Source organism: Cronobacter dublinensis subsp. dublinensis LMG 23823, from assembly GCF_001277235.1.
GTDB lineage: Bacteria > Pseudomonadota > Gammaproteobacteria > Enterobacterales > Enterobacteriaceae > Cronobacter > Cronobacter dublinensis.
This window is the reverse complement of sequence record NZ_CP012266.1, coordinates 2,122,666-2,179,290: the sequence shown is the minus strand read 5'-3', so window position 1 is coordinate 2,179,290 and position 56,625 is coordinate 2,122,666. Positions and strand designations below refer to the sequence as shown.

The 56,625-nt window shown below is 58.7% G+C and carries 52 protein-coding genes and 2 pseudogenes (2 of these 54 cut by a window edge); 29 read left to right on the top strand and 25 right to left on the bottom strand.

What is annotated here, in order from left to right; all coding sequences use genetic code 11:
- A protein-coding gene (locus AFK67_RS09940; protein ID WP_038883651.1) for a glycosyltransferase family 2 protein crosses the window boundary here: on the bottom strand, positions 1-1,525 show its 5' portion. The gene continues 290 nt to the left of window position 1, outside the view; 1,525 of the gene's 1,815 nt are visible here — the first part of the coding sequence; the start codon lies at positions 1,523-1,525; the stop codon falls past the left edge of the window.
- Positions 1,526-1,851: 326 nt separating this feature from the next.
- Between AFK67_RS09940 and opgC the strand changes: the two genes are divergently transcribed.
- Genes opgC through AFK67_RS09915 form a run of 5 tightly spaced genes read left to right on the top strand, consistent with a single transcriptional unit; the run spans position 1,852 to position 5,995 of the window.
- On the top strand, positions 1,852-3,072 hold the full coding sequence (gene opgC / locus AFK67_RS09935) for an OpgC domain-containing protein (protein ID WP_032967491.1): 1,221 nt from the start codon (positions 1,852-1,854) through the stop codon (positions 3,070-3,072).
- Between the two features lie 14 nt (positions 3,073-3,086).
- The gene (locus AFK67_RS09930) at positions 3,087-4,001 is read left to right on the top strand and encodes a hypothetical protein (protein WP_007727851.1); all 915 of its coding nucleotides are present in this window, start codon (positions 3,087-3,089) and stop codon (positions 3,999-4,001) included.
- 9 nt (positions 4,002-4,010) lie between these two features.
- The gene (locus AFK67_RS09925) at positions 4,011-5,231 is read left to right on the top strand and encodes a PP2C family protein-serine/threonine phosphatase (RefSeq protein ID WP_007727850.1); all 1,221 of its coding nucleotides are present in this window, start codon (positions 4,011-4,013) and stop codon (positions 5,229-5,231) included.
- On the top strand, positions 5,221-5,559 hold the full coding sequence (locus AFK67_RS09920; RefSeq protein ID WP_007727849.1) for an STAS domain-containing protein: 339 nt from the start codon (positions 5,221-5,223) through the stop codon (positions 5,557-5,559). Before AFK67_RS09925 ends, AFK67_RS09920 begins: the two co-directional genes overlap by 11 nt.
- A 4-nt stretch (positions 5,560-5,563) precedes the next feature.
- The gene (locus AFK67_RS09915; RefSeq protein WP_007727847.1) at positions 5,564-5,995 is read left to right on the top strand and encodes an ATP-binding protein; all 432 of its coding nucleotides are present in this window, start codon (positions 5,564-5,566) and stop codon (positions 5,993-5,995) included.
- A gap of 9 nt (positions 5,996-6,004) precedes the next feature.
- Here AFK67_RS09915 and AFK67_RS09910 read toward each other — a convergent pair whose 3' ends face one another.
- Entirely contained in the window at positions 6,005-6,604 is a 600-nt protein-coding gene (locus AFK67_RS09910; protein ID WP_007727845.1) for a helix-turn-helix domain-containing protein, read from the bottom strand.
- A gap of 43 nt (positions 6,605-6,647) precedes the next feature.
- Between AFK67_RS09910 and AFK67_RS09905 the strand changes: the two genes are divergently transcribed.
- The 4 genes from AFK67_RS09905 to AFK67_RS09885 all read left to right on the top strand — a co-directional run bounded on the left by AFK67_RS09905 (position 6,648) and on the right by AFK67_RS09885 (position 10,392).
- Entirely contained in the window at positions 6,648-7,337 is a 690-nt protein-coding gene (locus AFK67_RS09905) for a B3/B4 domain-containing protein (protein WP_007727843.1), read from the top strand.
- A gap of 18 nt (positions 7,338-7,355) precedes the next feature.
- Positions 7,356-7,862, top strand: coding sequence for a GrpB family protein (locus AFK67_RS09900; RefSeq protein ID WP_007727840.1), 507 nt, complete (start codon positions 7,356-7,358; stop codon positions 7,860-7,862).
- Entirely contained in the window at positions 7,859-8,545 is a 687-nt protein-coding gene (locus tag AFK67_RS09895) for a hypothetical protein (RefSeq protein WP_032967489.1), read from the top strand. Before AFK67_RS09900 ends, AFK67_RS09895 begins: the two co-directional genes overlap by 4 nt.
- Positions 8,546-9,828: 1,283 nt before the next feature.
- A complete protein-coding gene (locus AFK67_RS09885) occupies positions 9,829-10,392 on the top strand; it encodes an NlpC/P60 family protein (protein ID WP_007672969.1) in 564 nt (187 codons plus the stop codon).
- A 69-nt stretch (positions 10,393-10,461) separates the two neighbouring features.
- Here AFK67_RS09885 and AFK67_RS09880 read toward each other — a convergent pair whose 3' ends face one another.
- The 6 genes from AFK67_RS09880 to AFK67_RS09855 all read right to left on the bottom strand — a co-directional run bounded on the left by AFK67_RS09880 (position 10,462) and on the right by AFK67_RS09855 (position 15,800).
- Positions 10,462-10,821, bottom strand: coding sequence for a hypothetical protein (locus AFK67_RS09880; RefSeq protein ID WP_007727835.1), 360 nt, complete (start codon positions 10,819-10,821; stop codon positions 10,462-10,464).
- A gap of 106 nt (positions 10,822-10,927) precedes the next feature.
- Positions 10,928-12,229 carry a PQQ-dependent sugar dehydrogenase gene (locus AFK67_RS09875; protein WP_038883656.1) on the bottom strand — a complete coding sequence of 434 codons (1,302 nt, stop codon included), beginning with the start codon at positions 12,227-12,229 and terminating at the stop codon, positions 10,928-10,930.
- Positions 12,230-12,241: 12 nt separating this feature from the next.
- Positions 12,242-12,667: a DUF2231 domain-containing protein gene (locus AFK67_RS09870; RefSeq protein ID WP_032967486.1), complete on the bottom strand. Its 426-nt coding sequence runs from the start codon at positions 12,665-12,667 to the stop codon at positions 12,242-12,244.
- 167 nt (positions 12,668-12,834) lie between these two features.
- Positions 12,835-14,049, bottom strand: coding sequence for an EAL and HDOD domain-containing protein (locus AFK67_RS09865; RefSeq protein ID WP_007727825.1), 1,215 nt, complete (start codon positions 14,047-14,049; stop codon positions 12,835-12,837).
- 225 nt (positions 14,050-14,274) lie between these two features.
- The gene (locus AFK67_RS09860) at positions 14,275-15,411 is read right to left on the bottom strand and encodes a YbfB/YjiJ family MFS transporter (protein ID WP_007727812.1); all 1,137 of its coding nucleotides are present in this window, start codon (positions 15,409-15,411) and stop codon (positions 14,275-14,277) included.
- A 53-nt stretch (positions 15,412-15,464) separates the two neighbouring features.
- Positions 15,465-15,800, bottom strand: coding sequence for a hypothetical protein (locus AFK67_RS09855; protein WP_007727810.1), 336 nt, complete (start codon positions 15,798-15,800; stop codon positions 15,465-15,467).
- Between the two features lie 147 nt (positions 15,801-15,947).
- Between AFK67_RS09855 and AFK67_RS09850 the strand changes: the two are divergent.
- The 3 genes and pseudogenes from AFK67_RS09850 to AFK67_RS09835 form a co-directional block, all read left to right on the top strand.
- Positions 15,948-16,631 (top strand): annotated as a pseudogene (locus AFK67_RS09850) (UV damage endonuclease UvsE); the annotation flags it as partial.
- A 52-nt stretch (positions 16,632-16,683) separates the two neighbouring features.
- Positions 16,684-17,804, top strand: a protein-coding gene (locus AFK67_RS09840) for an IS3 family transposase (protein WP_085958808.1) whose coding sequence is annotated in 2 segments (ribosomal slippage) — positions 16,684-16,942 and positions 16,942-17,804 — 1,122 coding nt in all. Because the reading frame shifts where the segments join, the coding sequence is not laid out codon by codon here.
- A 13-nt stretch (positions 17,805-17,817) separates the two neighbouring features.
- Positions 17,818-18,147: pseudogene (locus AFK67_RS09835) on the top strand (UV damage endonuclease UvsE); the annotation flags it as partial.
- Positions 18,148-18,301: 154 nt separating this feature from the next.
- Here the strand turns inward: AFK67_RS09835 and AFK67_RS09830 are convergent.
- The 7 genes from AFK67_RS09830 to AFK67_RS09805 form a co-directional block, all read right to left on the bottom strand.
- Positions 18,302-18,823 carry an SUKH-4 family immunity protein gene (locus AFK67_RS09830; RefSeq protein ID WP_007714342.1) on the bottom strand — a complete coding sequence of 174 codons (522 nt, stop codon included), beginning with the start codon at positions 18,821-18,823 and terminating at the stop codon, positions 18,302-18,304.
- A gap of 130 nt (positions 18,824-18,953) precedes the next feature.
- Positions 18,954-19,598, bottom strand: coding sequence for a hypothetical protein (locus AFK67_RS09825; protein ID WP_032966239.1), 645 nt, complete (start codon positions 19,596-19,598; stop codon positions 18,954-18,956).
- 14 nt (positions 19,599-19,612) lie between these two features.
- Positions 19,613-23,701 (bottom strand): RHS repeat-associated core domain-containing protein, encoded by a 4,089-nt coding sequence (locus AFK67_RS09820; protein WP_235047919.1) that lies wholly within the window; start codon positions 23,699-23,701, stop codon positions 19,613-19,615.
- A gap of 10 nt (positions 23,702-23,711) precedes the next feature.
- Positions 23,712-23,861, bottom strand: coding sequence for a hypothetical protein (locus AFK67_RS23180; RefSeq protein WP_007675185.1), 150 nt, complete (start codon positions 23,859-23,861; stop codon positions 23,712-23,714).
- The gene (locus tag AFK67_RS09815) at positions 23,858-25,417 is read right to left on the bottom strand and encodes a hypothetical protein (RefSeq protein ID WP_038883675.1); all 1,560 of its coding nucleotides are present in this window, start codon (positions 25,415-25,417) and stop codon (positions 23,858-23,860) included. Before AFK67_RS09815 ends, AFK67_RS23180 begins: the two co-directional genes overlap by 4 nt.
- 12 nt (positions 25,418-25,429) lie before the next feature.
- Entirely contained in the window at positions 25,430-27,646 is a 2,217-nt protein-coding gene (locus AFK67_RS09810) for a type VI secretion system Vgr family protein (protein ID WP_007710143.1), read from the bottom strand.
- 427 nt (positions 27,647-28,073) lie between these two features.
- Positions 28,074-29,009 carry an AraC family transcriptional regulator gene (locus AFK67_RS09805; protein ID WP_038883678.1) on the bottom strand — a complete coding sequence of 312 codons (936 nt, stop codon included), beginning with the start codon at positions 29,007-29,009 and terminating at the stop codon, positions 28,074-28,076.
- Between the two features lie 184 nt (positions 29,010-29,193).
- Between AFK67_RS09805 and AFK67_RS09800 the strand changes: the two genes are divergently transcribed.
- The 5 genes from AFK67_RS09800 to AFK67_RS09780 all read left to right on the top strand — a co-directional run bounded on the left by AFK67_RS09800 (position 29,194) and on the right by AFK67_RS09780 (position 32,860).
- The gene (locus AFK67_RS09800; protein WP_038883680.1) at positions 29,194-29,931 is read left to right on the top strand and encodes an SDR family oxidoreductase; all 738 of its coding nucleotides are present in this window, start codon (positions 29,194-29,196) and stop codon (positions 29,929-29,931) included.
- Positions 29,932-30,115: 184 nt separating this feature from the next.
- On the top strand, positions 30,116-31,117 hold the full coding sequence (locus AFK67_RS09795; protein WP_007710151.1) for an alpha/beta fold hydrolase: 1,002 nt from the start codon (positions 30,116-30,118) through the stop codon (positions 31,115-31,117).
- Between the two features lie 122 nt (positions 31,118-31,239).
- Positions 31,240-31,437 (top strand): hypothetical protein, encoded by a 198-nt coding sequence (locus AFK67_RS09790; RefSeq protein WP_007710153.1) that lies wholly within the window; start codon positions 31,240-31,242, stop codon positions 31,435-31,437.
- 1 nt (position 31,438) lies between these two features.
- Positions 31,439-32,203: a hypothetical protein gene (locus AFK67_RS09785; RefSeq protein ID WP_007710156.1), complete on the top strand. Its 765-nt coding sequence runs from the start codon at positions 31,439-31,441 to the stop codon at positions 32,201-32,203.
- Positions 32,204-32,266: 63 nt separating this feature from the next.
- The gene (locus AFK67_RS09780; protein ID WP_032966240.1) at positions 32,267-32,860 is read left to right on the top strand and encodes a flavin reductase family protein; all 594 of its coding nucleotides are present in this window, start codon (positions 32,267-32,269) and stop codon (positions 32,858-32,860) included.
- 169 nt (positions 32,861-33,029) lie between these two features.
- On the opposite strand, the gene AFK67_RS09775 is transcribed toward AFK67_RS09780, so the two are convergent.
- Positions 33,030-33,446, bottom strand: coding sequence for a TfoX/Sxy family protein (locus tag AFK67_RS09775; RefSeq protein WP_007710162.1), 417 nt, complete (start codon positions 33,444-33,446; stop codon positions 33,030-33,032).
- A 457-nt stretch (positions 33,447-33,903) separates the two neighbouring features.
- Between AFK67_RS09775 and AFK67_RS09765 the strand changes: the two genes are divergently transcribed.
- Positions 33,904-34,668 carry a meso-2,3-butanediol dehydrogenase gene (locus tag AFK67_RS09765; RefSeq protein ID WP_007710166.1) on the top strand — a complete coding sequence of 255 codons (765 nt, stop codon included), beginning with the start codon at positions 33,904-33,906 and terminating at the stop codon, positions 34,666-34,668.
- A gap of 39 nt (positions 34,669-34,707) precedes the next feature.
- Here the strand turns inward: AFK67_RS09765 and AFK67_RS09760 are convergent, their stop codons facing one another.
- Positions 34,708-35,793: an NAD(P)-dependent alcohol dehydrogenase gene (locus AFK67_RS09760; RefSeq protein ID WP_007710169.1), complete on the bottom strand. Its 1,086-nt coding sequence runs from the start codon at positions 35,791-35,793 to the stop codon at positions 34,708-34,710.
- Positions 35,794-36,019: 226 nt separating this feature from the next.
- Positions 36,020-36,841, bottom strand: coding sequence for an arylamine N-acetyltransferase family protein (locus AFK67_RS09755; RefSeq protein WP_007710172.1), 822 nt, complete (start codon positions 36,839-36,841; stop codon positions 36,020-36,022).
- A 502-nt stretch (positions 36,842-37,343) separates the two neighbouring features.
- Here AFK67_RS09755 and AFK67_RS09750 point away from each other — a divergent pair.
- The gene (locus AFK67_RS09750; protein WP_007710174.1) at positions 37,344-37,853 is read left to right on the top strand and encodes a ferritin-like domain-containing protein; all 510 of its coding nucleotides are present in this window, start codon (positions 37,344-37,346) and stop codon (positions 37,851-37,853) included.
- A 71-nt stretch (positions 37,854-37,924) separates the two neighbouring features.
- A complete protein-coding gene (locus AFK67_RS09745) occupies positions 37,925-38,830 on the top strand; it encodes a manganese catalase family protein (protein WP_007710178.1) in 906 nt (301 codons plus the stop codon).
- 46 nt (positions 38,831-38,876) lie between these two features.
- On the opposite strand, the gene pptA is transcribed toward AFK67_RS09745, so the two are convergent.
- Entirely contained in the window at positions 38,877-39,107 is a 231-nt protein-coding gene (pptA, locus tag AFK67_RS09740; RefSeq protein ID WP_007710181.1) for a tautomerase PptA, read from the bottom strand.
- A 273-nt stretch (positions 39,108-39,380) separates the two neighbouring features.
- Between pptA and nfsB the strand changes: the two genes are divergently transcribed.
- Positions 39,381-40,025, top strand: a complete 645-nt coding sequence (gene nfsB / locus AFK67_RS09735) for an oxygen-insensitive NAD(P)H nitroreductase (RefSeq protein ID WP_038883683.1) — start codon at positions 39,381-39,383, stop codon at positions 40,023-40,025.
- Positions 40,026-40,081: 56 nt separating this feature from the next.
- Here the strand turns inward: nfsB and ampC are convergent, their stop codons facing one another.
- Positions 40,082-41,209, bottom strand: a complete 1,128-nt coding sequence (ampC, locus tag AFK67_RS09730; RefSeq protein WP_007710187.1) for a class C beta-lactamase — start codon at positions 41,207-41,209, stop codon at positions 40,082-40,084.
- Between the two features lie 329 nt (positions 41,210-41,538).
- On the opposite strand from ampC, the gene ansP reads away from it, so the two are divergent.
- The gene (gene ansP, locus AFK67_RS09725) at positions 41,539-42,996 is read left to right on the top strand and encodes an L-asparagine permease (protein ID WP_007710189.1); all 1,458 of its coding nucleotides are present in this window, start codon (positions 41,539-41,541) and stop codon (positions 42,994-42,996) included.
- A 123-nt stretch (positions 42,997-43,119) separates the two neighbouring features.
- Complete coding sequence (locus AFK67_RS09720) at positions 43,120-44,166, top strand: DUF1176 domain-containing protein (RefSeq protein ID WP_007710191.1); 1,047 nt, start codon at positions 43,120-43,122, stop codon at positions 44,164-44,166.
- Between the two features lie 67 nt (positions 44,167-44,233).
- Here the strand turns inward: AFK67_RS09720 and yncE are convergent, their stop codons facing one another.
- On the bottom strand, positions 44,234-45,292 hold the full coding sequence (yncE, locus tag AFK67_RS09715; RefSeq protein WP_007710193.1) for a 7-bladed beta-propeller protein YncE: 1,059 nt from the start codon (positions 45,290-45,292) through the stop codon (positions 44,234-44,236).
- Positions 45,293-45,561: 269 nt separating this feature from the next.
- Here yncE and pqqU point away from each other — a divergent pair, with 269 nt between their 5' ends.
- Together pqqU and AFK67_RS09705 are read left to right on the top strand one after the other, a co-directional pair.
- Positions 45,562-47,679 carry a TonB-dependent receptor PqqU gene (gene pqqU, locus AFK67_RS09710; RefSeq protein WP_007710195.1) on the top strand — a complete coding sequence of 706 codons (2,118 nt, stop codon included), beginning with the start codon at positions 45,562-45,564 and terminating at the stop codon, positions 47,677-47,679.
- A 118-nt stretch (positions 47,680-47,797) separates the two neighbouring features.
- Positions 47,798-49,402: an alpha-amylase family protein gene (locus tag AFK67_RS09705; RefSeq protein WP_038883687.1), complete on the top strand. Its 1,605-nt coding sequence runs from the start codon at positions 47,798-47,800 to the stop codon at positions 49,400-49,402.
- A 3-nt stretch (positions 49,403-49,405) separates the two neighbouring features.
- On the opposite strand, the gene AFK67_RS09700 is transcribed toward AFK67_RS09705, so the two are convergent.
- Together AFK67_RS09700 and AFK67_RS09695 are read right to left on the bottom strand one after the other, a co-directional pair.
- Positions 49,406-50,392, bottom strand: a complete 987-nt coding sequence (locus tag AFK67_RS09700) for an SDR family oxidoreductase (RefSeq protein ID WP_038883691.1) — start codon at positions 50,390-50,392, stop codon at positions 49,406-49,408.
- A gap of 114 nt (positions 50,393-50,506) precedes the next feature.
- Entirely contained in the window at positions 50,507-52,444 is a 1,938-nt protein-coding gene (locus tag AFK67_RS09695; protein WP_007710204.1) for a methyl-accepting chemotaxis protein, read from the bottom strand.
- Positions 52,445-52,704: 260 nt separating this feature from the next.
- Between AFK67_RS09695 and AFK67_RS09690 the strand changes: the two genes are divergently transcribed.
- Positions 52,705-52,977, top strand: a complete 273-nt coding sequence (locus AFK67_RS09690; RefSeq protein ID WP_234013071.1) for a hypothetical protein — start codon at positions 52,705-52,707, stop codon at positions 52,975-52,977.
- 123 nt (positions 52,978-53,100) lie between these two features.
- On the opposite strand, the gene AFK67_RS09685 is transcribed toward AFK67_RS09690, so the two are convergent.
- Positions 53,101-53,280 (bottom strand): hypothetical protein, encoded by a 180-nt coding sequence (locus AFK67_RS09685; protein ID WP_007710208.1) that lies wholly within the window; start codon positions 53,278-53,280, stop codon positions 53,101-53,103.
- A 110-nt stretch (positions 53,281-53,390) separates the two neighbouring features.
- Positions 53,391-54,050 carry a GntR family transcriptional regulator gene (locus AFK67_RS09680; RefSeq protein WP_007710209.1) on the bottom strand — a complete coding sequence of 220 codons (660 nt, stop codon included), beginning with the start codon at positions 54,048-54,050 and terminating at the stop codon, positions 53,391-53,393.
- Between the two features lie 177 nt (positions 54,051-54,227).
- Here AFK67_RS09680 and AFK67_RS09675 point away from each other — a divergent pair, with 177 nt between their 5' ends.
- The 3 genes in view from AFK67_RS09675 to AFK67_RS09665 are tightly spaced (each overlapping or abutting the next) and all read left to right on the top strand, a layout consistent with a single transcriptional unit that may run on beyond the window.
- Positions 54,228-55,721, top strand: a complete 1,494-nt coding sequence (locus AFK67_RS09675; protein ID WP_007710211.1) for an ABC transporter substrate-binding protein — start codon at positions 54,228-54,230, stop codon at positions 55,719-55,721.
- A complete protein-coding gene (locus AFK67_RS09670) occupies positions 55,718-56,563 on the top strand; it encodes an ABC transporter permease (RefSeq protein ID WP_007710213.1) in 846 nt (281 codons plus the stop codon). Before AFK67_RS09675 ends, AFK67_RS09670 begins: the two co-directional genes overlap by 4 nt.
- Positions 56,563-56,625, top strand: partial view of an ABC transporter permease gene (locus AFK67_RS09665; RefSeq protein WP_007710216.1) — the beginning only. 852 nt of this gene lie beyond the right edge of the window; only the first 63 of its 915 coding nucleotides appear in the window; its start codon is at positions 56,563-56,565; its stop codon lies beyond the right edge, outside the window. Before AFK67_RS09670 ends, AFK67_RS09665 begins: the two co-directional genes overlap by 1 nt.

Sequence of the window (56,625 nt, the reverse complement as noted above, 5' to 3'; positions counted from 1 at the left end):
TCATCGAGAAAAAGGCCAGATACGAGGCGCGGCCATCCCACGCCGAAATCCCCCAGGTTCCGAACATAAACGCCAGCTCCGAGACGATAAAAAACGGCAGAAAATGCAGATAGAAGGGCGTTGACCAGGCGGAGACGGGCGGGATGCCGGTAAAGAGATAGATAAGCGGCGAGACCAGAAACACCGTGTTCCAGACGCAGGCGAGATAGGACCAGAACGTGGTGGCGTACATCAGCGTCTGGGGCAGCGACAGCTTAAAACGGCGGCGGCTGAAGATATTGTCGTGAAAGAGAATATCGAGCGAGCCCGCGGCGTATTTAAAGCGCTGAATAATCCAGGTCAGCATGTCCTGCGGCGAGAGCATTTTCGATTCGATGCGCGGATGCATCACCGAGCGCCAGCGGCGCGCGCTGTCGCCATGCAGCACGATAGAGGTGTAGATATCTTCCGAGACGTGGAATTTATACGGCGTCAGCTCGGTGTCATAGAGCACGTGCGGGCGCATGGCGTCCTGCAGCGCCTCACGCATCGACAGGTCGCGAATATCGCGGGTGTGGCGGTCAATCTCTTCTTCCACCGTCCAGACATAACTGCGCAGCGCCGCCTGCATAATGGCCTCGCGACGATGCACCGAGGCCGCGCCGCAGCAAAAAGCGGCGTTGGCCCAGTTGCGACGCCGCAGGATCACATCATAAAACATGCGCGGATCGTTAAAGAACGGATCGCGCCCGAGCGTCACCGGGCCGACGATTTTCTCCGATAGCCAGCCGAGCGCATAGCCCGGCTTACCCGCTTTGCGCGCCAGCCAGCGCGGCAGTCGCTCGCCTTCGGGCAGATCGAAAAACCATTGCGGCGTCTGCACCCAGGCGACGTCAGGGTCGCGAAAATACCCCAGCGTATGCTCAAGCAGCGTCGGGAAGACGCGCGTGTCGGCATCGCAAATGACGATAAAATCGCCGTCGGTCTGCTCAAGACCGTTACGCAGGTTGCCGGCCTTAAACCCGATGTTGGTCTCGCGGGTGATGTAATTCACGCCTTCTTCCTCGCACACCGCGCGCATCGCCGGGCGGCGGCCATCGTCGAGCACGTGGATGCGATAATCGAGCGGGCCGGGGTAGCGTATCTTCAGCGCGTCTTTGATGGACAGCCGCACCAGCTCGACATCTTCGGAGTAGGTGGCGATGAAAAGGTCGACGCGCACCGGGCGCGACTCCGCGCGGTCGTCCGGGTTCAGGCAGTCGTTGATATCCAGCGGAGCGGGCTGTTGCGGCGGGTCGTCCTCGCGCCAAAGGTTGATGGTAAACAGCACCGTGCCAATCCAGGCGCAGGTTTCCGCAATGACCAGCGGCAGCGCGTACCACAGCGCATCCATATTGAGCGATTCGGTCCAGCGCCAGCGAATATAGTTTGCGCCGAGCACCAACGCCGCGACGGACATTATCTGCCAGAGAATTTTCACGACGCGGGGCGTTTTTAACGGCTCCGGCGGTTTACGGTCTTCAAAGCGGGAGAAATAAAAGCCCATAGCGGTATCATCATCCAGACACAACCCAGACAGTGGCGGGAAATAATTATCAAAGGCAATTATTTCCCGTCAGCGAAATATCTCTGGCGCAACAGAACATTCGTTTTAAGTTTATGAAGTGATTGTAGATGCCCGCGCTGAACTTTCCAGCAGGATAATTTTTCACTGGCATTTGCGCCGTTTCGTTTTTGCGTTTACCCGGTTGGGAAAATATATTTTTCGCGAAACGCTGACAGCCGCTTATTGCCGTATACACTTTCCTGATAATACTCAGAATATATTGCGCCGCCCGGAGTGGGCGCCCCAGCCGATAAGAACCCGTGCCGATGACCGATTCTGCAAGCGTAGCTTCAACCCGCGATATGCCGCGCGCGCGCGTCTCCTGGCGCTATGTGGCGGCAGACCGGCGCGATCTGCGTATCGATCTGATGCGCGGCATTGCGCTCGTCATGATGATAGTGGCGCATACGGAAGTGATGTCGATATTTAATATATTGACGTGGGAGCGTTTTGGATTAACGACCGGTGCCGAAGGCTTTGTGATCCTGGCGGGTTTTATGCTCGGCATGCTCAATCGCCAGCGGCTGCAAAAAGCCGTATTGCTGACGGTGGGATGGACGCTCTGGCGGCGCGCCTGGAAAATCTATCTGGTTAATATCGTTATTATTCTGAGCGTACTGTTGTTATCGAAAATACCCTATATCAATACCTTTGAAATAACGCATTTCGTCGATCGTTTCTCCGGGAATAGCTGGTCACTGTTTCCTGCCACGCCGCAAATAAAAGAAACCTGGTTCAACATTATTTTGTTTTTGCAAATTGGGCCGCACCAGACGCAAATCCTGGGTCTGTACGTTTTTTTACTGCTGCTCAGCCCGCTGTATCTGGCGCTGCTGCAATATCGTAAAACGCCGTGGTTAATTGCCGGGTCGGCGCTCGTGTACGGGCTCTACCAGGTCACGCCGCTGCGTTTAACCAACAGCGAATTCGAGTTCGCGTTCCCGCTGATGGCCTGGCAGTTTATCTACGTGTTAGGGATGTGCTGCGGCTGGCATAAAGAGGAGCTGCTGTCGCTGGCCCGCACCGGGCCGGGGAAAGTGACCGTCACGGTGATGGTCATCTGCGCGCTGGTATTACTGTTTATCGCCCAGAATCACACCAACCCCTTTATGCCGCCTGCGCTGCTGATGCATGTGATGCCGCCTGCGGATTTCAACGCGCTTTACCACACCTGGGCTGCGAAAAACGGTCTCGGCCCGCTGCGGGTGCTTAACGACTTTAGCCTGATGGTGACGGTTTATCTGCTGCTGACCTGGTGCTGGACGCCCATCTACCGCCTGACCGGCTGGTTTCTTATCCCGCTCGGCCAGCACTCGCTTTATACCTTTATTTTGCATGTGTACGTGGTGCTGCTGGTAAGCCAGGTGGTGCATTTCGATTTATGGCATCAGGCCTGGCTGCAAAATACGCTGGTTCACAGCGTGGCGCTGGGCATTCTCTGGCTGATGGCGAAGTATGACGTCGCCGGACGCTGGATCCCCAATTAAGGAACGACAAGGGTATGACGAGGGTATTTCACTACTTCGGTCTGGCTGCGCTCGCACTGGCGCCGCTGCCGGGCATCGCCGCCGCGCCGCCTGCCAGTACGGCTGCGAAAGAGAGCGCCGATACCGAGGCGGAGCCGATTCAGGCGGGCGTGTTCACGAGCCGCTGGGGACGGCTTTTCTCCGGCAACAATAATAAATTCTCTGGCGCGCTGAGCTTTAACAGCGGGCTCAAAGAGCAGTGGGTGTCTATCCCGAACAGCGGCGATACCGCGTCGCAGACCAATAAAATCAACCAGACCGTCAACCTCAGCCTGCAATATTCCCCCTGGAGCTTTCTCTTTGCCAACGTCACGCTGCGCGCGCCGGTACGTGACCTGAGCCGGTATACCAGCGATTTCCGCTACAGCTTCGGCTATGACGACTGGCACGCCAACACCTTCAGCCTGGTCTACAGCAACTATGGCGATAACCATATCTGGCCATCCGGCAACAAACGCCACACCTATTTTGAGCAGGGCGGCGTGACGGCGGCCTATAAATTCACGCTTCCCAAACCGCTGGAAAAACATCTGCTGATCAACAAAGGCGATACGATTATCTGCCAGGCGGGCTACACCTGGGTGCCGCGTTACTACGATCTGGCGAGCAATGGCATTCGCAGCAATAAAAACGTCCTGCTTGGCGGCTGCGGGTATACCTACAAGCAACACTATTTCGTGCGCGCCACCGCGTTCTGGTACCCGGAGAGCAGCCAGCAGCAGCCGTGGAATGGCGACTACAGCTACAGCTTCGGCTACGCGGGCTACAAACCGGGCACGTTCTCGATTCAGTACGCCAACTACAGCGGCACGCGCTATCCAGGCCACGCCAGCGGCAACGGCAAGTTCCGCGAGGGCACCGTCAGCCTTATCTGGTATTTACCCTTCTGAGGAGACGTCATGCCTGACAGACAGCGAGTGTTGATTGTTGATGACTCCACGGTCTACCGGCGGCTGCTCGGCAGCATGCTGGGGAAATGGGGCTATGAGGTGCTGGAAGCCGTGAACGGCGAGGCGGCGCTGGACGTGCTGGCGACGCAGCGGGTCAATATGGTGTTAAGCGACTGGGAGATGCCCGTGATGGACGGGCTGACGCTCTGCCAGGAGATCCGCGCGCGCTTTCAGGATCACTATATCTACCTGATTTTACTCACCGCGCGCGAAAGCGTGGACGATCTGGCGCTCGGCTTCCAGGCGGGGGCCGATGATTTTCTCAGTAAACCCGTCAACCAGAGCGAACTGCGCGCGAGGCTGCACGCGGGCGAGCGTATCCTGGAGCTTGAAGCGACGCTCGCGGCCCGCAACGCGCGGCTGCGCGAGGCGCTGACGCAAATCGAAAGCGACTTACAGGCCGCGGCGCAGCTTCAGCGTTCGGTGTTGCCGGGGCGGCGAATGCAGTACGACAATTTCTTCGCCGACTGGCTGTTTGTGCCGTCGGCCTATGTCTCCGGCGATATCTTTAATCTGTTCCCGCTCGACAGGCATCTCGGGTTTTACTGTGTTGACGTGGCTGGCCACGGGGTCGGCGCGGCGATGATGTCGCTCGCGGTGGCGCGCCAGTTCCTGCACGGGCGGGCGGTGGAGCGTTTTCTGTTCGATGGCGACAGCGTGACCGCGCCGCATGACGTGATTCGCATCCTCAATGAGCGCTTTTGCCACGATGACACCGAGATAGTCAGCTATTTCACGATGGTCTATGGCGTTATCGATACCGAAACCGGGGAGGGCACCCTGTGCCAGGCAGGCCACCCAACGCCGTTTATCACGCACCCCGACGGCACGATCACGCGCATCGGCAGCGGCGGCGCGCCGGTCGGGCTACTGGCGGGATTAAGCTGGGATGAAACGCCATTCACGCTGCGCCCCGGCGACCGGCTCTGTCTCTACAGCGACGGCATTACCGAGTGCGAAAACCCACACCATGAGCAGTTCGGCCAGGATCGGCTGGAGAACTGGTTACAGCGTCACGTTTCCAGCCCGCTCGACGCGATTTTCCCGGCGCTGCATGAAAAGCTGGTCGGCTGGCGCGCCGAGAAGAAGGGCGATCAGGTGGCGATGGCCGATGATGTCTCACTGTTAATTATTGAACGAAGCCCTGAGGGAGAGCGCGATGAATCTTGAAACTGAACTTCTGGACGGCGTGAGCGTGATTACGCCGGTGGCGCGTCGGCTCGACGCCTCGGTGGCGGCCGCGTTTCGCCAGGGCGTGAGCGAGGAGATAGCCCGCACCACCGGCGGGCTGATTATCGATTTCTCGCGCGTGGATTTTATCGACAGTAGCTGTCTCGGCACGCTGATTGCGCTCTTTAAGCAGATGAACGGCAAAGGGGAGATGGCGCTCTGTTCGCTGAACGGCAACATTATGAACATGTTCAAACTCACCCGCATGGATCGGGTGTTTGTGCTCTGCGCCGATCGCGCCGCCGCGCTCGCCCGGTTAAAAGGATGAGCCAATGAGCGACGTCCTGACGCTCCCGGCGCGCCTTGAGGCGCTCGGCCCGCTCGCCGACGCGCTCGCGCAGTTTATGGCGTCATTACCGGCGGACGACAGCTGGCGCTTCGCGCTGGATTTAGCGGTGTGCGAGGCGGCGGCGAACGTTATCCGCCATGCGCTGGACGAGACGCCGACGCGGCGGTTCACGGTGGAGTTTCAGCGCGATGCCGCCTGCGCGCGGGTCATTCTGACTGACGATGGCAAGGCCATTCCTGACGGCAAGCTGGACGCCGTCCGTGTTACCGCGCAGGACGACGACGCGGCGCTGATGTGTGAAGGCGGGCGAGGGCTGATGCTGATTATGGCGTGCGTGGATGAAGTCCAGTACAGCGCAGGCGCGCAAAACCGCCTGACACTGTGCAAGCGATTTGAAGGTGACGTTGTCACGTAAAGAGACCGTTTAGTGCGGCTCGAAGACCGTCATGGTGAAGGTAAGCGCTTCGTTTTGCTCATTAACGTAGCGGTGCGGGGCATCGGTGCGGGCCACGACGGACGATCCGGCGGGCACCTGAACAGGCTCTTCATTCATCACGAGCGTCAGTACGCCATGCTCGACATGCAGCAGTTCCGTTGTGCCGTGCGGGTGCCCCGGCGAAGTAAACGCGTCGCCCGGCGGCATCTCCCAGCGCCATAACTCCACCATATTCGGACCGCTCGTGCCGGCAAGCAACCGCGCCGTACCGCCGTGTTCGCCACGCCATAACACCGGAATAGACCCGGCATCAATGAGCCGCGCCGCAGGCTGGCTCGCCACATCCAACAAATCCGCCACCGATAACCCCAGCGCGGCGGCAATTTTACATAAAATGGCGATACTCGGATTGGCCGCAGCTTTTTCCAGCTCAACCAGCATGCCTTTACTGACGCCCGCGCGCTGCGAAAGCGCATCCAGCGTTACTTTGTTCTCTTTGCGCCAGCTTTTTAAACGCTGCGCCAGGGCGAGGCTCAGGGAGTCAGCATCGGCACCTGCATCAGTCATTATATTGACTTTTTGGGTCACTGGTCATTACCATGAAATAAAATAGTCATTACAGGATTATCCTATGAAACCGTTAAAACCGTCAATCGCGCCGCAAATCGCGCTGCTCGCGCCAGGCTTTCGGGCCATCAGCATTCAGGTGATCGCCGCGCCGCTCGCGGATAGCGACGCAGGAAGAAGGGCGCTTGAAGCGGCTTGCCGCCATGTTCAGACCGCCGATTTCCCGTGGGCGCAGGCGCACCTTGAGGCCTGGGACAGCGTCTTTCAGGCGTTCGGCGCTAAACCCAAACGCACGCCGTGCTCGGCGCAGGCGCTGCGCAAACGCGTCGCGCGCGACGGGAATCTGCCGTCGATCGATCCGGTGGTCGACCTCTATAACGCCGTAAGCATTAAATACGCCGTGCCGGTCGGCGGCGAAAACCGTGATGCGTATCAGGGAGATCCGCGACTGGTCATTGCCGACGGAAGTGAAGACTTTGATACGCTAAAAGAAGGCCAGCCCGTCAACGACCCGCCGGAACCGGGCGAAGCGGTATGGCGCGATGACGCGGGCGTGACGTGTCGACGCTGGAACTGGCGGCAGGGCGTGCGCACCCGGCTGGATTCGCACGCGCAGGCGATGTGGTTTATTCTGGAATGCTTACCGCCGATGCCGCAAGAGGCCGCCAGCGCCGCGGCCCAGGAACTTATCGACGGGTTAACTATTATGATGCCGGGCGCGCAGATCGTGATGGAAACGCTGCAACCGGGCTGAGCCTGCACAGGAGCCCCCATGGCCGCACGCCAGATAACGCTTGAAAACTATGATCCGGCCTGGCCGGAACGTTTCCGCCAGGAGGCCGATACGCTTCGCGCCACGCTCGGGGCGATTATCGTGGCCGTTCATCATATTGGCAGTACGTCGGTGCCGGGGCTTGCGGCGAAACCGGTCATCGACATGCTGCTTGAAGTCACTGACGTCGCGCTGCTCGATGCGTTCGCCGATGCCATGCAGGCGCAGGGCTACACGCCGCGTGGCGAATACGGCATTCCCGGCAGGCGTTATTATGTCAAAGGCGACGCCGTGCGCACGCATCATCTCCATGCGTTTGCGGCCGGGAGCGCGCATGTGACGCGCCACCTGGCATTTCGCGACTATCTGCGCGCCCATGACGATATCGCGCAGGAATACGCGCAGATAAAACTTGCCGCCGCGCGCGACAGCGGGCATCAGTCAGATATCTACAGCGCGCTGAAAAACGACTTTATCGCAAGAGTTGAACGCCGGGCGCTGTCATGAATCGACTGATGCTTGAAGAGAAATATCGTTACGCAAACGAGAGCACGCTCGCGACGTGGACGGAACATCCAGGGGCAGGGGAAATCCGCGAGGAGCGCTACTACGATCCGGTGAAACTCGCACTGGCAACGGGCATTAAACCGCCGGTGTCCGGCGCGGTCTCACGGCTTTTGGATGACCTGCGACGTGTCGCGCAGGACGATCCGCTTGCCGATACGCTGCCGGTACACGGCTTCCATTTTACTTTCTTACCCCTGACGCTGCCGCTGTATGACATCAACGAGCCATTGCCCGCAAAGGTGGAGCAACTGACCACGCTGTGGGCCGGGTTTAATGCGAGAAAAATCGTTATTCACGATCTCCGGTTAGTGGCATTGCCCAGTCAGTTGTTGCTTGCGGGCATTCCTGAGGAGCCAGCTTTCGCCATGCGCGAGGCGTTCTGCGAACAGATTCTGGATTCATCCTGGAAAGATGAACTGCTGAGGCGTCACCGCGGCGGCGCATTACCGGCGCCATTCTGGCACAGCACGCTGTTACGTTACGGCGCGGCATTTTTACCTCAAACCCTACGCGCGTTTTTCCTTGAACGTCAGGACGTTAATTTTGGCGAGGTGGCGGGAGAATTAACGTTAGCGAGAGTCAACTACAACTGGACAACGTGTTATCCGCTAGCGCCTTACTGAAGCGGTGCGATAACCAGTCTTAACGGCTCGCGCGAAAAGTTGAAAGCCATCAGGAACCCGCGCGATGTGAACCTGAGTGCTGAAACCCGGAACCCGCGTACCGGGCCATGATCGCGTCGCAACGCTCAGTCACCAGGGCAATGACGACCGCGTTACGCCAGATCCCGCCGGAATCTACTTTGGTACGCATAATGTATATTATGTTAAATTGTATTTTAGATCCGAACTGCGTCGTTTTGAGCTTCTCCATCTTGCACGCCACGCCTCTGCCCTACAGTTGTTGATGTGCAGATTTCAGCATGCCGCAGTAATTTGCCGGTGCGCTACGCGAAATCTGCCTGGCTCAGCCTCACGACTTTTCTCAGAATTCACGTAGCGCACCGTTTTGTTAACGCAGTTCAGCGGTTTTTAGACGCTAATCGCGCTGTCGCCTGCACAAACTTATGTTGCAACGCGCGGCTTCTTCCATAAATGGCGCATGAGCGTAACTGGCATAAATGCTGACGGTATACGCGGGCTAAATCTTTGCAGTGACGCCCTCAGGTTTACCCGCGCATCGTGCCTGCCGTAAATAATGAGCAACGGACGTGCGTTGTTGTGCTAGTACCTGAATCTTTGGAACGATACGCTGCATAGTCCTGGATGCCAACGCCGCCTCGCCAGCGGACGTTCAAACGTCTCACGCTCAGGCTCCTGATAAAAACACCATGGGAAAAACGCGCGTTCACCATTGAGATGAATTGTCAGACAGGCGGGCCATCGCCTGCCCTCACGCAACACGGCGTTACCGTCAGGCTTGTCGGAATTCCCGCGACCATGTAAATCAAACGTCACTCGCCAAAAGCACTGTAACGGCAAAGGCGCGGCGTTTTGCCCGGCGAGCCAGTCAAGACATCGACGCACAGATAAGCGAACCCTCGCAGCGTAAGCGCGCCTGCTCGAAACGTGTTGTCATAATAGCGCGGTGTCCGGGTCAACCGTGACAGACCAATAACCCTATTGTTCATCATGGTTATAATTAACTGAACGCAAGGTGATAATTGACAGGTGTGATCACATAACGTTAATTTATTATTCGCACTAATTGCGCGCGTATTGTAAAGCCCCATCTTTATTTAAGTTGTTTCTGAACATGAATATCTTCGTCAAAAAGCGATTTTTACGGAATAATATTTCCCCACAATGTCAGTAATTGTAAAGCATGAAAAAGGGCTGGCGATGAAAGGCATTTTTAGTAAAAATTCCGGCTCCGAATATGTCAAACCTGCTGTCAGTGAGTCGATATGGATTTCCGCGCTAAACCTTTTTTTGCCCTTTTAGTCTGCCTTTACCTGACAGGATGTGCCAATAACGCGCCGAAACCAAAACCTATTGCACCGCTGCCACACGCCAGTTCATCCAGCCATCGACCCGATCTCATCCCGGTTATCGCCGCCCTTCATGACCAGATGAACACCTGGCACAACGCGCCGTATGCTTGGGGCGGAACCGAGATTGATGGCATTGACTGCTCCGGTTTTGTCTGGCGCACGTTGCGTGACAGATTTAATTTACCGATGGCGCGCGTGACCACGCATGAATTAATCCAGATGGGTAAAAACGTTGATAAAAATAAGCTCCGTCCCGGCGATTTAGTCTTCTTCCGTATTAAAGGCGCGCTGCATGTTGGCTTTTATGATTCAGACGGAAAATTTATTCACGCGTCAACCAGCAAAGGCGTCACCCGCTCCTCTTTAGATAATCCGTACTGGAAAACCGTCTATTTAGAGGCGCGCCGTCTGCCGGATAATATCAGCTCCGTTATTACAATGAATCATCGTCAGCCGCCCGATCTGGCAAGCCGTTAATCTCCCGGCGTGAAGGCATCACCGCCGCGCATCCGTGTATATCACGCAGTGCGGCGATGACGCCTGCGCTTACACCGCTGGCGGGTTATCGTCGCCACCTTTATCGCTCAGTTCATTGAGCAAGATCTCTTTGGCGGGTGCGTTTTCCAGTTTGCCTGCATACTCATCAGAGACGTCTGGCAGACTGGTGAACTGGCCATCAAGAAACAGAAAAGTCAGGTGTCCGGCGATATCGTCAAGCACCGCCGCGGCGCTCGAAAGCCCTTCGCCCTGCTCCTCATTGCCATCAAGCCGCCAGGCGAAAGCGCCGCGCTCTTCCGTGGCTTCGCCGAGGTCGACAATCTGGCCGTCAATGTTTTGCGACAGGACGCGCCCCTCGCACAGAAACAGAAAGTACGGCATCCCGTCGCGGTTGGTTGATTCCGGCATCGTTAACTCCTTGTTATTCAGCTTCGCTGATTGAAAGAATAAAAAGTATAGCAGGCGGCCTGGCGCCCTTTTTGAAAGGAACAGGCCGCACGCGGCGGCCTGTGAGTTACTGCGCGGCGCTGACGCGCCAGATGGCATCACCGGCATCATCGGCAATTAGCAGCGCGCCCGCGTTATCCTGCGCCACGCCGACCGGCAGCCCGCGCACCTGCTTCTGATCGTCCGTCAGAAAACCGGTGACGACCGGCTGCGGCATCCCGACCGGCTTGCCGTTTTCAAATTTCACCCACACGACCTGATAACCGTTCAGCGGCGAGCGGTTCCAGCTGCCGTGCTCGCTGATAAACGCGCCGCCGCGATACTGCGGCATGGCCTCGCCGGTGTAGAAATGCAGACCCAGCGGTGCGACGTGCGAGCCGAGCGCGTAATCAGGCTTGATGGCTTTAGCCACCAGATCGGGCCGGGCTGGCCGGGCGCGCTCGTCCACATGCTGACCGAAATAGCTGTATGGCCAGCCGTAAAAGCCCTTCTCCTGCACCGAGGTCATGTAATCCGGCACCAGATCGGAGCCGATTTCATCGCGTTCGTTAACGATAGCCCACAGCTTGCCGCTCTGCGGCTCCCACTGCAGCCCGGTCGGGTTGCGCAAACCACTTGCGTAGATCCGGCTCGCGCCGGTCGCGGCATCTACCTCCAGCACCGCCGCGCGGCGATATTCCGCCCCGATGCCGTTCTCGGTGACGTTACTGTTAGACCCGACGCCGACGTAGAGTTTGCTGCCATCCGGACTTGCCAGCAGCGCTTTGGTCCAGTGATGGTTAATCGGCCCGCCCGGCAGTTCGGTGACCTCTTCGCCCGGCGTGCGAATTTCAGTTTGCCCTTCCTGATACGGGAATTTCACCAGGCTGTCGGCATTCGCCACCCACAGGGTATTGCCGGTAAGCTGGATGCCGAACGGCGCATTAAGGTTTTCGATGAAATTATGTTTCTCCCACTTGCCGTTAACGTTGCGCAGCAGCGTAATACGGTTGCCGCCCGGCCCGCCTTTGCCGGAGGATTTCTGCACAATGCCCATAATCAGCTGTTTGGGCCGCGCGGTTGGTTTCGGCGTGCCGTTGGATTCGGCGACCAGGATGTCATTATTCGGCAGCACATAGACCTGACGCGGATGCATCAGTCCGTCGGCGATTTTTTCAATCTTCAGGCCCTGCGCCACCTTCGGCATTTCGCCCTCTTTCCATGCGACGCCTTCCGGCACCTGCATCGGCGGCAGCAGGAAGTTTTTCGCCTCCGGCAGTTCTGGGTTCGGCCCCACCTGTTTTTGCGGATCGAGCGTGGCGCTGTTATCACAGCCGCTGAGCAAAACGCCCAGCGAGACGGCCAGCGCGAGACGATGAATGTTGTTCATGCGGGCTTCTCCTTAAGCAGTGCGTTGGCGTAACGCGAGTTGAACGTTAGCCAGTAGCAGCAGCGCCACGACCAGCGTAGAGAGAATGACGCCCGCAGGCACCACGGCGTAAGCATCACGGCTGTGAATAAAGGCGTTGATGATGGCCAGCACTATCGCCACCAGATTCAGCCAGAAGTGCAGCCGCTGCGCCGGACCATGCAGATGCCGTCGCCCCGGCCAGATCTGCCCGAGGCTTATCAGCCGGGGAATTATCGCGACCACCAGCCCGATGGCGATAAGCCAGCTGGCGGCATCGGTCCACATCGTCACCGCGCTTTTCATATAGAGAATGTCGAAAACCCAGGCGGCCACGAAAAAGCCGGTGGGAATGGGGTTGAGCAGTTCATACAGCGCCACGGCGGCTGCCGGGGATCGAGCGGTCGTGTGAGGGTGCATCTCCGTCTCCTGAAGTCATCCAAACCAACGACGTCAGCGCATGCGCCGCACGTCGGCGTGCCTGTAAAAGCGTAGTCAAGATGCGCGGGAATGACGGGATAATTGGAACTACGTTTTAAGATGCGGGCGCTGCGGCGGCGCCGGACGGGCCGCCTGAGAGAAAGACATCAGATAACCGTGTCGCCCCACTTCACGGCGTCGTGCGTCATATCGATGATTTCGCGCTCGGAGAGGTTGAGCTCCTTCGCCACCTCCACGACCTGCGGCCAGTCGGCGCGCTCGAACGCCTCGCACAACCGCACCAGCGTGCCCGGAATGCCTTCGCGATTGAGAAGCGCTTTCTTGACCTCTTTCGAGACGTAGATCTGCTCCAGCAGCGTGTCCATCGGAATATCCAGGATAGCGTCGAGGCGGGAGAACAGCCCGGCAATGAACGCGTCGTCCTCACTGGCGCCGCCAATACGGTGCGCCGCCAGTTCGCAAAAGCGCCCGTACACCAGGCTCACGTTATAGAGCTCGCTCACGGACGGATCGCTGATATGCGTTACCGCGAGGATCGTTACAAACCGCTTCAGCTCATAGAGACCGAGAAACGCGAAAATACTGCGAAACGGCAGCGATTCCGCATTGGCGTGGTAGTTATGCTGATATTTGATGTTATTGACGTAGCGCATCAGCTTATAGGTGATCGCGACATCGCGGCTGATCAGCTTTTCTATCTTGTTAACATCCGGGCGTGCGGCATTGACCTCGCGGATCAGCTCCAGAATAAAGACTTTTTGTTCAGGAAGCTTTTTGGTCTTGATGAGTTCCGGCTTACTGTAGAAATAGCCCTGAAAAAGCTGAAAACCGAGCTGCTGATACTGGATAAACTCTTCGCGACGCTCCACCTTTTCGGCCAGCAGCTTGCAGCGCAGGCCAGGATGGTCTTTCAGAAACTGTTTAATCTGCTCCACGGTGGTGGACTGAATATCAAACTTGATCACGCTGATATAGGGCAGAAAGCGGCTCCATTCGCTATCCAGCGTAAAATCATCCAGCGCGAAGCAGTAGCCATCCTCATACATATTGCGCACGGTCGCGAACAACGCGTTATCCGGTACGCTGTTTTCCAGTATCTCAATGACGACATTCTGACGCGGCAGCGACTGCGCAAGCCCACTGACGATCATCTCATACGGAAAATTGATAAACGACGTGTGTTTGCCCGTGAGCCGCTGCAACGGCGTCACCAGAAAATGATCGGCGAGCAGCTGGCTGGTGGCGAACTCGGCGGTCACCTGCGGGAAGGCGTTAGTCAGCCCGTCCCGGTAGAGTAGCTCGTAGGCCACCGTGTTCAGCGACGCATCAAAGATAGGCTGTCGCGCTATGAAGGAATACATTTCAACCTCCGGTTTCGTTTTCGACGTCCATTACAGCGTTTCGCTGCTTGTTCGACCGGCAATACGACATCCATGAATAAACCCCTCCGGCACTCCACCGGCAGACCAGAAAGCGCAGCGACAGTCCCGAGGTTTTCCCCCTGCCCCTTACGCCCGACAAGACGTAGCTTTATAAGCAGTTTATCGGCGTATCGGTAGCTTTCTTGAGCATATATCTGCGGGAGGTTATTTCACCCGCGTGGCCGGTAAGACGAGCGCCACCACTGCCAGCGCGCCGAAAATCCCCAGCGCCATCTTCGGCCCGACGCCATCCAGCAGCGCGCCGAACAGCGCAGATCCCGCCATTTGACCGATCGCCAGCAGCAGAAACACCGCGCCGAGCCCGGCGGCCGGAAACTGACCCGCCGCCTCGACACCGCTCACCAACAGCACGCCGGAGAGCGTGATATACGCAAAGCCATACAGTGCCGCGACACCCCAGCTTAGCCACGGCAGAACGTCCGAGAACGCCAGCAGGCTGAAGGCCAGCAGCGTCAGAATTTGCATCAGCCGGTGGGCGGAATTAATGCCGACGCGCCCAATCAGTGCGCCGGTAAGCACCCCGAAGCACCCCGCCGCGCCGGTCACCAGCCACAGCAGTGTGATATCGCGCGCGGGTTTATCGGCAAGCGAGGCGAACATCAGCGGTCCGAAAGACCAGTACGCCGCGCTCACCACGCCGCTTAACAGCGCGACGATGAGCGGCGGGCGCAGCGCGGGCTGTCGGACCGCCGCCATCGGGTGGCGCAGTGAGACGCGCTCGTCGGAGGCACCCGCGGGCATGGCGCGCATCGCCATCAATGTCGGGACGACTGCGATCGCCGCAAAGAGCAGCCAGATCTCGCGCCACTGCCCCGGCATCAGCAGAACGGCCAGCGCAGAGACGATAATCCCCCCGCCGGTACCGGCATTGATAACCGTATTCACGCCCGGGCGCTGCGCGGGCGCGACGTCACGGTTCACCGCTTCAGCCATCGGCGGCGACACCAGGCCTGAACTGACGCCGCCGCAGATAACGCCGGCCAGCAGCCAGAGCGGGCCGGACGCCTTCGCGAGGATCGCTAAGCCGATAATGGCGAAGACGCCAGCCAGCAGTGACGGTAAACGGGGCCCGGTACGCGCGGTACAGAGCGAGGCGATAACGCTCGCCACGCCATAAGCCGCGAACGACGCCGCCGACAGCGCGCCGACGAGCGTTGAAGACATCGGGATATCGCGAATGACGGCGGGCAGCTGCAATCCCCAGGAGAAACGCGCCAGACCATACGCGGCGGCAATCAGCGAAAACCCGCTCAGGGCGAGAAATTTATGTCCTGACAGCAAAGCGACCTCAGTTCAGGTGATCCCGTCACTGAGTGTAGCCCTCAATCGGTAACCTAACGCATCGCGCGGGCGAGTTCGTCGCCGCAGGTTTGCGGGGCGGCGCTCAGTGCCTGGCGTTTTGCCTCGCTCAATCCCTGCCAGGTTTTGACAACCTCGCGGCCAAGCGACGCGTCGTAGTGCCTTTTTTGCAGGGCGTAATCGTTGTTGCCGCCCTCGATAACGTTTTCCATCTGCGCAGCCCAGGTGGCCGGATCGCCTGTGTGGATAACGCAAAATACCGCCGCGTAATAAGGTTTGTCTTCAGCGCTGTAGTGTGGCGTCAGCCACCAGTAGGCCAGCGCCGCGACGGCAAGAACAGGCAGCGCAACGCGGCCGGAGAGAAGTTTCATAAGTTGTTTCTGATAAGTCCGTAATTAGCGCGGCGGCGCCGCGGCAAACGAACAGTATAACGCCCTTCCTTAAACCATGGCTCTACGGTGTAACGCGGCGGCCGGTTTTCAACTGCTACACTAAAGCCAGAGATAACCGGAGGGTGCATGAAATTAGGTTTCGCGTGTAAGTTTTTAGATTCAGGGCTAAAGCAGGAGTTTCCGTTTAAATCGACGACCCGCACCCGTTTTTTAAGCCTCAGCCATGAGCAACGGCTGACGCTGTTATATCAGCTCTCTGAGACCAATCTCAGGAACCTCTATTCAACGTTTGAGCAGCTCGCGCCGTTACCGCCTGCGTTGCGCATGATGCGTATCGGCAGCGATCTCTTACCGCTCGTTACCGTGCCCGAGGCAGGCCCGGTCTATCAGGAGTTTTTAGCCGATCTCGTGCCGCAGTTTACCCGCTGCGGGGAATATGCGCGGGAACAGGATATCCGCCTCTCCTTTCATCCCGGCCAGTATTCCGTCCTGGCGTCAGATAATCCTGATGTGGTCGACCGCGCCATCGAGGATGTGGAATATCACACTACCTGTGCGGTGATGATGGGCTACGGGCAGCGCTTTCAGGATTTCAAAATCAATATTCACATGAACGGTAAGCGCGGTTTCGAAGGATTTCGCGACGCCTTTAACCGCTTAAGCCCGCAGGCGCAGAAGATGTTAACCGTGGAGAACGACGAAATCTCCTGCTCGCTGGATGATGTTCTCCAGGCGCAGACGCTGTGCCCTGTCGTGCTGGATATTCATCACCACTGGGTCAAAGAAAATGCTGACCTGCTCCCCGTTGATTAATACACCGCGATGTTAGTAATGTCTTCATAAGCCACATGAGGACATCCCCATGAAGAAGCGTTTTTCCGACGAACAGATCATCAGTATCCTCCGCGAGGCTGAAGCCGGGGTTTCTGCCCGTGAGCTCTGCCGTAAGCACGCCATTTCCGACGCCACCTTTTACACCTGGCGCAAGAAGTATGGCGGTATGGAGGTGCCCGAGGTTAAGCGCCTGAAGTCGCTTGAGGAAGAGAACGCCAGACTCAAGAAGCTGCTTGCCGAAGCCATGCTGGATAAGGAGGCGCTTCAGGTGGCTCTGGGGCGAAAGTACTGACGACAGGCCAGAAGCGGGAAGCCGTTGAGTTTATGTGTGATGCAACCGGTCTGTCGCAACGTCGAGCCTGCAGGCTTACAGGTTTGTCTCTGTCGACCTGCCGCTACGAGGCTCAGCGTCCGGCGGTTGATGCGCATTTATCAGAGCGCATTATTGAGCTGGCACTGGAGCGCAGGCGTTTTGGCTACCGCCGCATCTGGCAATTACTGCGCCGTGAAGGCCTTCAGGTTAATCACAAGCGCGTGTACCGTCTTTATCATCTCAGCGGGCTGGGCGTAAAACGCAGACGACGTCGTAAAGGACTGGCAACGGAACGTCTGCCGCTGCTCCGCCCGGAAGCGCCCAACCTGACCTGGTCGATGGATTTCGTCATGGACGCACTGGCCACCGGTCGCAGGATAAAGTGCCTGACCTGTGTGGACGACTTCACGAAGGAGTGCCTGACAATTACCACAGCATTCGGGATTTCAGGCGTTCAGGTCACGCGTATACTGGACAGCATTGCACTGTTTCGAGGCTATCCGGCGACAATAAGAACTGACCAGGGGCCGGAGTTTACCTGCCGCGTACTGGATCAATGGGCCTTTGAGCATGGTGTTGAGTTGCGCTTAATCCAGCCGGGCAAGCCAACGCAGAACGGATTTATTGAGAGCTTTAACGGACGATTTCGCGATGAATGTCTGAATGAGCACTGGTTCAGCGATATCGTTCACGCCAGGAAAATCATTAATGACTGGCGGCAGGATTATAACGAGTGTCGTCCACATTCGGCACTGAATTATCAGACGCCATCAGAGTTTGCAGCACGGTGGCGAAATGAAAAATATGAAGATAAACAAACCGACATTACTAACTGACGGTTGTATCTAATACTGGGGGCAGGTCAATGCGTTTATTACGCCGGACGATCCGCGCATTGAACAGATAAAAGCCTCCTGGCGCGGCGTACGCCCGGTTTTGCATTATTCCATCTCTCAGGAAGGGCTTATCCCTGAACAGGGTTACCCGGAGCAGTCGCAGTTGGGCATTCCCAAAACCAAACTGCGCGCGCATTCCGATTATTATTTCAACAGCACGCTAAACGACTGGGCGCTGTCGTTTACCGATTTCGACATCATGTGCGAAGTGAAAATGAAAAACATCGCCCGCGACCGCCTCTACGATTATGCGCTCCTGAAAGGCGTGATAAAGGTCGCGTGATTTTGCGTGCGTCATATCGGTGGGTGCGCCATTTTGGGCACAGCGATGTAGGGCGGGTAAGTTTGCGCACCCGCCGGGTTAACATAATGGTGGGTGCGCAAGCTGACCCACCCTACAATTGCACGCTTACTATTAATAGTAATGTCTCTTTGCATTAATTCTGCTGGTAGAATTTCACTCTGGCATCATTCAACGGAAAAAATCCTTCTCCGAGTTCAAATAAACGCATACACCAGAAACCATCTTCATCTAATGCTTTTGGATCAAGCTTTGAGTATACCTCTTGCAGTGTTGCAACACCCGCATCAACATCTACTTTAAAGTTGATTACATTATGCAGTAAAGCAATAAACAAGTCATGAAAAACAACAAACAGATCTATATTGCTGTTGCAATAATATACTTTAAACTCGTCATCCTCTTCTGATAAATAACTAACACCGCCATCATGCTCGTTAAAAAGATAAAGGCCAGACAAATCGCTTCCGAAACTGATGAATCTATTGCCTTCGATATTTACATCATAAAGGGATTCATTAAAAAAATAAGCATTGTAATTATACGGCGCAGCAAGAAGTCTTTTTAGCATAATATCACGCTGTGAATTATTGAGTTCAATGTCATGCAACTGCTTCATCGTAATTTTGCTTTTTAAATCTTTACTTAGGCTGGCCATAGGTTTTCTCTTTGATATTTCATTGAGCGTGAATCCTGTATACGTAGGGCGGGTAAGCTTGCGCACCCGCCGGTTTAACCCAATGGTGGGTGCGCAAGCTTACCCACCCTACAATTGTACAAATTTTTTCTTACAAGAATTGAATGAAAAACAAACCTGCATCCGCAGTTGAGGATGCCTTTTTAACCCTGTAATCAATAAACAGATACCCCATTCCATCATCAAACATCCCAGCGTAACGGTCACCCAAAGTTAAGAGATCAGACTCATTAAGTTGTAGACCAAAAAAGTACTGTGGCGGTATATTGATTGGATCCTGTAACCAGTGCGGTCGTCCAAATTGTTTTGAGAGTGACGAACCACTGATTTCGTCTTCTATTTCTTCATCAAGTTCATCATCGTCCATTTCAACGAGATCAACATATCCTTTTGGCAAGAGATTCATATCTAATGGCGAGTTTTCGGCGTTACTTTTTTTATGAACGATAACTCGGGTATTATAACCCTGAGTCTGATCAGCAAGATTGCAACTGATGTTTCGACAATAGGTTCGCGAGTAATCTTTTTCCGTTTGAGGTATAAAAACGGTAATGCATTGATCTTCAGACAACTGTTTACCCGGAAAGAAATCGGCAAAGAGAGTCAGTAATGGAAGCATTGGCAAGCCAGATTTCGCATCAGTCGGCCAATCCTCTATGCTGTCAAGCCACGCTCCGCCTCCAATTTGAGCAGATGATCTATATTCATTTGTAAGTAGTATTTTTTTTAATGACATATTTAATCCTTATATTAATAGCAGCCGTTAGCCTTTGCATATGACTTGGCAAAGCGACGGGCAATACGTAACTGTTCTTGGGTAATAATACCTGTATCAACCAAAGCCTGCTGTATTGCTTTTGACATGATTCCGATTTCGATTTTACCCGCTCTGGTCATCTCATTCACGCCCATTCCCATCGAACGTCGTATTCTGTTTTCTGCCGCATGAACTAAATCATGATGTCTTGGTGTTAAGGCAATGGAAGGATTTCCTTTAACTCGTCTTCCTTTCCCTATGCCGATGTTCTGCAAAAATTTATTGCGAATAATTTCATGAGCCTCAAGTCCATCACCAACATGTGCTTTAGAACCGTATCCAGCAACCTCACCTTCATTTAATAAGCCTAACGGATCAATCCACAATAAAGGATCATGACTATATTGGTAAGAATTGTACCCCCCCCATAGACCTATCGGGTCCTGGCTGATATAGGCGGCTATCGCCGGATCATAGTAACGGTAGCGGTTGTAATGTAAACCCGTTTCCGGGTCGAAATACTGCCCCTGGAAGCGCAGCGGGTTATCGATGCGGCTGGCAAAAACCTGGCCTTTTTCGCCCCACGCGCCGGTGCGCTCCGCCCAGACAATTTCCCCGGAGACCGACGTCAGGCGGACCGGCGCGCCGTTCGGATCGCAGTGGTAGTGCCAGCTCTCCCGCAGAGATCCCTCCTGCGTCAGGAGCGCCAGCGGGCGGAAAGTGCCGGGGTAATAGACGTATTCACGCATCCGATGAAAGAGCGCCGCCTGGGCCTGCTCGCGTTTGATGCGCCCGCCGGTGTCAAAGAGGCTTAAGGGCTCAAGCGATGCCGCCGTGCGCGTGACCGTTTCGCCCGCCAGCGCATCACCCTGCCAGTAGAACCAGCGCGTCTCGTCCGGCGTCTGCTTGAAGACGCGGCGTCCGAGCGCGTCATAGCCGTAGCGCACCTGATGCTCGCCCTTGCGCACCGCAATCAGCTGGCGGTTCTCATCCCAGAGGAAATCCTCTTTCACCTCGCCGGTGTGCAGGTTGCGGCGCTGGCGTAGCTCGCCCGCCCGGTCGAAGACGTAACGCACACCCTCGTGAACGCCTTCGCGAAACCACCCGCCCGGCGAATCATCTACTGCCTGAACGCGCGTGTGCAGATGATTGCCCGCGGCGTCGTGTACAAACTGGCGCAGCGCGCCGTCGGGCTCGCTGTGCGCCACGAGACGCCCCACCGGATCGTAACGGTAGCGGTCATCGCCCCACTGGCTGTCCTGCCGCCGCGTCATATTCCCGGTGCGGTCGTAGGCGAAACCGCTTGCGAACAGCGGCATGTCGCCCTGCGTCACTTCTTGTGTTGTCAGCCTGCCCTGCGTGTCATATGCCATCGCGCGCCGCAGGGTCGGCGAAAGCTGCTCGCTCGCGAGCCTGCCCGTCTCGTCATAACGCAGCTCCACAGGCGCGTCGTCGTTAAGCTGCACACGAATGAGCCGGTCGTCGTCATCCCACGTATAGGCCACCCGGTGCCCGGCGTCGCTCTCGCGCAGTACCGGCAGACCGCGCGCGTTATAGTCATAGCGCAGCTGAAAACCGTCCTGATCTTCACACAGCACGCGGCCTGCGCGGTCGTAGCGCCAGGCGAGCCGCCGCCACGGGTTTTCGCACAGCGTCAGGCGGCCGCCGTCGTCGTAGTGGTAACGGGCGGTGAGCGTGTCGCCGCTGCGCCGTTCCCGCAGGCGGCCAGCGGCGTCGTAGCCGTAGCGCACCTCGCGCTCCAGCGGGTCGAGACGGCGTATCAGCCGGTCGCCTTTATCCCATTCGTAGCGTGTCGCCTGGCCCCAGTAATCGGTTTCCGTCACCACGCGGCCCAGCGCGTCGCGGGCCAGCGCCCAGCGTTCGCCGTTCTGGTTGATAACGGCCAGCAGGCGGTCTTCCGGATCGTATTCATAACCCGTTTGCGTGCCGTCCGGTGTGTGGCAGGCCGTTACCATGCCGGTGGCGTTATAGATAAAACGCGTCTCGCGGCCGACTTCATCGGTATAGCGCACCGGTTCGTCTTCGCGGTTGTACTCGACGCGGATCTCCTGCCCCTCCGGCGTTTGCATCGCGACCAGCCTGTCTTTCATATCCCAGAAGTAACGGGTCACGCCGCCGCTCGCGTCGCGTTTCTCCAGCAGATTACCGCGCAGCGAGTGGCGCAGCCGCGTTTCGCCCGCGCCCGCCTGCGCAATAAGCGTTAGAAAGCCGTAGCGATCGTAGTCGTAGCGCGTTACGGGTTGGCCCGGCACGTCGGCCTCGCGCAGCTGGCCGAGCGTATCGTAAACGTAGTGCGCAGACACGCCCGTCGGGTCGCACCCCGCGATGAGATTGCCCGCCGCGTCATAGTCTGATGTCCACTGCGCGCCGCTCTCGTCCGTGACGCACAGCGGCTGGCCGAAATCGTTGAACGTGGCGCGCACCACGCCGCCACCCGGCAGATGCTCCGCCGTCATCCGGCCCTGCGCGTCATATTCCCAGCGGTGCTGGCTGCCGTCGGGCTCCGTCACTTCCAGCGTGCGGCCTACGTCGTCATAGCGAAACACCGTATTGCCGCCGAGCGGATCGATCTCGGACACCGGCAGACCGTTGTCATCAAAGGTGATTCGCGAGAGGTTGCCGAGCGAATCGGTAACCGCGACTTCGTTAAGCAGCGTGTGGTACTCGAACCGGTAATCCCAGACGTTGCCGTCGCCCCAGGCGTGCACCACGCGCCAGGCGTCATCGAAGGTGTAATGAAACCCCTGCCCGTTACGATCGACGTGGCTGACCATGCGCCGCTGCTGGTAGCGAAAACGCCGTGGGTGCGAGAGCGCGTCGATTTCTGCAACCAGCTGGCCCGTCTCGTCATATTCATAACGGGTGAGCGGCGTCACGTCGCCGTCCGACGCATTACGCAGCCGAAGCGCCTGCAAGCGGCCCTGCTTGCAGGTCACGAGGATCTCGCGCCCCGTCGGGCCTTCGGCGCTGAATTCCCGCAGGCGCGTCAGCACGCCCGCGTCACGTTCAAACTGCCAGCGGTTGTGGTTGCGATCGGCGACGGCATCGACGCACAGCCGCCCGTCGCGTCCGGTAAACTGCCAGCACAGCGCGCTCTCCTGCTCTACCTGCCAGCAGGGCTCGCCGTCGCGCAGTTCATACCAGAGGCGGCTGCCGTCCGGCAGACCAAACACCGCATGCTCGCGCCCAGGCTCTTCAGGCAGCCCGACGAACAGCGTTACGCCTTCCGGCTCGGTGAGCAGCGCCACGCCGTCGTCGCGCATGACCTCAAGCGTGGTATCGGCAGGCGTCAGCCAGCCAAAGCCGCACAGTCCTTCTTCGTGAATATCCGCTGAGGAGTAAAAACGTCCCCAGTCGAGCGGCAGCCGCCCCGGCAGCAGGAAGTCGCGATGCTCAAGATGGACGCTGCCGTCGCGAATATCGACCGGCTCGGCGCGCAGCACCCGGCATTTAAGAAATCCGGGCTCCATATTGCGGAACAGTTTCTGGCGAAATTTCGTAAACCGGCGCATAAAGAGCCGCCACTGGGGCGTCTTTTTGAGCTTTTTCATGCCCTTGCCGAGGCCGCTTAAGCCCGCGCGCATCAGCAGAGCCATCAGGTTGACGGTCGGCGGCCCGCCGACGATGACGTTATTCGGCAGCGCCAGGTTGAACGTGAGCGGCAGCGTCAGCGACGGCAGCTTCGGTTTGGCGGCGCGTTTGGGCCGGAACGGCGGCACCATGCCGACAACGTTGCAGCTCAGCACCGGCATCCCGATACGCGAGAACGGCTCGCCGTCCACCGCCACGGTTTTGCTGCCCATAAAGAGTTCATCTTCCAGCTGCGGGCCGCCCGGCAGGCGCAGCGGCGGCACCCACGCCCCGCCGGTGGGAATATGAATCGCGATGCCGCCGGTGCCCGCGCTGGCGCGTCGGATGCCGTTCACATGAACCGTGGTGCCGATAAACGGCAAATAGTCGAAGACGTCGAACACCAGGCCGATATGTGGCGTCGGCAGCGGCCACGGGTAAAGGTGGATATCCAGGCCGAGCTGCGGGTCGAAATGGGCGCCGGAGTGCATCGCGTTACCTTCAGAATAAGGCGCGGAGCAGCGCGCGCAGGAAGGTGCGGATCTCTGTGGCAAGCTCACTGTCAGAGATGCTTAAAAACAGCATGGCGAGCACGACCGCCACGACAATCACGATAGCTTTGGTTTTGAAATGGTTATCACGACGTTTCATAGGTTGTTGCTTCCTGCAGTTTCAGATAACGGGGCCGAGGGCGCGTGCGCGCGCCAGGCGGGAAGAGAGCGCCATTCGCCCGGCGGGGCGTCGAACGGGTGTGCGACATCCGGCAGGCCGTTCCAGTGCGGGTGGAGCAGATCGCGGGCGAGGCGCACCGTCTGGCGAAAGCTCTCATCGCCCTGCGCGATTAACGCTTCTCGCTGCTGGCGTAGCGCCAGAAACGCGGCCTCAAGGCGCAGCTGCAACCGGCGGTCAACCTGCTTAACGGCGGCGGCGGTGGCCGGGTTCAGCGTGCTGACGGCGGTTTCCGCCTCCAGAAGAAGGCGCTGGCTCTCCTGCTGAAAACGCGCGGCGGCGGCTTCCAGGGCCTCGCTGCGGGGCTTATCCTGCATACGCAGCAGGTCGGCGAAGACCAGCGGCAGTGTGGTCTGGCCGCGTTCTTCCTGCGCGATAGCGTGAGCCGCCCGGACCGCCGCCGCGTAATCTTCCATCGCCACGGTGCGGTGCCCCGCCTGCCAGAGCGCGAACCCGGCCATGCGACAGCCTTCCAGCTCGAAGAGCGGATGCGGGATCTCGCGCGCAAGCGTGGCGGCGCGGCGGTAGTGTTTCGCCGCCTCGGTGTAATTTTTATCGGCAAACCAGGCGCCGGCCTCGCCAAACGCGCCCTGCACCGCGAGCTGGCCGCGCACCGGCACATCGGCGACGCGCGCCGCCGCCGACTGCGCCTGTTGATAGTGCGCCACGGCCTGCGGCGTGTTTTTCGCCTTCAGCCACGCCCCGGCGACCAGATGATGCAGCAGCGCCTCCTGATCCGCCCAGCCGCGCCGCCGGGCAATCGGCATGGCGAGTGCCACCCGGCTGGCGACCTGCGTGGCGCTGCCCTTTTCGAGCAGCAGCATGGCGTCGGCGAGATAGCGGCGAAACAGCAGGCGATCGCTGTCCGGGTCGGTCTGCTGGCGCGCCGTCTGCTGCATCACCTGCATCGCGTCGGGGGTATCGGTGAGTAACAACACCTGGGGCCCGTGCGCGTCGATAAGCGGTTGCCAGAGCGGTTGCTCGGTCGTGTCCGTCAGCAGCAGGCGCACGCGCTCCGCCGGGACGGCTACCCACTGCGCGAGCCAGCGCTGGTATGCCGTGATGTCGCTGACCGCCGCCGGTTTCAGGATGACGATGAGCGTCGTGAAATCCTCTGCGTGAACGCGCGCGAAATCCGCCAGCATGGCGCAGAGAGCGGCTGCGCTGAAACACGGCAGAAAGGCCTCGCCCGTCCAGGGGCGCGCGTCGGGGGTCACCTCGACGCTTTCCAGAAAATCGTTCGCCAGCGCCTCGCTGTAACCGTAGCCGGTCTCAAACGGCGTATCGAGCGTAATGAAAAGATCCGCGAGGCTTCGGCCTTCCGGGTGCTGTTGCAGCGCGAAAAAGCCGTTCAGCAGGCTTTCACCGCTCGCCGGCACGCGCCAGACAATAACCCTGGCCGCGCTGTTTTCTGTACGTTCGAGCCAGCTGATTTCCAGTTCGCTGATGGCGTTTTCGGTCGGGTTTTTCGCACTCATCCGGGCATCCTGTCAGGCGTTAAGCTCGATTTTCTTGCCGTTGACCATGACGCCTGCGGCATTGATGGTGATACTGGCGCCGCCAGCAGTTATCTCGATACTGCCGTTGCTGATAAGGATCCCGCTCTCACCGACGTTTATCTGAAACGTGGTGGTGGCGCTGTCGGCGACGCTGCCTTCTGTAAAACGGGTGTCGCCGCCGGTAATGGTCAGCGTTCGCCCCGCGCCAATAGAAACCACCTGCTTCTGGCTCACCACGCGGTTTTCATTGCGGCTCACCGTGACGTCGCGATTGCCGGTGACGTTTAGCGTCTGGTTGCCGGTGACCGCGACGGTACGGTTTTGCTGTACCTGCACCTTTTCGTTGCCGTTGACGGTACGGGTGCGATCCTGATTGACCGTCAGCGTCTGATGGCCTTCCACGGTGCCGGTGTGGTTGCTTTTCACGGTCGCCGTGTGGTTGCCGGTGATGGTTTCGTCGCGATTCTGCTCGACGCTCAGGGTCTCGTTGCCCTTGACGGTTTCGGTGCGGTGCTGGTTCACCGTGGTGGTTTCGCTGCCCTGAATGGTTTTGGTGCGATTCTGGCCTACCGTGACCGTTTCGTTGCCGTCCACGGTGCGGGTACGGTTCTGCTTAATGTGGCTGGTTTCGTCTTTGCCGACGGTTTTGGTGCGGTTTTGGCCCACCGAGTGGCTTTCATCCTGCTCCACTTCGGTATCCATATTGCGCTCGGCGTGAAGCCAGAACTGCTCCTCGCCGGGTTTATCCTCAAAGCGCAGGGCGTTGGCATTATCCGGCGAGCCATCTTTCGAGCGGCTCATAAAGCCCATCTGCGTGGCGGCGGCGGGCAGTTCCCAGGGCGGCATTCGCGCCTCGTTATAGACGCGCCCGATGATAATCGGCCGGTCGGGCTCGCCGTTGATAAAATCGACCACCACTTCATCGCCCACGCGCGGGATCTGAATACCGCCGAAACCCTGACCTGCCCAGGCGCTGGAGACGCGCACCCAGCAGGAGCTGTTCTCATCGCCCTGGCTCATGCGATCCCAGTGGAATTTCACCTTCACGCGGCCATAGCGATCCGTCCATATAGACTCGCCCTTCGGCCCCACGACGCGCGCCGTTTGCGGGCCATAGGTGCGCGGCCACGGCGTCACGGACGCGGGGCGAAAAGGCGTCTGCGTCGGGATCACAGTGAAATCGATCCGCTGGCGGCCTTCGCCGGTGCCGCCGGAGGTATAGGGGTTCTCTTCGAAGTCATACTGCGCGCCGACGACCAGCCAGTCGGCGTTATCCGCCACGTGCGGCGCTTTGATAAGCCGGAAGGTGTGCCCCGGCGCGATGCCGCTGGCGGTGCCTGAGCCGCGCGTCTGCTGCTGTTGCGCCTGCCACGCCTGCTGGCGAATACGGGCGTAAGCTTCGCCGTCGCCGTGCTCCACAAAACGCCCCGGCCAGTCGTAGACATCGATTTTACCGGGGTTTGGCGATACCGGGTTTTGCAGGGTTTGCAGCATCCAGGCGTGCGGTTTGCGAAAGTCGTAATCGTCGGTGCTGTAAAGACCGGGCGTGACCACATGGCTCGCGGTGAGCTGGCTGACGCCCTCTTCTTCAACCACCCCGCCGCCGCTGGTGGCGTGCCAGGGGATCACATCGTAGCCCGGAAACGGCGACGCGCTGGTGTAGTCATCCATCAGCACCAGGGTGTGTCCGTCTTTATCATGGCGGAAGAGATAGCTGATGCCTTCGAGCTCCAGCAGACGGCTGATGAATTCAAAGCTGCTTTCACCGTACTGCACACAGTAATCCCACTGGCGGTAGCTGCGGGTGAGTTTGTCTTCGAGTTTAACGTCGTGTTCGGAAAAGAGCGTTTTGACGATATCCGGCACGCGCTGCTGCTGGAAAATACGGAAATTGCGATCGCGCATCATCGGCCAGAAATCGGGCTCCAGCGTCAGCTGATATACGGCGTAGCGCTTGCTGTCGAGCTCTTCGCTGCGCACCGTCACCGCGGTGATTTTACCGGTCAGGTAGCGCGGTTGGGGCGTCTGGGTGGGGATGGTCACGCTCATCGGCTGGCCCAGCAGCCGCTGCCTGTCGAGCGTGAAATCATCGCTCAGCAGATCGAGTTCAAAACGAAAGGGCGCGCCGAGGCGTTCTTCGCCTTTCAGCGCCCAGAACAGCAGCGAATCAGGAGCGGCTTGCGAGAAGACGCGAATTCGGTTAACCATGCTCACTCCCTGTAATCATAGCAATCAGACTTTCCTCATGACAAAACCCGGTTAAACGCATGGTTCTATTTCCGTAATGGCGCGGCTGCACGCGTTATATTTCGCAGGCGCGAAATGCCAGCGACGCAGGCGTGAAATAATCGGTATCGGGCGAAGGTGTTGTGATTATATTATCGACACAATGAGGAGAGTTAAGTGGGAATATTCCCATTTGGCGCGGCCCGCGCGCAAAGCGAGAGCCGTGTCACAGGGCGCTGGCGCGCCAGCCGCAGTAAAAATAATTAAACCTGTAACGCGGGTAATTAATTCATTTCAGCGTTATCTCACTTGCCAGGAAAAATATATTTCCCGCCGTATTAAACCTTACGTGAAATATCCCGGCCGATAAAATCGCCGGGAAATATAACCCTAATTTATTGGCGCAGCGTTAATGATTCGCCGTCATCGCCTCAAACTGCGTGGGCGGCAGCAGCGCGAAAGATTGTTTCATCTCGCGGGTTTCGGCGCCTGGCGTTCGGCCAAACAGGCGGCGAAACTCGCGGTTGAACTGTGACGGGCTTTCATAACCGACGCGCACGGCCGCCGTGGCCGCGCTGAGGTTATCGCGGATCATCATGAGTCGCGCCTGATGCAGGCGTACCGCTTTGATGTACTGCACCGGTGAATTGCGGGTGACGGCTTTAAAATGCGCGTGAAAAGCGGGCGCGCTCATGCCCGCCTCGGCGGCGAGCGTCGCGACATCCAGCCGTCCGGCGTAGTCGGTATGAATACGCTGCAGAACGCGGGCGATGCGGCTGAACTTACCCACGCTCGCCAGCGCCGCGCGGATGGCGCCGCCCTGCTCGCCCATCAGCACCCGGTAGTACAGCTCTTTAACGATCGCCGGGCCGAGGATCTGCGCCTCCTGCGGGTGGCTCAGCGCGCGCAACAGGCGCAGCGTGGTGTCGGCCAGCGGTTCGTCGAGCGGCGTGGAGAGGATCCCCTCTGGCGGCGTGGCGCGCGCGCCCTGCCCGCCGTCAAGCGTCAGCACCAGATCGGCGATAACCGTCATATCTAGCCCGACCGTCACGGCCAGCAGCGGCTCCTGCGGGGTGGCGTCGGTTTCGGTGGAGAACGGCAGCGGCACCGACAGCACCAGATAGTGGCTGGCGTTGTAGGTATAGACGTTATCGGCGAGATACCCGCGCTTGCAGCCCTGGCAGACAATCACGATGCATGGCTCATAGAGCACCGGCGTGCGCGGCAGCGCGCGATCCGAGCGCATAAAACGCACGGTATCCAGCAGCGATCGGGTATAGCCCTGCTGGGGGGCCAGTTTTTCCAGCAGCGCAAGGGTCTCGCGCTTTATCTGCGGCATGGTCATCACGGGGCTCCTCATAACTTCCTGCAAGGATTGTGGCACGTTGTGCGTAAAGCTTCACCAGGGGGAATAGGATCAGGCAATACACCGAGAGGAATGGCGCTGTCGGGGTGCGGTATGCGGGCGTAGGCTTTATGCATACGGCGCTGGCAAGCCCGCCGCGCCTTCACACGACGGAGTAAGCACCATGACGATGACCGAAGAACGCAAAGTTATCCTGCTCACCGGGGCCAGCAGCGGTATCGGCGAGGCCACCGCGCGCCTGCTGGCGACCCAGGGCTACCGTTTACTGATTGGCGCCCGCCGCACCGACCGCCTGGCGGCGCTGTGCGACGAACTGCGCTTTAACGGCGCGCAGATTGACTACGCTGCGCTGGACGTGACCCGACTCGACAGCATGGAGGCGTTTGTGCGCACCGCGCTGGAGAAATATGGCCAGGTGGACGCGTTCATTAATAACGCGGGCGTAATGCCCCTGTCGCCGCTCGCCTCGCTGAAGGTGGATGAGTGGAACCAGATGCTGGATGTGAATGTGCGCGGCGTATTGCACGGCATCGCCGCCGTGCTGCCGGTGATGCAGGCGCGCAACCGCGGACAGATCATTAATATCGCCTCGATAGGCGCGTACCGCGTGTCGCCCACGGCGGCGGTCTACTGCGCCACCAAATATGCCGTGCGCGCCATTACCGACGGGCTGCGCCAGGAAAATGAGACGATCCGCGTGACGTTAATCAGCCCCGGCGTGGTGGAATCGGAGCTCGCGACCCACATCACCGATGAAACCGCCCGCGTGGCGATGGACGATTTCCGCCGCATCGCGCTGCCCGCAGACGCGATAGCGCGTGCGATCGCCTACGCCATCGAGCAGCCGGATAACGTCGACGTCAGCGAAATCGTCGTGCGCCCTACCGCGAGCCCGCATTAATGTTGCTGTTTTTTTCCTTTCAGGCCGGGGTTCGCCCCGGCGTTCCGGCGTTCCGGTGCCACCCCTTATCGCCTCTTTATCCCCTTTGCGCTTTTTTACAGGCTATTTACCCGCCCCGACACCCGAAGCGCGCTCGTTAGCTATAGTCAGCAACATCTGACAAACCGTTAAGGAGAAACCGCCTGTGTCTTTACGCCTATCCAGCGCTGCTCTGCTCTGCGCCCTCGCCGCTCCCGCTTTTGCCGCCACGCCCACTTACGGACCCGAACTTGAAGGCTTCGATTACGGCTGGCCGGTGGCGCGTTTTCACTTTGAATCCCAGCGTCAACCAATGCAGATGGCATACATTGATGTGAAACCCGAGAAGCCCAACGGGCGTACCGTGGTGCTGATGCATGGCAAAAACTTCTGCGCCGGCACCTGGGACACGACGCTTCGCACGCTGCGCGACGCCGGATATCGTGTTATCGCGCCGGATCAGATTGGTTTTTGCAAATCCACCAAACCGGAGCGCTATCAGTACAGCTTCCAACAGCTCGCGCAAAATACCCATGCGTTGCTGGAAAAACTCGGCGTGAAAAAGGCGACCATTATTGGCCATTCTACCGGTGGGATGCTGGCGACGCGCTACGCGCTGATGTATCCGGATGAAACAGAACAGTTGGTAATGATCAACCCTATCGGTCTTGAGGACTGGAAGGCGAAAGGCGTGCCGGCGCAGTCAGTGGATGCATGGTATGAACGGGAGCTGAAAACCAGCGCTGAGGGCGTGCGCAAGTATGAACAGAACACCTACTACGCGGGCCAGTGGAAGCCGGAGTATGACCGCTGGGTGAATATGCTGGCTGGCATGTATCAGGGCGAAGGTAAAGCGCGCGTCGCGTGGAACTCAGCGCTGCTCTACGACATGATCTACACCCAGCCCGTGGTCTATGAATTCGGCCAGCTTAAGATGCCAACGCTGCTGCTTATCGGCAACAAAGACACTACTGCGCCGGGCAAAGATGCCGCGCCGCCAGAGGTGCAACAAACGCTCGGCGACTACCCGACGCTTGGCAAAGAAGCCGCGCGCGCTATCCCGCATGCGACGCTCGTCACCTTTGATGACCTCGGCCACGCCCCGCAAATCCAGGCGCCGGAGCGACTTCATCAGGCGCTGCTGGACGGCCTGCGCGCCGTACAATAGCCGTAAAATAAAGGGCGCACTTCCTCATCGTCCGCCACGCTGGCGGGCGCTTTCCTTAAGATAAACCCGTATTTCTCCCTGCGCCCACCAGGCTTTCTATACTGTTGGCCGGGAGGTTTTACATGCTAAGAATATTTCGTTCGCTTTTTACCAGTCCCGAAAAGCTGGTTCATGCCGTTCATCCGGCGCATATCCAGGATGCTATTGACGAAGGGGAACGCATCATCATTGACGAGGACGGCAACGCGTCGGTCAATATCGAATGCCTCGCCGTGCAGGAAGATTTCGCCCGCCACGTTGATATGCTGAAGAGGGCTTAAGATGGGCACGGCGATATTTATGGTTCTGATGGTCTGCGGCTACTGGTACACCAGCCGCGATCTCTCCACACGTTTTAAATTTATGCGCACCTCCGGGTGGGATGTCTATTTCTTGGTGGCGCTGTATGGCTGTATTTTCGTCCTCCAGGGCGTGCTCGCCACCGGGCTGCTGTGGCTGGCGTTGCTGGGCGTATCGAGCCTGCTGAATGCCTTTCCGGCGTGGTCCGGCAGCGATGATTATCACTACCAGATGGCATTTATGAACTGGAGCTTTCTCGGCATCCAGGCCCCTGTAGTGCTCATGCTCGGCTTCGCCATTATGTTCTGCCTCTATCGCGCCAACTGGTCGCCCACCGCGAGGCTCGATAACAGCGGGCGGCGCACACTCTACCGGTCGCTGTCGCGCGCCAACGGCATCGAAGGACTGCTGTATGAGTGTATGGAAGAGGGCGAACTTATCTGGATAACCATGAAATCCCAGCGCGTGTATATCGGGATGATCCACAGCGCGACCTTCGACAGCACCCGCAGCGATATCAGCAATCTGGTGCTGATCCCAATGCTGAGCGGCTATCGCGATCAGGAGACGCTGGATTTGCGCGTTGAGCACAACTACAGCGCCTGGTATGACAGCCACGACATTACGCTCACCACAGGCGAGAAATCGGCGCTGGCGTACCGCAAGGTGATTTTGCTCAATCAGATTGAGAGCCTGTCGCTGTTTGACCCGGCCCAGTCGCTGGCGCTCGGCATGCGCGACACATAGCGTAAAACGGCCCCGCCGGGGCTGTGCTACCCTGCTCGCCTTCGTTGACTAAGGGTGAGGCGTATGAACGACAATCGTTCCTTTATGGCGCCGGTACCGCTGGAAAAAGCGTACCGGTTAATTAACCACGGGCCGACGGTGCTGGTGTCCGCCCGTCATGACGGCGTGGAGAACGTGATGGCTGCCGCGTGGGCCTGCGGGCTCGATTTCGCGCCGCCGAAAGTGACGGTGGTTATCGATAAAATCGCCCGCACCCGCGAGCTGCTGGAGCGCAGCGGTACGTTTGTGCTCCAGGTGCCGACCGTCGCACAGCGCGAAATGACGTATCAGCTGGGTACGCTGAGCCTGCATAACGAACCGGAGAAACTCAGGCTCGCCGGAGCGGAGCTGTTAGAGATGCCGGGCGTGGACGCGCCGCTGGTCGCAGGCTGTTCCGCCTGGCTCGCCTGCAAGCTCATTCCCGAATCGCATAACCAGCAGCAGTACGATCTGTTTATCGGCGAGGTGACGGCCGCCTGGGCCGACACACGCGTGTTCAGCGATGGCCGCTGGCACTTTGAGGACGCGCCAGCACAGCTGCGCAGTCTGCATCATGTGGCAGGCGGGCATTTCTACGCCATCGGCGACGCATTCGCGCGGCCCGACAGCGAGATTTGACTTCACCGCCCTTTTCTTTTGGTTCACCGTACCAAGCCAGCTTGTCTGGCTTTTTTATTGTCTTTTCATTGGGCTTTTTCACGCCGCGCGCTTTTTTCACTGCAAAGCGAGACACACAGCGCTGATGCCAAAGCAGCAGATTTGTTGGATCTTATAAAGTATGTTGTAACTAAAGTTCGTTTTTATCGTTCGTTTTGGCGGTCGCTCGGTCGTTTCGGGCGGTTTTACGCGGTTTCTTAACAGGCGTTCGCGCGGCAGCGGCCAGCCCCTCACGCGCCCAGCGGAGAAATTCGTCGTTATCTTCCACCAGCTCCTCCGGCAGGCGGTAATAACCGAGCGCCACCGTCTGCTGTCCCCCGCTGCGGCGCGTGGTGACATACGTAAAAGGCGCAAAGCCCGCAGCGATAAACCGCGCGCGGTTTTGTTCATCGGCTTTGATATAAACCTGCGCATCGCCGTCCACCAGCGCAAACATTCTGCCGCCCTGAAACAGCGCCACACAGCCAAACATGCGGCGCGTCTGCGCCCCGCCGAGGGGTGCCAGCTGATCCACTACAAAAGTGATGTACTCCGGTGAAACGTTCATAGTCCTCCTCCGCCCGCTGGCGGGCATGAAAATTAACGGCGACCGGCACCTGTAGCGGATCGCCAGATTGATCCTTTTAATCAAAAAGGATCGCAATACGTGACAGGGTTGGCCGCTCTGCATTGGATAAGATCACTTGCGATCGACTATCAGGATATTTTTTGTTCACTTTGCACATGTTATCCACAGGCAAGCGGAGCCGTACAACAATATCTTTATGCTAAATGAGTAACCGTTTGATAAGCAAAGTGAAAGTGATGTCCCGCTACGTCGTCTTTATTTGCAGCGCGAAAATTTGGCTTTGGTCACATTTTTTAATGACTTTTTATCTTCGCGAAAACAGGCAGTTACGCGCCTTTGCGCGTTCCCGACTTGCGAAGTACGTGATGAATGCCAGAGTTAACAAGGACTTGATGATTTCGCACAGCATTGTGCCAGACACTGAAAAGGAGGATGTATGAACCGTTTTCAAGAAAAAGTGGTGGTCGTAACGGGTGCAGGCTCAGGGATTGGCGCGGCAGCGGCGCGTCGTTTCGCCCGTGAAGGCGCAAGCGTGGTGCTGGTCGGGCGCACCAAAGAGAAGCTCGATAAAGTGGCGGCGACGCTTGCCCAGGGCAAACATCTGGTGACGCCCTGCGATGTCTCCGATCCGGCGCAGGTCCAGGCGCTGGCGCAGCGCGTCACCGATGAATTTGGCCGGGTCGATGTGCTGGTCAATAACGCAGGGGTGATTGTTCAGGGCAAAATCCACGAGATCAAACTCGAAGAGTGGGAAACGTTGATGGGCACCGATCTCAATGGCGTCTTCTACTGCCTGCACGCCTTTATGCCGGGCCTGCTGAAAACCAAAGGCAACGTCGTGAATATTTCGTCCGTGTCGGGGCTCGGCGGCGACTGGGGAATGAGCGTTTATAACGCGGCGAAAGGCGCGGTCACGAACTTTACCCGTTCGCTGGCAATGGACTACGGCGCCGACGGCGTGCGCGTGAACACCATCTGTCCGGGTTTTACCTTTACTGAACTGACGGAAGACACCAAACAGGACGAGACGCTACTGCAAAAATTCTATGAGCGTATCCCGATGCAGCGTGCCGGCGAGCCGGAAGATATCGCCGATGCAATTGCGTTTCTCGCAAGCGACGACGCCCGTTATATCACCGGCGTGAATCTGCCAGTCGATGGCGGTCTGACCGCGTCGAACGGCCAGCCGAAACAGGCGTAAAAAAAGCGGGCCCCTGAGGCCCGCTTTTCACGGTGTGCATCATGCTGCCGTGACCGCCGCCAGGCGCGCGCCCTGTTGCAGTGACGCCATATCGATAACAAAACGGTACTTCACGTCGCTCCTGAGCATTCTCTCCCACGCTTCATTGATTTCCTGAATGTTGATCACTTCCACATCCGCAGAAATCTGGTGCTTCGCGCAGAAATCGAGCATCTCCTGCGTTTCCTTAATGCCGCCAATGCACGAGCCCGCGATAGCGCGCCGACCGATGATCATCGGCACGGTACTAACCGGCGGCGCCATGTCGCCCAGCAGGCCGACAAACACCAGCGTGCCGTCAATCTTCAGCGTCGCGAGATATGGGTTGATATCGTGCGCGTAAGGCACGGTGTCGATAATCAGGTCGAAATGCCCGGCGACCTGCGCCATCTGGCTTTCCTCTTCCGAGAGCACGACATGATGCGCGCCGAGCCTGCGGGCGTCCTCCTCTTTACCGGGCGAACGGGTAAAGAGCGTCACGTCGGCGCCCAGCGCATGGGCAAGCTTGAGCGCCATATGCCCGAGACCGCCTAAGCCAATCACCGCGACGCGGCTGCCCTTGCCCACCTTCCAGTGGCGCAGCGGCGACCAGGTCGTGATCCCGGCGCAGAGCAACGGCGCCGCGCCTTTGATATCAAGACCCTCAGGAATACGCAGCACGAAGTCCTGAGAGGCGAGGATAATCTGCGAATAGCCGCCGAACGTCGGTTCGCCATCGTGCCGGTCGGTGCCGTTATAGGTCTGGATATTGCCTTCGAGGCAGTATTGCTCAAGTCCGGCGCGACACGGTTCGCAGTGGCGGCAGGAGTCGACCATACAGCCGATGCCCGCGAGATCGCCCGGTTTGAATTTTTTCACGTCGCTGCCGACCGCCGTGACGCGGCCAATGATTTCGTGCCCCGGCACGAGGGGATAGCGGCTGAAGCCCCAGTCGTTGCGCGCCTGATGGAGATCGGAATGGCAGACGCCGCAGTAGAGGATCTCCAGCACGACATCATCGGGGCGCGGGGTGCGGCGGGTAAATTCAAAGGGAGCCAGCGGCGCCTCGGCGGTTTGCGCGGCATAGCCCAGCACTTTCATGGTCATCGTTATCTCCGGTTACGCGTATCAGCGGTGTTTATTTCTTATACAGTGCATCAGTGACTTTTGCCAGGCGTCAGGGTTCCGCCCGCGCGCGGGAAGAAGCGTTATAAAAATCTAACCTATTGATAACGAAAGTGCCGCTCCCCTCCCCCACCGCGGCGGATTATTCTGCTTTGCGCAAATCCGCCGGGTGTGAGCGCCAGGGGAACGCTCGCCCTCCCGCGCAGGCTTAAGGATTGTCGCGACGCAGCTGCGCCATCATCGCGCAGAAATCGTCACGCGTGACGCCGTGCGTCGGATGATTGAAACGCATCCCGAAATCCGTTTGCAGGCAGTCATAGACCGCGCTGTCATCCGCAAGCGTGCGGCGCTCGCCGTTAACGGTCAGCTGGTTATTCAAAAGCTTGCGCGGCGTCTCGCCTGGTGGATGCAGCGCCGCCAGCAGATGGTGACGGAAATGCGAGTCTGGCCAGTGGGCGATGAAATGGTTCGCCATCAGGTAGTCGCCCGGATACTGGCGCGCCTGGTCAAAGCGATAGAGCGCGTGCCAGTCATCGCCTTCTTCTTTCATCAGCAGAAACTCGCTCTGCTGGCTTTCGATGCGAAAACGTCCTTCCGGGCCGGTTATCTCCGCGCCGTGCTGAAGCGGGATCGGCGCGCTCAGCGTCGCGCCGCCGAAGCCGACATCGGCAATCCATGGGGCGCCGTCAAGCGTGACCTGCACCAGCCGGTGCGTGCGCGGCGGCATGTCGTTCGGCCCGGCAATGAGTACCCGTGCCGCCAGCGCCTCCACCGCAAACCCACATTCGGCGAGCGCGCGGGTAAAGAGCGCGTTTTGCTCAAAGCAGTAGCCGCCGCGGCCCGCCTCCACCAGCTTGGTGAAGATAGCGTCATCATCAAGCAGGATCTCGCGCCCTAACAGGACGTCGAGATTCTCAAACGGGATAGTGGCGGTGTGGCACTGGTGGAGCGCGTTTAGGGTCGCGAGCGTCGGTAGCGGCTCGCCGGTAAAGCCGATGCGGGCGAAGTAATCCTGTCGTCTGAATGCCATGAGCGGTTCCTTATCTGTGTCCTTACCTTTACTTGTCTGACTTAAGGTCTTTCTGCCTGTCTGAGGATAGACGCATTCCGGCCATGCGACGTGGCATCCTGTAGCAGCTGTCGCGCCGCGAGTGTCTTTTTCCGTCAAAATGAATAATTAGCTCAATGTTTAAGCCTGAGTGATGTTTATTTACCGCTTCGCTTAATTAAAAGTTGACCTTTAATTTCAGGCAAGGTAAAGCGAATGTAAAAATAAAATGCACGTGCAATTATTTATTATTTGAAGTTATACGCCACTCGCAACCATGTACATATTTGCCTTGCAAGTGAATAATTATTATGCGGTTAATTTTAGTTAAGATTAGTCTCAAAAAACAGAATATCCCGGATAAGGCGTTTTGTTTGGAAATATCTGCTACGCTTTTAAGTGCGTATCAAATTTAATAAATTCTGTAGAGGACGCATAAAAAATTTCTTTACAGGTAACTGTTTTATTCCGGAAGAGGTGATTTATGACGACATACGAAGAAAATTATCATGACTGGCTACGTGACGCCCATGCGATGGAGAAACAAGCGGAACAGATGCTGGAATCAATGGCTTCCCGTATCGAGCACTATCCGGATCTCAAAGCACGCATCGAGCAGCACATTGAAGAAACACGCCACCAGCTGCAACTGATTGATTCTGTTATTGAAAGAAACAACGTTTCCAGCTCTGTCGTCAAAGACACCATGAGCAAAATGACGGCGATGGGTCAGGCCGTCGGCGGTATGTTTGCCTCCGACGAAGTGGTGAAAGGCGCCATCAGCGGCTACGTTTTCGAACAGTTCGAAATCGCCTGCTATACCTCGCTGATTGCGGCCGCCAAAGCGGTAGGTGACGAACAGGGCGTCGTCGTGTTCCAGCAAATTCTGGAACAGGAAATTGCGATGGCCGAATGGTGCCTGAATCATTTACCGGACGTCACGCAACAATTCCTTAATCGCTCTGCCGCCCCTGGCGTTGAAGCGAAAAAATAATGTTTTTTAATTTACCTGCCAGCGCGCTGGCAAGTCTCTGTTGAGTGTTGTCGTGTAAACAGGAGAACCTGATGTTCCGACATGTAAAACAACTGCAATATACGGTCCGCGTCGCCGGGCCGAATCCGGGGCTGGCAAATTTACTGCTGGAACAGTTCGGGGGCCCTCAGGGCGAACTGGCTGCCGCCACCCGTTATTTCACCCAGGGGCTGGGTGATGAAGATCCGGCGCGTAAAGAAATGCTGATGGATATCGCCACAGAAGAACTGAGCCATCTGGAAATTATCGGTTCACTTGTGGGGATGCTCAACAAAGGCGCGAAAGGCGATCTCGCGGAAGCCACTGAATCGGAAGGCGAACTCTACCGTTCTATTACCGGCGCCGGCAATGACAGCCACCTGACCCAGGTGCTCTACGGCGGTGGGCCGCCGCTGACCAACTCCGCAGGCGTGCCGTGGACGGCCGCGTATATTGATACGATCGGCGAAATCACGGCGGATTTGCGCTCGAACATCGCGGCGGAAGCGCGCGCCAAGATTATCTATGAGCGACTCATCAACCTGACGGACGATCCGGGCGTCAAAGACGCGCTCGGCTTCCTGATGACCCGTGAAGTCGCGCATATGCTCTCGTTTGAGAAAGCACTCTACTCTATTCGTAATAACTTCCCGCCGGGCAAACTTCCGCCGGTGGAACAGTACACGAATGTTTACTACAACATGTCTAAAGGCGACGACCTGCGCGGCAGCTGGAACAGTGACGAAAACTTCGAGTACGTCGCCGACCCGCAACCCGCAGTTAACGGAGGCGACGGTATGATCGATATCCAGCTTGGTCCAGATCAGCAGGCAAGCGTACTGAATATGGCACAGCGTCTGCAGTCCGATCCGGGCATCAACCCGGTGACTGGCGCGGAAATGGGCGCGTCCCTGCCCCCGCTGGAACGTCAGGCGAAAAAGCCCGGCGAGAAAAAATAAGCGTGCTGTAATAAAAAACCCTGCTTCGGCAGGGTTTTTTTATGGTTTACATCTCGTAGCCGGGCTTGCGCGCCAGCGTATCGAGAAACGGCGCAATCTCTTTATCCCACACCTCGCCCTTCCACTGCGCCGGCTGCACTTCGTTAAGCGCCACCGACACCGAACTCTCCTTGCTTTGCAGATGCTTCACGATAACCTGAGTTAACTCATCGGCGAGCGCCTGCTGCTGGGCGTCACTGAGATCGCGCGGGAAGAATTTCACATCGATATGCGGCATAACGGTTCCTTAAGTGGCGTGTGCGAGTCCTGATAATGCCTCAAACCCACCGTGTGGTTCACCCTTTTCTTACACGCCGCAACCAGCGTGGCGTCCTTATCGTGACGTTGTCACTTATTTTTTAGCATTTTTTGCCGCAAAGCCCGCTTGCGTCAGCCGCCGGGTGTTGCCGCCGTCTGGTTTCGACTACTATCGGTTGCCTTAGCACAGACAATAACAGTGAACCTGCCCGTGGCCGTGACACACTGGCCCGGCATTGCACCAGGAGAGCGTATGAACCTTAATGACATTATTCGCACACGCCATACCAGCAAAGCCTATGACAACAGCCGTAAGCTTACTGCCGAACAGCAGCAGCAACTGCTGGATTTGCTGCGTTTCAGCCCCTCTTCGGTAAACTCCCAGCCGTGGCATTTCTTCGCGGTCACCAGCGACGAAGGCAAACAGCAGATCCTGCCGGCGCTGATGGATGCTAACCAGGTCAAAGCGCGTAATGCCGCCATGACTGTGGTCTTCACCATCAAAGAGGAGCTTGACGAAGCGCATCTGTTACAGCTGCTGGAAAAAGAGCAGCAGGATGGCCGTTATGACAGCGAAGAAGCGCGCGCGGGCAACGACAAAGGCCGCCGCTACTTCGTGGGCCTGAACAGCGTGACGCCTGAGCAGCAGCGCGAATGGATGACCCGTCAGGCGTATCTCGCTCTCGGCTTCCTGCTGCTGGGCGCGGCCGCGATGGGGCTAGACGCGACGCCTATCGAAGGTTTCCACCCGGAGAAAATGGACGAGGCGCTGGGGCTTAAAGAAAAAGGCCTGAAGAGCGTCGTGGTGGCGACTCTCGGCTATCGCAGCGACGCGGATTTCAACGCCACGCTGCCAAAATCCCGTCTCGACCAGGATGTGGTTATCACCCAGCTCTGATGCGCTGCCGGTAACGAGAAGGCCGCCCGTGGGCGGCCTTTTTTCGTGCTGGCGGGCTATTTATCGAGGTGCTCAATAATCTGGTACGCGGCTTTCACCCGGTCGTCATTCGGGAACCACTTGTTCGCGAGCATAATGAGCGCGATGCGTTTTTCGGGGATAAACACCGCGTAGGTGGAAAACCCGTTGGTGGAGCCGGTTTTGTTATACCAGGCGGCCTGCGGCGCTTTCTGCGGCGGCACGATAGCTTGCGCCTTTAGCCCTTGCATAATGCGCTGGCTGCTGTTGCCTTCCCGCAGTTTTTCAGGCGAAGAGGGCCACGGATAGAATTCCCACATCATCGCCTGCGTGAACTCGCCGCTGCGATAGTAACCGTTGTGCGTGGCGTCAAGCGAAGCGCGCCAGCGCGGGGAGACCGCGCGCTCGCCAAACTGGATTTGCAGATAGCGCAGGAGATCGGCGCTACTTGATTTCAGCCCGTAGGATTCCGCGTCCAGCGGGCCCGGCGTCACGCGCACCGGTTTGTCGTCTTTGTTGTAACCCTGCGCGTAGTCGCCCATCGCGGCGGCAGGCACATTCACAAAGCTCTGCGTCATGCCGAATTCCGCCAGCAGCCCCTGCTCCATCGCTTCGCTAAACGGCTTATCCAGCGCCTTCGCGGTGATAAGCCCGAGCATCCCGATACCGAGGTTAGAGTACACGCGCTCGCTGCCGACCGGCTGTTTCGGCTGCCAGGCGCGATACCAGTCCATCAGCTGCGCGGTATTTTTCACGTCATCCGGCACAAACAGCGGCATACCGGAAGTATGCGTGGCGAGGTTTTGCAGCGTCACGCCATCAAACGCGCTGCCTTTAAGTTCGGGCAGATAGCGGCTGGCGGGCGCGCTGAAATCGAGTTTGCCCTCCTGCTGCGCGTAGCTCGCAAGGGCCGCGGTAAAGGTTTTACTGAGCGAGCCAACTTCAAAGAGCGTCTTTTCATCCACCGGCTTTCGGGTCTCTTTTGACGCCACGCCGTAATGCCAGAAGTGCGTTTCGCCGTTCACGGACACGGCCACCGCCATGCCGGGGATCTGGTAATGCGCCATTAGCGGTTTGACCACGTCATCCGGCGTCCAGCCGGTAGCGGCCTGGGCGCTCCCGCCCAATGACATCATCATTACCAGCGCGCATGCTTTGCTTTTCATCGGCTCTCCTCGCCACAGCTCGTTACAGAAAACGGCATTATCAGGGTTTTACGTGACAAGACAAGGCGGCTTGCGCGCGCTTTGTGAACAACAACCCTGATAGCGTTATGGGCTAACGAGTCCTGGTTCACACCCTGACTGGTAGGCTTTGCGTAGGCCGGATTTTGCGGTTAGGATGCTGCGCCATGTTTTGTCTTATCCGCACAACATAATCACAGGAAAGACGAACATTTGCCGTACAAAAAACCAACACAGGCAAACGTTTGGTTGGTTAACGGCGGCCGGCTATTTTGGCTCGTTCAGGTTCAGACAGGACTACAGGAAAACCAATGAAAACAACGAAGCAAAACGCGGCTGAGCATCGCGCCGCGAAACGACGCTGGTTGAACTCTCATGAAGAGGGTTATCACAAAGCGATGGGCAACCGTCAGGTGCAGATGATAGCTATCGGCGGCGCCATCGGTACGGGCCTGTTTTTGGGCGCGGGCGCGCGTCTGCAGGCAGCCGGGCCGTCGCTGGCGCTGGTCTATCTGGTGTGCGGCATCTTCTCTTTCTTTATCTTGCGCGCGCTTGGCGAACTGGTGCTCCACCGTCCGTCGAGCGGCAGTTTTGTCTCTTACGCCCGTGAATTCCTCGGTGAGAAAGCCTCTTACGTGGCGGGCTGGATGTATTTCGTGAACTGGGCGATGACCGGCATCGTCGATATCACCGCCGTGGCGCTCTATATGCACTACTGGGGCGCGTTCGGCGATGTCCCGCAGTGGGTCTTCGCGCTCGGCGCGCTGGCGATTGTCGGCACCATGAACCTTATCGGCGTGAAGTGGTTCGCCGAGATGGAATTCTGGTTTGCGCTGATTAAAGTGCTCGCCATCGTGGTGTTCCTGGTGGTCGGCGTGGTGTTTCTCGGCACCGGCAAACCGCTCGACGGCAATGCGACGGGCTTCCATCTGATAACCGATAACGGCGGCCTGTTCCCGCACGGCCTGCTGCCTGCGCTGGTGCTGGTACAGGGCGTGGTGTTCGCCTTCGCGTCTATCGAACTGGTCGGCACCGCGGCGGGCGAATGTAAAGATCCGCAGACGATGGTGCCGAAGGCCATCAACAGCGTAATCTGGCGTATCGGCCTGTTTTACGTCGGCTCCGTGGTGCTGCTGGTGCTGCTGCTGCCGTGGAACGCCTACCAGGCGGGCCAGAGTCCGTTCGTGACCTTCTTCTCGAAGCTTGGCGTGCCCTATATCGGCGACATCATGAACATGGTGGTGCTGACCGCGGCGCTCTCAAGCCTTAACTCCGGTCTCTATTCAACGGGCCGTATCCTGCGTTCGATGTCCATGGGCGGCTCCGCGCCGAAGTTCATGTCGAAGATGAGCAAATCGCAGGTGCCGTTCGCGGGTATTCTGGTGACGGTCTGCGTCTATATCGTCGGCGTCTTCCTGAACTACCTGGTACCGTCACAGGTGTTTGAGATTGTCCTGAACGTCGCGTCGCTCGGTATTATCTCTTCCTGGGCGTTTATCGTTATCTGCCAGATGCGCCTGCGTAAAGCCATCAAAGAAGGCAAAGCCGATGACGTGCCGTTCAAACTGCCGGGCGCGCCGTTTACCTCGTGGCTGACGCTGCTGTTCCTCGCCACCGTGCTGGTGCTGATGGCGTTCGACTACCCGAACGGCACTTTCACCATCGCCTCGATCCCGCTGATTGCCATTCTGCTGATTGCGGGCTGGTTCGGCGTGCGTAAGCGCGTGCAGGAGATCCACAGCACCGCGCCGCAACAGCACCCGGAATAACGCCTCTGCTGCGAATAAAGGAGCCGGAAGGCTCCTTTTTTTATGCGTACTATTACTGGTAGGTTGCCCGAAACGTCGCCGCACTTCACCCTATGACGCAGCCTACGAACACAAGGAACCGTTATGACACCTGCAACCCTCAAAGCACTCGCCCTCGCCCCGCTCTGTGTCGCGCTCAGCGTCGCCGCCGTCACTCCCGTGCGCCCGGCCTTTAACCATAAAGACTGGGGGATGGTCTGCGACAATACCGGCACCTGCCGCGTTGACGCCTATGAAGCCAACGAGGGCACCGGCGGCTCGCTGCTGCTGACCCGCAACGCCGGGCCGGACGCGCCGGTCAGCGCCATGATCCGCCTGGGCGAGATGGATGACGACATCAAACCCTCGCAGGGCGCGATGCACCTTGAGATTGACGGTAAAGACCTCGGCACGCTGACAGAAGACAGCAAAGAAGCGACCTGGCAGCTTAATGACGCGCAGACCGCCGCCGTCATCAAGGCCGTTAAGGGCCGCGGTAACGTGGTGTTTAAGTCGGATAACCGCCGTTTTGCGCTCTCCGCCGCCGGCGCCAGCGCGGTGCTGCTGAAAATGGATGACGTCCAGGGCCGTGTCGGCACGCCGGGCGCCATGATGAAAAAAGGCGATAAACCGGAAAGCGCCGTGCCTGCGCCGGTTCCCGCCCCGGTTATTCACGCGGCGGCGGTCAGCGACGCGCAACCCACCACGCTTACCGGCGCGGCGCTTGCCACGCTGCTGCCACGGCTTGAAGCCGCGAAGCTCGACGGCGACAGCTGCGACGGGCTGACCGATGAAACGCTGCGTAACGAGCCGGTGACCGTCACGCCGTTAAGCAACGGCAAAGCGCTGATCGCCGCCACCTGCTGGCGCGCGGCCTATAACGAAGGCAACGGCTACTGGGTCATTGATGAGGCGCTGAAAGGCAAACCGACGCTGATAACGCTTGTCGGCAGCGATTACGATAAAGGCAATATCATCTCCGTGCAGCGCGGGCGCGGCATTGGCGACTGCATGGGCGGCGCCAGCTGGACCTGGAACGGCGAGACGTTCGTACAGAGCGACGACTACGGCACCGGCGACTGCCGTCTCATCCGCGCCGGCGGCACCTGGGAGATGCCGACGCTGGTGACAAAAGTCATTCCGGCAAAATAAACATAGCGGGCTGCTTCTGGTTTCCGCCCCACCTGATGAAAAAGCCCCGCAAACGCGGGGCTTTTCGTTACAGCGCGATGCGGATGACGTCATCCGGGCTGGTGGCTTCCTGCTGACGGCTGGAGGCCTGCTTAACGGTGACAAAAAGTGTTTTGCCATCCGGGGAGAGCGCGAGGCTGTTCGGGTGTACCGGCGTTTTAAGGGTTTTTGTGACAGCGTAACTTTTAGCGTCAATCACGCTGACGCTGCCCGCCTCGCGATGCGTCAGGTAGACCTCGTTGCGCGCCGGGTTAAAGAGCACGGCAAGCGCGTTCGGCGCGTCGATAACTTTGGTGACCTCGCCCGTGCGGGTATCGACCACCCGCAGCTGCGGCTGTTTCGAATCCGCCACAAAGGCGCGGTGATTGGCCGCGTCAAGGCTCAGGTTGATAAAGAAATGTTCCTTGCCGTCATCCGCCAGCTTTTTGCGCGACAGCACCTGATTTGTCGCGGTGTCGATAGTAATAAACTCGCCGTCGGCATTGGTGGTGTACAGGCGCTTCGCGGCCGTATCCAGCGCCAGTCCGGTGCTGTATTTGCCAAGCCCGGTGATGCCCGCGCGTTTTTTCAGCGTCTCGCCGTCCACGACCCAGATTTCGCTCTCGTTGCCCACCGCGCCGATATACACGGTATTGGTCGCCTCATCCACCGCCAGCTCGCGCGGCTGAAGCGGCTTCACGCTTTCTGAGCGCGCACGCCCGTCCAGCACCAGACGCCCTTTCACCTCGCCGGTTTTCGCATCGACGGCAGTCACCGCGCCGTTCACGGTATTGCCGAACCACAGCGTGTTGGTTTTGGTGTTAATGGCTGCGCCAAAGGGTTTGAGATCGTTATGAATCACCTGGGTGATTTCAAGCGTTGTCGGGTCGAGACGGTAGATGACGCCGCCTTTATCCAGCTTGCGGCTCTGCGAGGTGGCGACAAACAGCGCCTGCTCCGCCGGGCTGTAGGCCATCTCATAGGCGCCTTTGCCGACGGGCTTGCGCAGCATCTCTTCTGCAGCCTGCGTGGTGAAGGTAGCGAACGTGCTGGCGAACAACAGCGCGCCGAGCAGCGCGCGCGGCGAGGAAAGGTGACGTAACTGCATAAGAACTCCCTTTGAAACGAACAAAATGGGCTGCATCACATTGATCCAAAAGCATTGCCCGGCGTTACCGTGGCGTTTTATTATAGATGAGAATAATAATCATTATTCACCCAAAGGGAAATCTTTTTGCGGGTGTTTAAACTGGCTGCGCCCGCTACACTTTGAGGGTTAACGCAACGTGCCGTTTAATTTTTCAAAAATTTACAAAACGTTTAAGATTACGTCACAGTTTTTATTTGTTTTATGACTTCCGGGATCACGTAAACCGCATGAAAATCTCCCGCGCTCGCTATGCGCCCTTCGCTCTTTTACTGCCTGTCGCGCTCTCGCCCGCGCATGCCGCCAGCACCGCTGAACAGACCATGATCGTCACCGCCGCGCCTGGCGGCGTCTCCGAGCTGGATACGCCCGCCTCCGTCAGCGTGGTGAACGGCGATGATCTCCGCCACGCCGCCCCCCAGGTGAACCTGTCGGAAAACCTCGGCAGCGTGCCGGGCCTGCAAATCCAGAACCGTCAGAACTTCGCCCAGGATCTACAACTGTCGATGCGCGGCTTCGGGTCGCGTTCCACCTACGGTGTGCGCGGCATCCGCATGTATGTCGACGGCATTCCGGCAACGATGCCGGACGGCCAGGGCTATACCTCGAATTTCGATCTCAACAGCATTGAGAGCGTCGACGTGCTGCGCGGGCCGTTTTCCGCGCTCTACGGCAACGCCTCCGGCGGTGTTATCAACGTGAAAACCGCCACCGGAACGCCGCCGCCGACCATCGAGGCGGGCACGTATTACGGCAGCTTTGGCAGCGTGCGTTACGGGCTGAAAGCGAGCGGCGCGACCGGCGACGGGACGCACGCGGGTGATGTCGATTACACCCTCTCCACCACCCGCTTCACCACGCATGGCTACCGCGACCACAGCGGCGCGCGTAAAAATCTCGCTAACGCGAAGCTCGGCGTGCGCCTCGATGAGGCCAGCAAACTGACGCTGCTCTTTAACAGCGTCGATATTAAGGCCAACGATCCGGGCGGGCTGACCCGCGAGGAGTGGCGCGCTAATCCGCGCCAGTCGCCGCGCGGTGATGAATTCAATACCCGCAAAACCACGAAGCAGACCCAGGCGGGCCTGCGCTATGAGCGCGCGCTGACGGAACAGGACGATCTGAGCGTGATGGCTTACGCGGGCGAGCGCGAAACCACGCAGTTCCAGTCGTTCAAAAAGGGCTTTCAGGCCGCGCCCACCAACCCCGGCGGCGTTATCAGCCTCACGCGCCACTATCAGGGTATCGACAGCCGCTGGACGCACCGCGATGCGATCGCAGGCGTGCCGGTGAGCGCCACGCTCGGGCTTGACTACGAAAATATGCGCGAAGACCGTAAAGGCTATGAAAACTTCCGTGAAGTGAACGGCGCTACGCAGTATGGCGAGAAAGGCAATCTGCGCCGCAACGAGCGCAACCTGATGTGGAACGTCGACCCGTATCTGCAAACGTCCTGGCAGCTTACCGAACAGCTGAGCCTCGACGCGGGCGTGCGCTACAGCAACATCTGGTTCGACTCTAACGATTTCTACGTCGTGCCGGGCAACGGCGATGACAGCGGCGAGGCCAGCTACCACAAATGGCTGCCCGCAGGCTCGCTGAAATATGCGCTGACCGACGCCTGGAACGTCTACGCCTCCTGGGGCCGCGGGTTTGAAACCCCGACTATCAATGAGCTCTCCTATCGCTCCGGCAATCAGAGCGGCCTGAACTTCGCGCTGAAGCCGTCTACCAGCGATACCGTTGAGATCGGCAGTAAAACCCGCATCGGCAACGGGCTTGTCACCGCCGCGCTGTTCCAGACCGATACCGATAACGAAATCGTGGTCGATCAGAGTGTCGGCAGCGGGCGCAGCAGCTATAAAAACGCCGGTAAAACCCGTCGTCAGGGCGTCGAGCTGGCCGTCGATCAGCAGTTTGCCGACGCCTGGAAGCTGAAAGCGGCCTGGACGTACCTTGACGCCACCTACCGCACCAATGTCTGCCGCACCGGCGACTGCACCGGCAACCGGATGCCGGGCATCGCCCGTAACATGCTCTATGCGTCGCTCGGCTATGAGCCAGAGACCGGCTGGTACGCGGGTGGCGACGTGCGCTACATGAGCAGCATCATGGCCAATGACGCCAACGACGCGAAAGTGCCGTCGTATACCACGGTTGGCCTTAATACCGGCTATAAATTCCAGCGCGGCAACTGGCTGCTGGATGTATTTGGCCGCGTCGATAACCTGTTCGATAAATCCTATGTCGGGTCGGTCATCGTTAATGAATCCAACGCCCGCTACTACGAGCCCGCGCCGGGTCGTAATTACGGCGTGGGCGCGAGCCTGAGCTACCGCTTCGAGTAACCCCGCCGGGCGGTTTCGCGCCGCCCGCTTTTTTATTTGCCGAAACGCCGCACATTTTCAGGCGCTCTCACCGTCCCGCCTATACTAAAAGCTGATTTCCGCCAAAAGGAGTCCGCTTATGAGCCGTCTGTGGCACCAGAACGCCGTCATTTACCAGATAGATCCCACGCGTTTTTTTGACAGCAACGCCGACGGCTGGGGAGACCTGCGCGGCATTGTCGAAAAGCTCGACTATGTCGAATCGCTTGGCGCGACCGCCATCTGGCTGACCCCGTTTTATCTCTCGCCGCGACGCGATAACGGCTATGACGTGGAAAACCATACCGAACCGGACCCGCGCATCGGCTCGCTGGAGGATGTGGAGTGGCTGATTGCCGAGGCGGGCAAGCGCGATATCCGGGTGATTATCGAGCTGGTGGCGCAGCACACGTCAGATACCCACAACTGGTTTCTGGAGGCGCGCAAAGGCCGCGACAGCCCGTTTCACAACTTTTACCTCTGGCGCGACACGCCGGGGCCGGATGAGCCCGCGCCGATGTTTCCGACCGTCGAGCCGCATATCTGGCGCTTTGATGAACAGGCGCAGCGCTATTACCGCCACCTCTTTTACCATCACGAGCCGGATCTCAACCTGCGCCACCCCGATGTTATCCAGGCCATCGACCGGGTGCTGCGCTTCTGGGCCGGGAAAGGCGTAGCGGGCTTTCGCGTCGATGCGGCCTCGCATATGGTGGAACAGGCGAGCCTGCCGGGCGATCGGGAGAGCGGCTACCGGCTCTTCAACCACTTCTATGACCTGCTGACCGAGGATCATCCGGATATGATCCTGCTGGGCGAAGTGGACGTGAACGTCTCGGAATTCAAGGATTTCTTTGGCGGCGGCAAACGCCTGACCACGCTTCTGAATTTCTGGATCAACAAAAACACCCTCCTGGCGCTGGCGCGCGAAGAAGCCGCGCCGCTGGTCAAAGCGCTCAATGAACTGCCGATGCCGCCCGCCAACGGCGGCTACTGCTTCTGGCTGCGCAACCATGACGAGCTCGACCTCGAAGATTTGGCGCCGGAAGATTATGAGTTCGTGATGGAGAAATATGCTCCGGAGCCGGATATGCGTATCTACGGACGCGGGATCCGCCGCCGTCTGGCGCCGATGCTCAACGGCGACGAGCGTCAGCAGGCGATGGCGCACGCCCTGCTCTTTTCGCTGCCGGGCACGCCGGTAGTGCGCTACGGCGCGGAAATCGGCATGGGAGATCTGCTTTCCCAGCCGGAGCGGGAATCGGTGCGCACCCCCATGCAGTGGCACGCGGGGCCGGGCGCGGGGTTTTCGGCCTGCGATCCGGCGCGCTTTGTGGAGCCGCTGATAGCGGACGGCCCGTTTCGCTACGAGGCCATTAACGTCGAAGAACAACAAGCGCGCGAAGGCTCACTGCTGCACCGCATTCGCGCGATTATCGCGGTCTGGCGCACCCTGCCGGAGATCTGCTATCAGCATTTTCACCCGTTCACGGTGCGGGAAAAAAGCGTGTTCGCGGTGCGCTATCAGAATAATAACGTCGCGACCCTGATGCTCACCAATCTGAGCCACGCGCCCGTGACGGTGGATTTAGGCGAGCTTGATTTAACGGACGCCCGCGAGATCCTGGCGGATGATGAATATCCGCCAGTCGCCTGCGAGCTGCGCATCAACGGCTACGGTTACCGCTGGCTGCGCGTGCGTTAATCCTTAACGGCGGCGGAACAGGCTTTTCAGCAACAGTCCGGCCACCGCCACCGCCGCCACGCCCATCACGCGGGAATCGACGGCCACGGCCTTGCTCTTCGCCTGGCTGTCAAAACGCCCGTGCGCCTGATGGCCATTTTCCAGCGGCTGGAACAGGTAGTCGGGGCGCTGCGTCGGTTCGGCCTCGTCGGTCAGTTGCCCTTCCCAGGTTTTCGTGACGTAGCGGTCAAGAAGACCGGGGAAAAACATATTGCCGACAATCGACATCACCGTGTTTTTGCCAAGCCATACCTCGCGCGGCGGACGGCGCGCCACGGCGGCGTCATAAATCGCTTTGGCGGCCACTTCGGGCTGATAAATAGGCTCCAACGGCTGCATACGGTGATGAAACTTATTGCGCGCCCAGTTGAACTGCGTGGTGTTGATGGCAGGCAGCTGCACCATCGACACCCGTACGCCGCTCTTCTGATGCAACAGCTCGCAACGCAGGGAGTCGGTAAACGCGCGGATCGCCGCTTTCGCCCCGCAGTAGGCCGATTGCAACGGAATAGAGCGCCACGCGAGCGCCGAGCCCACCTGGATAATGGTGCCGCTGTCGCGCAGCTGCATATAGCGCAGCGCGCTACGGGTGCCGTTCACCGCGCCGAGGTAGGTTACTTCGGTGACGCGGCGGAACTCGTCAAAACTGATATCCTCCACCGGCGCGAGCACGGTCGTCATGGCGCAGTTGACCCACACCGACATCGGACCCAGTTCGTTTTCGATACGCTCCGCCGCGTTACTCACCTGCTGCGGATCCGCGACGTCAGCGCAGATGCCCAGCACTCGCCCGCCGTAGCGCTTTAACTCTTCCGTGGTCTCCGCCACGCCCTGCTCTCCACGGGCAATGATCGCCACATCATAGCCAGAGGCCGCAAAGTAACTGGCTGTCGCGCGCCCGACTCCTGAACTGCCGCCGGTCACGACAGCAACAAAGGCGTTTTTTGTCATGTCGTTATCCTGATTTGCGTTAAGGGTAACGAAAGCTTAGTACAGCGCGGGAAAAGTGAGCGCCCGGCAAGCCGGGCGCGAGAGAAGAAAATAGCGTGAGGCGAAGGCGCAACGTCAGAACGTGGTCCAGCCCTCATCGGTCACGGGCTGGCGTGGCGCGACCGGCGCAGGTGCGACCGGACGCGGGGCCAGGCCAACAGGCGGGCGCGCTGAACCGCTGTGCGCCTCCAGGCGGAACGCGCCGACGAGCCCGCGCAGGCGTGCGGCCTGGGCTTCGAGATCGCCTGCGGCGTTTGACGAGGCGCTGACCAGCGCGGCGTTCTGCTGCGTGGTGGCGTCAAGCTCGCCGACCGCGCGGGAGATCTGCTCGATGCCGCGGCTCTGCTCCTGCGACGCCGATGAAATCTCTTCCATAATATCGTTCACGCGGGTGACGGAGCTCACCACATCGTTCATGGTCTCCCCGGCGCGGGCCGCCAGCGTACTGCCGGTTTTGATGCGATTTACCGACTCATCAATCAGCACCGCGATATCCTTCGCCGCCTGCGCGCTGCGCTGGGAGAGGCTGCGCACTTCGGCGGCGACGACCGCGAAGCCGCGACCATGTTCGCCCGCGCGGGCTGCTTCCACCGCCGCGTTGAGCGCCAGAATGTTGGTCTGGAACGAAATGCTGTTAATCACCTCGGTAATGTCGGCGATTTTGCGCGAACTGGCGGAGATATCCTGCATCGTCTGCACGACATCGCGTACCACGTCGCCGCCGCGCCCGGCAGTTTGAGAGGCCTCTGCGGCTATCTGGCTGGCGTGGCGGGCGTTGTCGGCGTTGTTTTTCACGGTCGCGGTGAGCTGCTCCATGCTGGCGGCGGTCTGCACCACGGCGCTCGACTGCTGTTCGGTGCGCGTCGCCAGCGCGCTGTTGCCGGAGGCTATTTCGCCTGCCGTGTGGGTAAGACGCCCGACGCTCGCGCGCAGCTCGCCGGTCATCTCGCGAAGCCGGCCGTTCATGCGCGCCATCGCGCCGGTAAGCTTACCGAATTCATCCCGCCTCCCGGTCTCAATGTGGGCGCTCAGGTCGCCATCGGCGATGCGCTCGGCGAGCGCCAGGTTCATCATCAGCGGGCGCACAATCTGGCGGCTGATGGCCCAGGCCACGATAACGCCGAGGAAGATAGCCAGCGCGCCGAGGATCAGGGCGAGCGTCGAAGAACCGGATGAGAGTGCCTCGTTCTGCGCTTTGGTGAGCGTCACCATCTGTTTAATCGCCGCACTGCTGCGATCGCCTGCGGTTTTCACCGTGCTCTCAGCGCCTTTCAACGCGTCCCAGGCGGCATAGTAGTCGCGGCTTAACGTCTGGTAGCGCACCGTGTCCTGCCACAGACCGGCAAACGGCGGCAGCAGCTCCGGCGACAGGCGGCTCATCAGCGCCTGATACTGCCCTTCTACCGCCTGAAAACGACTGGCGAGCGCCTGGTTCGCCTGTTCAGTGCTGGTAAAGCGCAGCGCATAGGCGTCATCACGCAGGCTGCTGATGGCGAACAGCAGGTCGTAAATGGCGTAAGAGAGTTCGGCGTCGGCCACCGGCGTGCGGATAAGCTCCGTATAGCGCGCGGTCTCATCCTTGCCTGCCAGCGCGTCGAGCTGCGCGCGGATCTGGCCAAGCTTGCCGGTGGCGTCGCTCATGGTGGTCACGCTGCTCTGGAAGCTTTGCAGATAGCGCTGGATATCATCGACCGTGGCGCGCTCGCTCGCGGACCACTCCAGCGCCTGCGCCTCGCCGGTGCGGGCCAGCGCTTCATCGACATAGCGGCTCATCAGCGCGCGGGCGTCGTCATCGCCGGTATAGAAATATTTCAGCCGGTTAATTTTGGCCTGAAAGACATCGATATTGATGTCGTAGATGAGATTGCTTTTAACATAGACGTCGCGGATGGCCATAAAGCGCGCCACGGAGAGTGCGGTCGCCAGCGCCACCAGCAGCAGCACCACGCCAAATCCGGCGGCGAGCTTGCGGGTTATGCGAACGTTGCGTAATCGGTTTACCAGTACAGCCATCCTGCCCCCTGTTCACGATAGTCGGCCCTCATAAAAAAGCCACAGAAGGTTATCGGCTGACGTGCCGGTTTTTTTAGCAAAAAGAAGAAATTATCGCCAAAAAAATCGCGTTAAGCGAAGCGGTGGAAAAACGAGCAGCCTGCGACGGCGCGGGGCGGGTGCGGTGGGAAAAAGTCACGCTGACAGGACTTGCCGCCTGGGCGGTTTTACGCTTTCATGAGGCCCGCAATCCCCTTTCACCGAGATAACCCGACATGGTCATGGCGACACTTGCCCGACGCGCGGCTAAAACGCTGCTGTTTGTAGCACTTTTCTGCGTCTTTGCGCGTGTTATTGACGCGTCACGCTTTATCAGCCTGGAGACGGCTAACGCGTTCGCGCGCGGGTTACACGGCAGCGCTAATCAGGAAAATTACGACGACCTGTGGTTTTTTACCGATCTCATTGCCTCTGCGCTGTGCGCGGTTATCGCCTGGCGCGCCATGATGGGCGTCTGGCGCAGGATAGCAGCGTCGCGTAAGCCTCTGGCATAAACCTTAACGCAATAAAAATGGCCTTTTACACGAGAGCCTCGCGGGAAGCTGTCGTGACAAAGGCCATCGCGCGGCGTGCATAACTCATTCCAGTAGCGCAGCCGTATACCGCGTCGATAGCGGTTAGCGCGGGCGGTGCAGGCCCGAATCGATATTGCCGAAATCGAGACCATACAGGTGTCCGTAAGGGATAAAGGATTCGAGCATCAACGCGCGCGCCTCGGGCGGCTGCGGCGTGAGCCAGGCTCTGAGCATGCGGCGCAGGCGTGTGCGCGACGCATGACGACGGTCGGGGGTGTGCATGATTATCGCCTCCTCGGCGGGTGCGCAGGCGCTGTGCTGCCCTGTCAGTTAAGCGCCGGGGAGACGAAAAGGGAAATACGCATTCCGGCAATGGTTTGCCGGGGCGCGTCTTAGCCGAAGTACTGTTTTTTAAGTATCGATGCGCCGTCGTTAATCGACTGGTGTATCGCGCGCACGCAGGCCTCGCTGTCGCCCGCCTCCAGCGCCGCCAGTAAGTCGTCATAATTATGATGACCGCGCACAAAATCTTCCGACTGCGGGTAAAGATAGTTAAAGCACGGCCCGATGCGCATCCAGAGCTGCTCTATCAGCGCCACCAGCGTCGGCATTTCAGCCCAGTTGTAGATCTGAAAGCGAAACGCGCGATTCGCCTGCAGCGCCTGCTCGACATTGCGGGCAAGCTTGGCGTCGCGGAACGCGTCGCAGAGTTCGCGCAGGTGTTCCATCCGCGCAGGCGTAATATGCGCGGCCGCCGCTTCAACGGCCATCCCTTCGAGATTTTTGCGGATCTTCGTCACTTCGTCGTAGCGCGCTTCGCTGATTTCCGGCACCAGAAACGCCTGCGCGGGCGTGGCGTGCAGCGCGCCGGACGAGACCAGGCGCAGCAACGCTTCGCGAACGGGCGTGATGCTAATCCCCAGCTGATCGGCTATCTCTTTCGTGACCAGACGCGCGCCAGGACGCAGGCTGCCGACGATAAGGGCGTTTTTCAGTCTCACTTCCACTTGCATGGTTAAACTCAGGCGTTGCGCTTTTTCCAGATCCAACATGTTTATTTCCTGTCGTAAAAAATTTACTTTGTATTAGCAGGCGCTTAACTGACGTCTCATCATCCTGACCAGAGGATATATGTTATATCCTTGATAACATGGCTTTAGGGGTCAGGAAAACCCAAAATAATCAAAACATTCACTGACCAGTACGACAACCATTAAGGTATTGACCTAATGAAACGACTGTCCCGTAAGCTTCTCTCTCTTTCTGTGGCGCTCTCATTATTCGCTCCGCTCAGTCAGGCCAGCTCGCTGACTATCGCGCAGCCGACTTCCGCCACCGCCATGGACCCCGGCTTTCTGAAAGAAGCCGCGACCCTGGTGGATAACGTTTTCGATACGCTGGTGCTGCGCGACGCGCAGATGCAACTCAAACCCGGCCTCGCCACCCACTGGGAAGCCGTTAATGACACCACATGGCAGTTCGATCTGCGCAAGGATGTGAAATTTACCAACGGCGAGCCGGTCAACGCCGCGGCGGTAAAATTCTCCATCGACCGTATTCTCGACCCGGCCAACCACGCGCCCACCATCTCGTATATCCGCACCATTAAATCGGTGGAGGCGGTCGGCGATTATCAGGTGCGTATTCATACCAATGGCCCCGACCCGCTGCTGCCCACCCGAATGAGCCGTTATCCAGCGTATATCGTGCCGCCTGGTTATGTAAGTAAAGTCGGTGCTGCGGAATTTGCACGAAAACCTGTCGGAAGTGGCGCTTATATCGTCAAAACTTTCGTGCCGGACGAGCGCGTGGTGATGGAAGCGAACCCCAACTACTGGCGCGGCAAGCCGTCGATTGACGAAGTGACCTGGCGTCCCATCCCGGAAGCGACCGCGCGGATCACCGCGCTGCTGACCGGTGAAGCGCAGTTGGTTGAAGGCGTACCGGCAGACCTCGCGCCGCTGGTGAAAAGCAAGCCGGGCGTGAAGCTTGAGCAGGTGAAAGGCGGCGGGCTGACCATTTATCTTGGCATCAAGAATAACCAGCCGCCGTTAAACGATGTGCGCGTGCGTCAGGCGCTGTCGCTGGCGCTGAACCGCGACGCCTATACCCAGTCGCTGCTGCACGGCTTCGGCACGCCGACCGGCACACTCGCGGGCCCGAAAGACTATGGCTACAAGGCGATTGCCGCGCCAAAACAGGATCTGGCGAAAGCTAAAGCGTTGCTCAAAGAAGCCGGTTTTGCTGACGGCTTTACCCTGAAGTTCCAGGCGCCGCGCCGCTATATCGCCAGCGCTGACGTGGGCCAGGCGATTGTGCAGGATCTCGCCGCTATCGGCGTGAAGGCGCAGCTTGAAGTGCCCGAGTGGTCGGTCTATACCCAGCAGGTGGCGTCCGGCAAACAGGCGCCGCTGTATATGCTCGGCTGGGGCTCCACCCAGACGCTCGATGCCGACGCCGCGCTCTACCCGGTGCTGCACGCCAATGAGCCGTACTCGACGGTGAGCGATCCGGCGCTGGATAAGCTTCTGAACGAGAGCCGCGCTACGGTGGACGCCGCGAAGCGTAAAGCGCTGCTGGAGCAGATTCAGGATCGCGTCGCCGCTGAACAGCCGCTGATCCCGCTCTATCGGGAAGACGCGATTTACGCCTCCAGTGACAACGTCACGTTTAAAGGGCGTGAAGATGCGCGCGTGTCGCTGTTCGACATGAGGGTGAAATGATCTTCCCTGGCCGATACGCATCCCGTTCACGTCGCCGTCCCCTGCCGGGGGACGGCCTTCTTGGCGGCGGGCTGCTGACAATACTTATTGTCGCCGCGCTGCTCTCTCCCTGGCTCCCCTTGCCCGACCCGTTAAAAAGCGAGCTCAGCGCCGTCTTTCAGGCCCCTGGCGCGGGCCACTGGCTGGGTACTGACCAGCTGGGGCGTGACCTGTTCTCACGCATTCTGGCGGGCGCGCGGCTGTCGCTTTTCGTGGTGATTATCGCCGCCGTTATCGCCGCCACGATGGGGACGCTGATGGGCATGATCGCCGGTTACTTCGGCGGCTGGGTCGACGCGCTGATTATGCGGCTTATCGACATCCAGCTGGCGGTGCCGTTCATCCTGCTGATCCTGCTGGTGATGGCGCTCTTCGGCACTTCGCTTGCTAATATCATTGTGATTATGGGCGTGACGAGCTGGGCGATTTACGCCCGCGTCGCGCGCGCCAGAACGCTGGAAATCCGCGAGCTGGAGTATATCGACGCCGCGAAAACCATGGGTTTTTCGCACCTGCGCATTATGCTGCGCCATATTTTGCCTGCCCTCGCCACCCCGCTGCTGGTGCTGCTAACGCTCGATATTCCCCGGCTTATTGTGCTGGAGGCGTCGGTCGGGTTTCTCGGCATGGGCATTCAGCCGCCGACGCCGACGCTTGGCAATCTTATCGGCGAAGGCCGCGCCTATATGCTGCTCGCCCCCTGGCTGGTGGTCTGGCCCGGCTGCGCTATTGCGATGCTGGTGGTGGGCTGTAACCTTCTCGGCGACTACTGGCTGCGTACCACGCAGACGAGGGTCGAATAATGGCGCGTTATCTGATTTCGCGGTTTTTCCAGGCGCTGCTGGTGATGTTTGGCGTGTCGCTG

Coding starts and splice junctions, on each gene's coding strand:
- opgC (WP_032967491.1), top strand. CDS start 1,852: ATGACCGATTCTGCAAGCGTAGCTTCAACCCGCGATATGCCGCGCGCG.
- AFK67_RS09930 (WP_007727851.1), top strand. CDS start 3,087: ATGACGAGGGTATTTCACTACTTCGGTCTGGCTGCGCTCGCACTGGCG.
- AFK67_RS09925 (WP_007727850.1), top strand. CDS start 4,011: ATGCCTGACAGACAGCGAGTGTTGATTGTTGATGACTCCACGGTCTAC.
- AFK67_RS09920 (WP_007727849.1), top strand. CDS start 5,221: ATGAATCTTGAAACTGAACTTCTGGACGGCGTGAGCGTGATTACGCCG.
- AFK67_RS09915 (WP_007727847.1), top strand. CDS start 5,564: ATGAGCGACGTCCTGACGCTCCCGGCGCGCCTTGAGGCGCTCGGCCCG.
- AFK67_RS09905 (WP_007727843.1), top strand. CDS start 6,648: ATGAAACCGTTAAAACCGTCAATCGCGCCGCAAATCGCGCTGCTCGCG.
- AFK67_RS09900 (WP_007727840.1), top strand. CDS start 7,356: ATGGCCGCACGCCAGATAACGCTTGAAAACTATGATCCGGCCTGGCCG.
- AFK67_RS09895 (WP_032967489.1), top strand. CDS start 7,859: ATGAATCGACTGATGCTTGAAGAGAAATATCGTTACGCAAACGAGAGC.
- AFK67_RS09885 (WP_007672969.1), top strand. CDS start 9,829: ATGGATTTCCGCGCTAAACCTTTTTTTGCCCTTTTAGTCTGCCTTTAC.
- AFK67_RS09880 (WP_007727835.1), bottom strand. CDS start 10,821: ATGCCGGAATCAACCAACCGCGACGGGATGCCGTACTTTCTGTTTCTG.
- AFK67_RS09875 (WP_038883656.1), bottom strand. CDS start 12,229: ATGAACAACATTCATCGTCTCGCGCTGGCCGTCTCGCTGGGCGTTTTG.
- AFK67_RS09870 (WP_032967486.1), bottom strand. CDS start 12,667: ATGCACCCTCACACGACCGCTCGATCCCCGGCAGCCGCCGTGGCGCTG.
- AFK67_RS09865 (WP_007727825.1), bottom strand. CDS start 14,049: ATGTATTCCTTCATAGCGCGACAGCCTATCTTTGATGCGTCGCTGAAC.
- AFK67_RS09855 (WP_007727810.1), bottom strand. CDS start 15,800: ATGAAACTTCTCTCCGGCCGCGTTGCGCTGCCTGTTCTTGCCGTCGCG.
- AFK67_RS09830 (WP_007714342.1), bottom strand. CDS start 18,823: ATGGCCAGCCTAAGTAAAGATTTAAAAAGCAAAATTACGATGAAGCAG.
- AFK67_RS09825 (WP_032966239.1), bottom strand. CDS start 19,598: ATGTCATTAAAAAAAATACTACTTACAAATGAATATAGATCATCTGCT.
- AFK67_RS09820 (WP_235047919.1), bottom strand. CDS start 23,701: ATGCACTCCGGCGCCCATTTCGACCCGCAGCTCGGCCTGGATATCCAC.
- AFK67_RS23180 (WP_007675185.1), bottom strand. CDS start 23,861: ATGAAACGTCGTGATAACCATTTCAAAACCAAAGCTATCGTGATTGTC.
- AFK67_RS09815 (WP_038883675.1), bottom strand. CDS start 25,417: ATGAGTGCGAAAAACCCGACCGAAAACGCCATCAGCGAACTGGAAATC.
- AFK67_RS09810 (WP_007710143.1), bottom strand. CDS start 27,646: ATGGTTAACCGAATTCGCGTCTTCTCGCAAGCCGCTCCTGATTCGCTG.
- AFK67_RS09805 (WP_038883678.1), bottom strand. CDS start 29,009: ATGACCATGCCGCAGATAAAGCGCGAGACCCTTGCGCTGCTGGAAAAA.
- AFK67_RS09800 (WP_038883680.1), top strand. CDS start 29,194: ATGACGATGACCGAAGAACGCAAAGTTATCCTGCTCACCGGGGCCAGC.
- AFK67_RS09790 (WP_007710153.1), top strand. CDS start 31,240: ATGCTAAGAATATTTCGTTCGCTTTTTACCAGTCCCGAAAAGCTGGTT.
- AFK67_RS09785 (WP_007710156.1), top strand. CDS start 31,439: ATGGGCACGGCGATATTTATGGTTCTGATGGTCTGCGGCTACTGGTAC.
- AFK67_RS09780 (WP_032966240.1), top strand. CDS start 32,267: ATGAACGACAATCGTTCCTTTATGGCGCCGGTACCGCTGGAAAAAGCG.
- AFK67_RS09775 (WP_007710162.1), bottom strand. CDS start 33,446: ATGAACGTTTCACCGGAGTACATCACTTTTGTAGTGGATCAGCTGGCA.
- AFK67_RS09765 (WP_007710166.1), top strand. CDS start 33,904: ATGAACCGTTTTCAAGAAAAAGTGGTGGTCGTAACGGGTGCAGGCTCA.
- AFK67_RS09760 (WP_007710169.1), bottom strand. CDS start 35,793: ATGACCATGAAAGTGCTGGGCTATGCCGCGCAAACCGCCGAGGCGCCG.
- AFK67_RS09755 (WP_007710172.1), bottom strand. CDS start 36,841: ATGGCATTCAGACGACAGGATTACTTCGCCCGCATCGGCTTTACCGGC.
- AFK67_RS09750 (WP_007710174.1), top strand. CDS start 37,344: ATGACGACATACGAAGAAAATTATCATGACTGGCTACGTGACGCCCAT.
- AFK67_RS09745 (WP_007710178.1), top strand. CDS start 37,925: ATGTTCCGACATGTAAAACAACTGCAATATACGGTCCGCGTCGCCGGG.
- pptA (WP_007710181.1), bottom strand. CDS start 39,107: ATGCCGCATATCGATGTGAAATTCTTCCCGCGCGATCTCAGTGACGCC.
- nfsB (WP_038883683.1), top strand. CDS start 39,381: ATGAACCTTAATGACATTATTCGCACACGCCATACCAGCAAAGCCTAT.
- ampC (WP_007710187.1), bottom strand. CDS start 41,209: ATGAAAAGCAAAGCATGCGCGCTGGTAATGATGATGTCATTGGGCGGG.
- ansP (WP_007710189.1), top strand. CDS start 41,539: ATGAAAACAACGAAGCAAAACGCGGCTGAGCATCGCGCCGCGAAACGA.
- AFK67_RS09720 (WP_007710191.1), top strand. CDS start 43,120: ATGACACCTGCAACCCTCAAAGCACTCGCCCTCGCCCCGCTCTGTGTC.
- yncE (WP_007710193.1), bottom strand. CDS start 45,292: ATGCAGTTACGTCACCTTTCCTCGCCGCGCGCGCTGCTCGGCGCGCTG.
- pqqU (WP_007710195.1), top strand. CDS start 45,562: ATGAAAATCTCCCGCGCTCGCTATGCGCCCTTCGCTCTTTTACTGCCT.
- AFK67_RS09705 (WP_038883687.1), top strand. CDS start 47,798: ATGAGCCGTCTGTGGCACCAGAACGCCGTCATTTACCAGATAGATCCC.
- AFK67_RS09700 (WP_038883691.1), bottom strand. CDS start 50,392: ATGACAAAAAACGCCTTTGTTGCTGTCGTGACCGGCGGCAGTTCAGGA.
- AFK67_RS09695 (WP_007710204.1), bottom strand. CDS start 52,444: ATGGCTGTACTGGTAAACCGATTACGCAACGTTCGCATAACCCGCAAG.
- AFK67_RS09690 (WP_234013071.1), top strand. CDS start 52,705: ATGGCGACACTTGCCCGACGCGCGGCTAAAACGCTGCTGTTTGTAGCA.
- AFK67_RS09685 (WP_007710208.1), bottom strand. CDS start 53,280: ATGCACACCCCCGACCGTCGTCATGCGTCGCGCACACGCCTGCGCCGC.
- AFK67_RS09680 (WP_007710209.1), bottom strand. CDS start 54,050: ATGTTGGATCTGGAAAAAGCGCAACGCCTGAGTTTAACCATGCAAGTG.
- AFK67_RS09675 (WP_007710211.1), top strand. CDS start 54,228: ATGAAACGACTGTCCCGTAAGCTTCTCTCTCTTTCTGTGGCGCTCTCA.
- AFK67_RS09670 (WP_007710213.1), top strand. CDS start 55,718: ATGATCTTCCCTGGCCGATACGCATCCCGTTCACGTCGCCGTCCCCTG.